Origin of the sequence: Enterococcus sp. 6D12_DIV0197 (assembly GCF_002174385.1) — a bacterium.
Classification (GTDB): Bacteria; Bacillota; Bacilli; order Lactobacillales; family Enterococcaceae; genus Enterococcus_D; species Enterococcus_D casseliflavus.
On sequence record NZ_NIBN01000001.1, the window covers coordinates 2,126,479 to 2,184,149 of the forward strand.

57 protein-coding genes (1 of these 57 running past the window's edge) are annotated in these 57,671 nt (G+C 43.3%); 5 read left to right on the plus strand and 52 right to left on the minus strand.

Annotation, left to right across the window (positions count from 1 at the left end; all coding sequences use genetic code 11):
* Nucleotides 1–543: 543 nt before the first annotated feature.
* From A5867_RS17965 to A5867_RS09945, 23 genes are all read right to left on the minus strand, one after another.
* The gene (locus A5867_RS17965; RefSeq protein ID WP_170927527.1) at nucleotides 544–696 is read right to left on the minus strand and encodes a hypothetical protein; all 153 of its coding nucleotides are present in this window, start codon (nucleotides 694–696) and stop codon (nucleotides 544–546) included.
* A gap of 120 nt (nucleotides 697–816) precedes the next feature.
* Nucleotides 817–1,665 carry a sce7725 family protein gene (locus A5867_RS09835; RefSeq protein WP_087627510.1) on the minus strand — a complete coding sequence of 283 codons (849 nt, stop codon included), beginning with the start codon at nucleotides 1,663–1,665 and terminating at the stop codon, nucleotides 817–819.
* Nucleotides 1,666–1,680: 15 nt separating this feature from the next.
* Complete coding sequence (locus A5867_RS09840) at nucleotides 1,681–2,349, minus strand: hypothetical protein (RefSeq protein WP_034868589.1); 669 nt, start codon at nucleotides 2,347–2,349, stop codon at nucleotides 1,681–1,683.
* An 87-nt stretch (nucleotides 2,350–2,436) separates the two neighbouring features.
* On the minus strand, nucleotides 2,437–3,075 hold the full coding sequence (locus tag A5867_RS09845; RefSeq protein ID WP_087627511.1) for a hypothetical protein: 639 nt from the start codon (nucleotides 3,073–3,075) through the stop codon (nucleotides 2,437–2,439).
* Nucleotides 3,076–3,212: 137 nt separating this feature from the next.
* Nucleotides 3,213–5,480 (minus strand): AAA family ATPase, encoded by a 2,268-nt coding sequence (locus A5867_RS09850; protein WP_087627512.1) that lies wholly within the window; start codon nucleotides 5,478–5,480, stop codon nucleotides 3,213–3,215.
* An 18-nt stretch (nucleotides 5,481–5,498) separates the two neighbouring features.
* Nucleotides 5,499–5,978, minus strand: a complete 480-nt coding sequence (locus A5867_RS09855) for a DUF6530 family protein (protein ID WP_005235941.1) — start codon at nucleotides 5,976–5,978, stop codon at nucleotides 5,499–5,501.
* Between the two features lie 190 nt (nucleotides 5,979–6,168).
* Complete coding sequence (locus tag A5867_RS09860) at nucleotides 6,169–6,426, minus strand: TfoX/Sxy family DNA transformation protein (RefSeq protein ID WP_074933839.1); 258 nt, start codon at nucleotides 6,424–6,426, stop codon at nucleotides 6,169–6,171.
* A gap of 23 nt (nucleotides 6,427–6,449) precedes the next feature.
* Nucleotides 6,450–6,950 carry a GNAT family N-acetyltransferase gene (locus A5867_RS09865; protein WP_140397109.1) on the minus strand — a complete coding sequence of 167 codons (501 nt, stop codon included), beginning with the start codon at nucleotides 6,948–6,950 and terminating at the stop codon, nucleotides 6,450–6,452.
* 176 nt (nucleotides 6,951–7,126) lie between these two features.
* Complete coding sequence (locus tag A5867_RS09870; RefSeq protein ID WP_087627513.1) at nucleotides 7,127–7,975, minus strand: DegV family protein; 849 nt, start codon at nucleotides 7,973–7,975, stop codon at nucleotides 7,127–7,129.
* A gap of 93 nt (nucleotides 7,976–8,068) precedes the next feature.
* Nucleotides 8,069–9,343: an LCP family protein gene (locus tag A5867_RS09875; RefSeq protein WP_087627514.1), complete on the minus strand. Its 1,275-nt coding sequence runs from the start codon at nucleotides 9,341–9,343 to the stop codon at nucleotides 8,069–8,071.
* A gap of 117 nt (nucleotides 9,344–9,460) precedes the next feature.
* A complete protein-coding gene (locus A5867_RS09880; protein ID WP_087627515.1) occupies nucleotides 9,461–9,931 on the minus strand; it encodes a GNAT family N-acetyltransferase in 471 nt (156 codons plus the stop codon).
* A complete protein-coding gene (gene pheA, locus A5867_RS09885; RefSeq protein ID WP_087627516.1) occupies nucleotides 9,906–10,787 on the minus strand; it encodes a prephenate dehydratase in 882 nt (293 codons plus the stop codon). The genes A5867_RS09880 and pheA overlap by 26 nt, the downstream gene beginning before the upstream one ends.
* Nucleotide 10,788: 1 nt before the next feature.
* On the minus strand, nucleotides 10,789–11,295 hold the full coding sequence (locus tag A5867_RS09890; protein ID WP_087627517.1) for a shikimate kinase: 507 nt from the start codon (nucleotides 11,293–11,295) through the stop codon (nucleotides 10,789–10,791).
* Nucleotides 11,292–12,581 carry a 3-phosphoshikimate 1-carboxyvinyltransferase gene (aroA, locus tag A5867_RS09895; RefSeq protein ID WP_087627518.1) on the minus strand — a complete coding sequence of 430 codons (1,290 nt, stop codon included), beginning with the start codon at nucleotides 12,579–12,581 and terminating at the stop codon, nucleotides 11,292–11,294. Before aroA ends, A5867_RS09890 begins: the two co-directional genes overlap by 4 nt.
* 9 nt (nucleotides 12,582–12,590) lie before the next feature.
* Entirely contained in the window at nucleotides 12,591–13,673 is a 1,083-nt protein-coding gene (locus tag A5867_RS09900; protein WP_170927528.1) for a prephenate dehydrogenase, read from the minus strand.
* 44 nt (nucleotides 13,674–13,717) lie between these two features.
* Complete coding sequence (aroC, locus tag A5867_RS09905) at nucleotides 13,718–14,884, minus strand: chorismate synthase (RefSeq protein WP_005226098.1); 1,167 nt, start codon at nucleotides 14,882–14,884, stop codon at nucleotides 13,718–13,720.
* A 19-nt stretch (nucleotides 14,885–14,903) separates the two neighbouring features.
* Nucleotides 14,904–15,959, minus strand: coding sequence for a 3-dehydroquinate synthase (aroB, locus tag A5867_RS09910; RefSeq protein ID WP_087627520.1), 1,056 nt, complete (start codon nucleotides 15,957–15,959; stop codon nucleotides 14,904–14,906).
* Nucleotides 15,960–15,995: 36 nt separating this feature from the next.
* On the minus strand, nucleotides 15,996–17,021 hold the full coding sequence (gene aroF / locus A5867_RS09915) for a 3-deoxy-7-phosphoheptulonate synthase (RefSeq protein ID WP_005226100.1): 1,026 nt from the start codon (nucleotides 17,019–17,021) through the stop codon (nucleotides 15,996–15,998).
* A 39-nt stretch (nucleotides 17,022–17,060) separates the two neighbouring features.
* On the minus strand, nucleotides 17,061–17,930 hold the full coding sequence (locus tag A5867_RS09920) for a shikimate dehydrogenase (protein ID WP_087627521.1): 870 nt from the start codon (nucleotides 17,928–17,930) through the stop codon (nucleotides 17,061–17,063).
* A 413-nt stretch (nucleotides 17,931–18,343) separates the two neighbouring features.
* Nucleotides 18,344–19,102 (minus strand): ATP-binding cassette domain-containing protein, encoded by a 759-nt coding sequence (locus A5867_RS09925; protein WP_005226102.1) that lies wholly within the window; start codon nucleotides 19,100–19,102, stop codon nucleotides 18,344–18,346.
* Entirely contained in the window at nucleotides 19,102–19,986 is an 885-nt protein-coding gene (locus A5867_RS09930; RefSeq protein WP_087627522.1) for a branched-chain amino acid ABC transporter permease, read from the minus strand. Before A5867_RS09930 ends, A5867_RS09925 begins: the two co-directional genes overlap by 1 nt.
* Before the next feature lie 78 nt (nucleotides 19,987–20,064).
* Nucleotides 20,065–21,117, minus strand: a complete 1,053-nt coding sequence (trpX, locus tag A5867_RS09935; RefSeq protein ID WP_087627523.1) for a tryptophan ABC transporter substrate-binding protein — start codon at nucleotides 21,115–21,117, stop codon at nucleotides 20,065–20,067.
* A gap of 374 nt (nucleotides 21,118–21,491) precedes the next feature.
* On the minus strand, nucleotides 21,492–22,070 hold the full coding sequence (locus A5867_RS09945; protein WP_010748364.1) for a hypothetical protein: 579 nt from the start codon (nucleotides 22,068–22,070) through the stop codon (nucleotides 21,492–21,494).
* A gap of 126 nt (nucleotides 22,071–22,196) precedes the next feature.
* Here A5867_RS09945 and A5867_RS09950 point away from each other — a divergent pair, with 126 nt between their 5' ends.
* Nucleotides 22,197–22,595: a DUF1622 domain-containing protein gene (locus A5867_RS09950; protein ID WP_010748365.1), complete on the plus strand. Its 399-nt coding sequence runs from the start codon at nucleotides 22,197–22,199 to the stop codon at nucleotides 22,593–22,595.
* A 108-nt stretch (nucleotides 22,596–22,703) separates the two neighbouring features.
* Complete coding sequence (gene efbA / locus A5867_RS09955; protein WP_087627524.1) at nucleotides 22,704–24,404, plus strand: fibronectin-binding protein EfbA; 1,701 nt, start codon at nucleotides 22,704–22,706, stop codon at nucleotides 24,402–24,404.
* Nucleotides 24,405–24,655: 251 nt separating this feature from the next.
* On the opposite strand, the gene A5867_RS09960 is transcribed toward efbA, so the two are convergent.
* From A5867_RS09960 to A5867_RS10050, 19 genes are all read right to left on the minus strand, one after another.
* A complete protein-coding gene (locus A5867_RS09960; protein ID WP_060791939.1) occupies nucleotides 24,656–25,144 on the minus strand; it encodes a pyridoxamine 5'-phosphate oxidase family protein in 489 nt (162 codons plus the stop codon).
* A 14-nt stretch (nucleotides 25,145–25,158) separates the two neighbouring features.
* Nucleotides 25,159–26,061, minus strand: a complete 903-nt coding sequence (locus A5867_RS09965) for an AraC family transcriptional regulator (RefSeq protein WP_087627525.1) — start codon at nucleotides 26,059–26,061, stop codon at nucleotides 25,159–25,161.
* Nucleotides 26,062–26,368: 307 nt separating this feature from the next.
* A complete protein-coding gene (locus A5867_RS09970; protein WP_017144366.1) occupies nucleotides 26,369–27,046 on the minus strand; it encodes a carbonic anhydrase family protein in 678 nt (225 codons plus the stop codon).
* Nucleotides 27,047–27,203: 157 nt separating this feature from the next.
* Complete coding sequence (pyrE, locus tag A5867_RS09975) at nucleotides 27,204–27,839, minus strand: orotate phosphoribosyltransferase (protein ID WP_005226111.1); 636 nt, start codon at nucleotides 27,837–27,839, stop codon at nucleotides 27,204–27,206.
* Nucleotides 27,836–28,555 (minus strand): orotidine-5'-phosphate decarboxylase, encoded by a 720-nt coding sequence (gene pyrF / locus A5867_RS09980; protein WP_087627526.1) that lies wholly within the window; start codon nucleotides 28,553–28,555, stop codon nucleotides 27,836–27,838. Before pyrF ends, pyrE begins: the two co-directional genes overlap by 4 nt.
* The gene (locus A5867_RS09985) at nucleotides 28,555–29,478 is read right to left on the minus strand and encodes a dihydroorotate dehydrogenase (protein ID WP_087627527.1); all 924 of its coding nucleotides are present in this window, start codon (nucleotides 29,476–29,478) and stop codon (nucleotides 28,555–28,557) included. Before A5867_RS09985 ends, pyrF begins: the two co-directional genes overlap by 1 nt.
* Nucleotides 29,478–30,254 (minus strand): dihydroorotate dehydrogenase electron transfer subunit, encoded by a 777-nt coding sequence (locus tag A5867_RS09990; protein ID WP_005226114.1) that lies wholly within the window; start codon nucleotides 30,252–30,254, stop codon nucleotides 29,478–29,480. The genes A5867_RS09985 and A5867_RS09990 overlap by 1 nt, the downstream gene beginning before the upstream one ends.
* A 21-nt stretch (nucleotides 30,255–30,275) precedes the next feature.
* A complete protein-coding gene (gene carB / locus A5867_RS09995; RefSeq protein ID WP_087627528.1) occupies nucleotides 30,276–33,461 on the minus strand; it encodes a carbamoyl-phosphate synthase large subunit in 3,186 nt (1,061 codons plus the stop codon).
* Between the two features lies 1 nt (nucleotide 33,462).
* The gene (locus tag A5867_RS10000) at nucleotides 33,463–34,542 is read right to left on the minus strand and encodes a carbamoyl phosphate synthase small subunit (protein ID WP_010748372.1); all 1,080 of its coding nucleotides are present in this window, start codon (nucleotides 34,540–34,542) and stop codon (nucleotides 33,463–33,465) included.
* Nucleotide 34,543: 1 nt separating this feature from the next.
* On the minus strand, nucleotides 34,544–35,827 hold the full coding sequence (locus tag A5867_RS10005) for a dihydroorotase (protein ID WP_005226117.1): 1,284 nt from the start codon (nucleotides 35,825–35,827) through the stop codon (nucleotides 34,544–34,546).
* A gap of 36 nt (nucleotides 35,828–35,863) precedes the next feature.
* Nucleotides 35,864–36,790 carry an aspartate carbamoyltransferase catalytic subunit gene (locus A5867_RS10010; protein ID WP_005226118.1) on the minus strand — a complete coding sequence of 309 codons (927 nt, stop codon included), beginning with the start codon at nucleotides 36,788–36,790 and terminating at the stop codon, nucleotides 35,864–35,866.
* Nucleotides 36,791–36,837: 47 nt separating this feature from the next.
* Nucleotides 36,838–38,118: a solute carrier family 23 protein gene (locus A5867_RS10015; protein WP_005226119.1), complete on the minus strand. Its 1,281-nt coding sequence runs from the start codon at nucleotides 38,116–38,118 to the stop codon at nucleotides 36,838–36,840.
* 19 nt (nucleotides 38,119–38,137) lie between these two features.
* A complete protein-coding gene (gene pyrR, locus A5867_RS10020) occupies nucleotides 38,138–38,674 on the minus strand; it encodes a bifunctional pyr operon transcriptional regulator/uracil phosphoribosyltransferase PyrR (protein ID WP_005231374.1) in 537 nt (178 codons plus the stop codon).
* A gap of 243 nt (nucleotides 38,675–38,917) precedes the next feature.
* Nucleotides 38,918–39,826, minus strand: a complete 909-nt coding sequence (locus A5867_RS10025) for an RluA family pseudouridine synthase (protein ID WP_087627529.1) — start codon at nucleotides 39,824–39,826, stop codon at nucleotides 38,918–38,920.
* On the minus strand, nucleotides 39,810–40,295 hold the full coding sequence (gene lspA / locus A5867_RS10030) for a signal peptidase II (protein ID WP_005226122.1): 486 nt from the start codon (nucleotides 40,293–40,295) through the stop codon (nucleotides 39,810–39,812). The genes A5867_RS10025 and lspA overlap by 17 nt, the downstream gene beginning before the upstream one ends.
* Nucleotides 40,292–40,999: a CBS domain-containing protein gene (locus A5867_RS10035; protein WP_005226123.1), complete on the minus strand. Its 708-nt coding sequence runs from the start codon at nucleotides 40,997–40,999 to the stop codon at nucleotides 40,292–40,294. Before A5867_RS10035 ends, lspA begins: the two co-directional genes overlap by 4 nt.
* On the minus strand, nucleotides 40,992–41,399 hold the full coding sequence (locus tag A5867_RS10040) for a hypothetical protein (protein ID WP_087627530.1): 408 nt from the start codon (nucleotides 41,397–41,399) through the stop codon (nucleotides 40,992–40,994). The genes A5867_RS10035 and A5867_RS10040 overlap by 8 nt, the downstream gene beginning before the upstream one ends.
* 228 nt (nucleotides 41,400–41,627) lie before the next feature.
* Complete coding sequence (locus A5867_RS10045; protein ID WP_087627531.1) at nucleotides 41,628–43,298, minus strand: formate--tetrahydrofolate ligase; 1,671 nt, start codon at nucleotides 43,296–43,298, stop codon at nucleotides 41,628–41,630.
* Nucleotides 43,299–43,507: 209 nt separating this feature from the next.
* The gene (locus A5867_RS10050) at nucleotides 43,508–43,918 is read right to left on the minus strand and encodes an EbsA family protein (RefSeq protein WP_015509732.1); all 411 of its coding nucleotides are present in this window, start codon (nucleotides 43,916–43,918) and stop codon (nucleotides 43,508–43,510) included.
* Between the two features lie 65 nt (nucleotides 43,919–43,983).
* On the opposite strand from A5867_RS10050, the gene A5867_RS10055 reads away from it, so the two are divergent.
* A complete protein-coding gene (locus A5867_RS10055; protein WP_005226128.1) occupies nucleotides 43,984–44,400 on the plus strand; it encodes a ribonuclease HI family protein in 417 nt (138 codons plus the stop codon).
* Here the strand turns inward: A5867_RS10055 and cls are convergent.
* From cls to A5867_RS10075, 4 genes are all read right to left on the minus strand, one after another.
* Nucleotides 44,380–45,846 carry a cardiolipin synthase gene (gene cls / locus A5867_RS10060; RefSeq protein ID WP_015509734.1) on the minus strand — a complete coding sequence of 489 codons (1,467 nt, stop codon included), beginning with the start codon at nucleotides 45,844–45,846 and terminating at the stop codon, nucleotides 44,380–44,382. The genes A5867_RS10055 and cls overlap by 21 nt on opposite strands.
* A 24-nt stretch (nucleotides 45,847–45,870) precedes the next feature.
* Entirely contained in the window at nucleotides 45,871–47,013 is a 1,143-nt protein-coding gene (locus A5867_RS10065; RefSeq protein ID WP_087627532.1) for a cation diffusion facilitator family transporter, read from the minus strand.
* Nucleotides 47,014–47,290: 277 nt separating this feature from the next.
* Nucleotides 47,291–49,933, minus strand: coding sequence for an alanine--tRNA ligase (alaS, locus tag A5867_RS10070; protein ID WP_087627533.1), 2,643 nt, complete (start codon nucleotides 49,931–49,933; stop codon nucleotides 47,291–47,293).
* A 351-nt stretch (nucleotides 49,934–50,284) separates the two neighbouring features.
* A complete protein-coding gene (locus A5867_RS10075) occupies nucleotides 50,285–51,337 on the minus strand; it encodes a hypothetical protein (protein ID WP_086316113.1) in 1,053 nt (350 codons plus the stop codon).
* A gap of 70 nt (nucleotides 51,338–51,407) precedes the next feature.
* On the opposite strand from A5867_RS10075, the gene A5867_RS10080 reads away from it, so the two are divergent.
* Nucleotides 51,408–51,851 carry a GNAT family N-acetyltransferase gene (locus A5867_RS10080; RefSeq protein ID WP_086316112.1) on the plus strand — a complete coding sequence of 148 codons (444 nt, stop codon included), beginning with the start codon at nucleotides 51,408–51,410 and terminating at the stop codon, nucleotides 51,849–51,851.
* A gap of 31 nt (nucleotides 51,852–51,882) precedes the next feature.
* On the opposite strand, the gene A5867_RS10085 is transcribed toward A5867_RS10080, so the two are convergent.
* Complete coding sequence (locus A5867_RS10085) at nucleotides 51,883–53,229, minus strand: DEAD/DEAH box helicase (protein WP_005226134.1); 1,347 nt, start codon at nucleotides 53,227–53,229, stop codon at nucleotides 51,883–51,885.
* 58 nt (nucleotides 53,230–53,287) lie between these two features.
* Nucleotides 53,288–54,451, minus strand: coding sequence for a VanZ family protein (locus tag A5867_RS10090; RefSeq protein WP_015509738.1), 1,164 nt, complete (start codon nucleotides 54,449–54,451; stop codon nucleotides 53,288–53,290).
* Nucleotides 54,452–54,544: 93 nt separating this feature from the next.
* Here A5867_RS10090 and A5867_RS10095 point away from each other — a divergent pair, with 93 nt between their 5' ends.
* Nucleotides 54,545–54,871: a hypothetical protein gene (locus A5867_RS10095; protein WP_005226136.1), complete on the plus strand. Its 327-nt coding sequence runs from the start codon at nucleotides 54,545–54,547 to the stop codon at nucleotides 54,869–54,871.
* Nucleotides 54,872–55,027: 156 nt separating this feature from the next.
* Here A5867_RS10095 and A5867_RS10100 read toward each other — a convergent pair whose 3' ends face one another.
* The 4 genes from A5867_RS10100 to A5867_RS10115 form a co-directional block, all read right to left on the minus strand.
* Nucleotides 55,028–55,261: a hypothetical protein gene (locus tag A5867_RS10100; protein ID WP_010748385.1), complete on the minus strand. Its 234-nt coding sequence runs from the start codon at nucleotides 55,259–55,261 to the stop codon at nucleotides 55,028–55,030.
* Entirely contained in the window at nucleotides 55,258–55,638 is a 381-nt protein-coding gene (locus tag A5867_RS10105) for a hypothetical protein (RefSeq protein WP_005226138.1), read from the minus strand. The genes A5867_RS10100 and A5867_RS10105 overlap by 4 nt, the downstream gene beginning before the upstream one ends.
* Before the next feature lie 83 nt (nucleotides 55,639–55,721).
* Nucleotides 55,722–56,381, minus strand: a complete 660-nt coding sequence (locus tag A5867_RS10110; RefSeq protein ID WP_005226139.1) for an HD domain-containing protein — start codon at nucleotides 56,379–56,381, stop codon at nucleotides 55,722–55,724.
* A 146-nt stretch (nucleotides 56,382–56,527) separates the two neighbouring features.
* Nucleotides 56,528–57,671: the 3' portion of a carboxypeptidase M32 gene (locus tag A5867_RS10115; RefSeq protein WP_086316111.1), read on the minus strand. Its footprint extends 371 nt past the window's final position; the window shows 1,144 of its 1,515 coding nt (coding positions 372–1,515); the start codon falls outside the window, past its right edge; its stop codon occupies nucleotides 56,528–56,530.

Here is a 57,671-nt window from a genome sequence, read left to right on the forward strand (position 1 = left end):
ATATTATGTAAACTAAAAAATGAAATTTTTCGAACACCGTATTTGGCTGGTAATTTACGGCTCTCCTCCCTCTTATTTAGGATTATTTTCTTCAAATTCACCTAATTGGCAGCATAATCAAAAAAATGGTCATTTGAGCGATAGTTTTAGATTTTTGTTGGTTCTACGAGTGAAACAACATGCAACTGACAAATTATCTCTGAACCTTTGTCTGTATTTGATCGTGTTGATTCTTGAATCTTTGAATTCAAGCTTTGGTTTGAAGCTGCTGGCCAAACTCAATGAATCAGTCAAGTATCGTTGTTCACGATCTTATCAGTAATGATTCGCACTTAACCCAGCAAATTTGTGCTAACTAATAGCCTAATGGGAATCTTGATCACAGGCAAACCAGCAACGATAAACAAGAAACGTTTCGTTGCGTTCAGTTTTCACCTAAACGGATCAGATTCCCATAGCGAGTCCTAATCAAGGGTGCACAGTCATCTAAGTACAAGTTTCGTTTTATTGCTGCCAATAAAGCAATGACAGCTACGGAAAGTTTCAAACTATGTAATACAAGATCGCCGAAAAGACAATGATCAAAATGACCAAGACAACGATTAGTTGATTTAAACGTTGAATAAGCAGGTTTTTCTTGTTTTTTTCAAATTCTTTTCCTTCATTTCGATAATATTCTCTATCTTTTGTTCCCACGAGCGCCAACTCCTTTCCCCTGATTTTATCACTATCCTGAAAACAATGGGTGCAATCAAGGTGTTTTGTACAATAAATGGCAGTATTTTGTTAGAGCCTACAATCGTATGCATATAGCGACTAAATAAGACGACTGATGAGTTCCAAGTGATTCATAACGGCAGCTTTCCGAATAACGCCCATACCAGGAAACGACCTTTGCTGATAGGCAGCAACTAATAGCTGCAGCCCAGCTGTTTGTGTAGGATACTCTTCCTCATGCTGCAACAAAGCTTCCATGACTTCAAAAAACTTTTCTTTCTGACTTGGTAATTCTTCCTCAGAAAATAAGTGAACGATTCGCAAGTCTTGCTCTGCTGTTGGATAGATCCAATGCAAAACCAACCGTTTTGAGGGATAACTGTGCTCATAATAAATTTTGCTATCGACAGAAAAATCACTAAATCCCGCATAGCCCAATTTATGATAAAGATGATGGGTTTTTGAAAATCCTTCGTCTGGACATTCTGTATAAAAACTATTTTTAGGTAAACGGGTAAACGGATCTTCCATCAGTAGTTTCGGGCCGTTGATTTTATTTAACAAACGAAACTCTTTGTTTACCAGCACCGGCAGCGTATTTTCCCGCCAATCACTAGCGAGTGCTTGGTCCGCTTGATGAATGATCCAAAGATCAGGTTTTTCTTCCACTGTCTCAATGGGGCGATCTACGATCATTGCTTTAGGGACAGTAACATTTTGCAACTCTGCTAACCCCTCTGCCGTCAGAAAAGCTCCTGCCTGTGGATTGCGAACCAGATAAAAAGGATGCTGCTTCCTTTGAAACAGGTCAATGGTCGTCCAAAACGTTTTTGATTGCTTGACTGGTTCAATGATCGGCTGGATCGCGTCTGACAAACAATCTTGTTCCAACAGTGCTTTCAACGCCAATAAATCAAATTGTTTTCCACGAATATACGGGAAGTACATCTTCTTCTCTCCTTCTTACTCGCCTGATAAAAAACGTTTTTCCAGCGCTTCATAGGCTGCTCTCGTAGCGGCCAATTCTTCTTTCAAGGCTTCGATCGCTTGCAGCTGAGTATCTTCAATAAATCGATCATAGTAATTGACTCCACCACCGAACAAGTCATACTCAGGCTGACGTTTCTTCAGTTCTTGGTACAAACGTTCTGTTGAAAATACCCGCAATCCTCGAGCAGTCTGTTTTGCTTTGCCGACTTCTCGCGCTTGTGCCGAAATCAACCGAAACAATAAGGCATTTTCTGGAACCTGCAGCTCTTGCCGTTGGGGCTTCTTTTCGACACTGAAATACCCTTTGCTGCCCGTTTCTTTTTCAAGAAATGCATGATAGACCAGAACACCAATTGTAGGTCCAATCTGATCTTTGACTTTCTCATACAATGCCTTAGGTAAGACAAAATAATTATAATTCCCAATAAAGGATAGTTTTGCTTTTGAGCGGAAATCTGCCAAACTAACTTTGAGTTCGTAGCAACGCCATTCAAAGGTATTTTCAGCCGTCAAGCGACAACTCAAAGTATCCACGATGCCGTGATCATCTGGCATGACTACCTCTTCTACCACAATATCACTGTTTTCACGACAATAATAATAAAGTGCCTCTTCCATTTCTAAAGTTAAGGATGTCTTCACAAATTCACGACCTTTGTCTTGTTTCACCTATTATAAAACATATGTTCGCATTTTGGAAGAGGGAAATAAAAGCAGCCTATCATCCCCTCACCCATTCGGGCATCCGTTAACGAGAATCTCTTCAACCGTCCTCTTTGTACCGCGGAATCGTAACAAAAAAAGCAGCAAGAGCACACCAAGTTGAGCGATTAATGGACCTTTAAAGGGAAATTCAAAAGTAAAGCCTGCGGGAAGATGAAAGAAATGGAAAAAATCCTGCAGTGCTTTTTGACTAAGCCACAGACCGCTGACAAGCCCTATCAAACTAATAACAATGCTTTGAATGCCTACAAAGAAAAGCTCTTCTAAGGTGACCAACAACGGAGACTGTCCTAACAACAACCGAATACTCAGAGATTGCTGCTCCTCCCCCATCAAATGAAAACGATACATGTGATTGCAGTGCCATAAAAAGGCGGCGATCAAGCCTACAGTTAGAACGCCTAGTACGAAGCGTAGCAACTGCAAAAAGAAAAGCCAACTGGCATACGTGAGATCCATCTGATTCTCACTGCTATTTGTTTCATATTGTAGCCATTGATGAAAAAACACTAACCAATGCTCTGCAAAGATGGCGATGATCAGTAAAAGAATCGCCAGCACACCACTCATCAGCAAACTGCGCCTACGAAGTGCTGCGTGCCAGCCGAATTGGCAAGGATAGTAGAAGTACCGCCATTTGTTCATGATATCTCTCCTTTTGGCGTCTATTTTACAGAACTATCCAAATTTAGACAAATATCATCTTGTTTACATAATATAATTATGATCAAAAAAAGAGTGCGGCATGCAGTCCACACTCTTTTCCCTTTCGCTATCGACGTTTACAAATACCTTGTTAGTAGCTGCAACAAACGCTGCGGAAATTCTGTTAGATTGGAAAGATCAATAAAGCGTTCTTCCCCATAAATCGCTTTGATCACCTCTTTGTCTTGCCCAATAGCAGCTGCAAGAAACAGCACACCTTGTCGTTCATAGTCAGCGATCACCTGCTGAATATCTTCTTTGGCTTTTCCCCCTGTATAATCAGGAAGAGCTTTTGGCTGGCCATCACTGATATTCAAGAGTAATTTAGTGGTTGCCGGCTGATGAGCGAGCTTTTCAGCTAGCACGCGCAAGACAGCTCCATCACGGTTATTTTGCCGAGGCTTCATTGTCATGAGTTTCTCTGGCACAAATTCAAAGCCTTCATTAAATTCTTTGTATGCAAAAAGCGAGGTTTTTTCACGAGCGGTCACGTCCGCTGTATCGCCATAGATCATCAATGGCAAAGACAAACGTTCGGCAAAAGCATTCACCGCTAAGACCGCCTGTTGGGCATACAATATCCGATCTTCTCGAATCATCGAACCAGATTCATCGATGCGCAAAGCAAGAGCTAAGGAAGGCTGTTCGTGAGGTGGATTCTTCTTGTCAAAGGTCCGAAAATCTTGATACGCAACCTTGCTGGCATCAAAGCGTGTACCGCTGTACTTACCTTTACTGTATGCCGAAGCTTGTTCGTTTTCCAATACTTCTTGGGTTTGCTTGATCAATGACTCTACGATCGGCAGCAACGGCTGCAAACGCTGTTGGGCTTCAGTCGCTTTTTCTAAATCGACGGGTGGTCGATGAACGATCAGCCCTTCTTTGGCATGGATCGATTCTTTCAATGCTTGTCGTGCTGCCTTTGATGCCGTGGTTTTCTTTTCTTTCTCCTGGGCTTCATACGCTTCGATCGACAAAGAATGGGAAGCAGGAGCTGCCTCTTGTGTCTCACTCCCAGCTTTTGCTTGGCCATCATGACTATTGCGTTCTAGTTCTTCTAAAAACGTCGCCTCAGTTGCTGCGCTTTTCGCTTCTTGTTTGTCAGAATCACTGGTTTCCATCGTTTCCGCCTCAGTTTCTTGATTGGCGGTCTCAAGGACTTGCTCATTTTTTAGGATGGGCGTGCCTTCTTCCACTACATTGCGTTGGTCAGCCTCTTCGCTGCTGATTCTGCGTCCTTTGATTTGTTCTTTAAAGGCATTTAGCGGTTGTCCAGAAAACAAGAGCCGCAATTGCGCCAATAATCCTGAAGCTTCTAACGCCTGTTGTAACAGAGAAAGCTCATTTGGATCGGTAGTGATTTTGTAGAGCACTTTGTTATCAATTGCTGTAAAGGGATCTTGTCCTTGTTTGACTGCATTTAACCAATAAAAATAAGAACGCATACCCGCCACCCCTTTGATGGCGTTGGCTTTGGCGGTCACGTCTAGTAAGCGGATGATTTCAGCCATTTTCTCTGCAGTCGTTTTGTCCGGATAACTGGTTTTGGCAATGCCTCGCTGCACCATGACTGCTAGCTCAGGTAAATCCATTTTTTCAGCATGCTGCATCCGATCTCGCAAGGATTCGTTCAAGGGGCGGTTGCCTTGGTAATTCCGATTCGTTGTGATGATCACCACACAGTCAGGGTGTCGTCGAACAAAGCCAGTCGGGATATTTAGCATCCCGTTTTGTTCAAGGGCCGAGTTTAGTGCCACTAGTACCGAAGCATCACGAATGACCGTTGGCTCTTGAATCTCAAGCAAATAGCCTTTTTCCAGCGCCCGTACGATTTCGGAGGGATAAAATTTGTATTGAATCGTCGGTTGCTGATCACTGGTTTCAATCCGTTCGATCAGTTCCGCAAATTTCGCCCGTGCCCGCTCACGAGTCAAGGAAAAATGCCGCTGGATCAAAGCTAAGACATCTTCAAAACAATCACTTTGATAAATCGCATCCAGCAAGTCCTTGTCCTCTTCTTGGTCGGTGTTGATCACTGGTAATAAAGCACCAAATACATCTGACTTATCCATATCCGCAAAGCAGGTGATTTTGGTGTAGGGCAGTTGCAGGTCGGCAGAAAGTGCCTTTGCCAACTGAGTCTTACCCGACCCAGCATCGCCTTCCAGCAACACATTGAAGATCTTCATCTCTGGATCCGCCCAATTCAACGCGATCTCTGAAGCAATTCGTAGTTCTTCAGCACTGGTCTGATGACTTTGTGGTTTTTTCCAAATCATGGTTTGTTCTAATTTGCTAAAAGCGCGTCCTTTCGTTACGACAAAAGACGGTTGATTTTGTGTCATGGCAATCTGCTCCTTTTCTTAATAACCTAGCTCATCTAAAAGCCGCTTTAGGATTTTGAAGCGTTCGCCGTATAGCTCGCCATCTTTTTGTAAGGAATCATAAAAAAGCAGAATGTCTTCATCGATTTTAGGATTTTCGGTGTCTACTTCAACGGTCATACGATTTCCTTGCAGGCCAATGATCTCGATCAACGGATTTTCAGGATCGTAAAACTTTTCATGGCGATAGGCCTCTTGAAAATACAAACTAGATTGCGCCACTAAGATTGCTAGATCTAAGATTCTAGTGAGGGGTAGTTCTTCTGACTGACGAGACCATTTTTCACCTGTATGGCGCCAAACCTTGCCTGAGATATCGACTTTTCCGCGATCATTCCATTGTGCTAATCCGAGGGAAAGGCCTTTTGCATCTGTGTGTAACGCATTTTTTCCGTCAACAGTATCATAGTCTTCCACTTTAATGACGGGCTTATGTTTCAAGTTTTCTGGTATTTTCATTATTCTCACTCCTTGTTTAGTAAATTAGTAATTTACTAGATAGAATAAGTATAATGAGGAAGCTGGTTTGGAACAAGCAAAAGGTCTTTTCTAGTAGCTAGGGACAGATGTTTATAGAAAAAGCACTTGATAAGAAGCATCTAAAAAACAAACGCTCTTAAAAAGTGCTTTTTTATGACACATTACTTCACTAACTCAATTGATTGAAAAAAAGGCGCAACGCTTGTTTTCTCTGATATGTAAGCTGCGCTTTAGGAATGCCTTGGATCGCCCCTTCAATGCCGTAGAGCATATGCAAGCAAGCGCCCGCATCGCATTGGTGGCGGATAGCTAGAAAAACCTCTTCGGCCGTTTTTGTACGTAGTTGTTCAGGGGTATTGATGCCGATACGAACCAGGTGATCCGCTAAAACCTGACCTACATTTGGTAATTTTTGCAGTTCATTCATAGGTTTCTCCTTTTTGATTGTGGTCATTTCTCTTGACGAACCAACGCATAGAGCTTCATATCGAACAGCTGCTGGTTTTTCTCCGCATGCTTTCGCAAAACGCCTTCTAACGTAAAACCTGCCTTTTCCAACACACGACAAGAGGAATGATTCTTCGCAAAAGATTCAGCAGAAATACGAACGATAGTTGATGTAGTAAATACATAGTCACATAGTTGCTGAACGGCTTGCGTCATCAAGCCTTTTCCCCAATACTCTTGTGCAATAGAGTAGCCAATCTCAGCCGTTCTATAATGGATATTTTCTTTGCGAACAGCACGGATACTGCCGACTGCTCGGTCATCCACAGTGATCGCAAAGGCAAATTCTGCTTCCTCCACAGATCGAATATAGGCTTGTGCATCTGCGACCGTATAGGGGAATGGCAACCCATCTCGTAAATAATCGTGGATGGATTGATTATTTAACGCACGGGCTAAATCTTGCGCATCGCTCATTTGCCACCTTCTTAAGGAACACTTCATAGCAATTCCTCCTTTGTCAGTCCTTCATTTTGATCCTATTGTACGAGTTTGTGTGATTTTTTACAAGCGAATCTCAAAAAAGCAGAAAAAAGAACCAGCTAGACAAACGTCTAACTGGTTCTTACATACATCGTCTTGAAAAGATAATGGCGTGATAAACATAGAAAAAATAAAAATTATTGCGCTGAAATAGCGATCCCAATGGCTTTTTCTCCTAAATGCGTGCCGATAACTGGTCCGAAGTGTCCAATCTCAATTTCTGCATTTGGGTATTTCGTTTGTAGCTTCGCTTTTTCTTCTTTCGCTACTTCTAAATTGTTGGCGTGGATTACATAAAATTTAACAGGCAATGCGATTTCTTGCTCCCGTTGACCAATGATATCTTCTGCGCGATTGAATGCTTTTTTACTGGAACGAATGCGCTCGTAAAGCACAATTTTTCCTTGATCAAAGGTCAAGATCGGTTTGATTTTTAATAATCCGCCAATCAAGGCTGCCCCATTGGTTAAGCGACCGCCGCGAACCAAGTTATTCAAGTCGTCCACGATTAGATAGGCATAGGTATTGTCTCTGATAGTGTCCAGATGGGAAATGATCTCTTCGACGGTTTTGCCTTGACTTGATAGATCAAGAGCGGTTTCTAACATGTGACCCATCGGCATACTTGTGATTTTCGAATCGTAAGGAATGATTTGAACACCTTCGATTTCATCGGTGATTCCATACAGCGTTCCGATAAATCCAGAGATACCGCTTGATAAGTGGATACTAATGATCGTGTCGTAACCGCGATCTTTCAATGACTCATATAAGGCTAACACTTCTCCTAATACCGGTTGAGAAGTGGTTGGGAATTCTTTGCTGTTTTTCAGCAAAGCGTAATACTCATCAGCTTCAATGTCGATACCCTCATTGTAGACTTTTCCATCTAAAATAACAGGAATCGGTATGATAAACAAATCTTCATGGTTTTTGATCCGTTCCGGCAGATAAGCTGTACTGTCAGTAACAACGGCTAATTTCATTCTTTTTCCTCGTTTCAACAAATTTCAAACGTCATTAATAATATAGCATAAATTTACTTACTTTCAAATGGTTTTCAGAACTTTTCATTCTGCTTACTCATTAAGAAAATTCCTGATCGCTTGTTGATTGGTTTCAAGATTGACGACTAACACACTTCCAGCACTCGCACTTGAACCGTATTGCCAAGAGTCAGCGACTGGGACAGTCAAGCTGTCGACTCCTCCCGCCCCTCGAGCAATCGAGAAGGTATTTTTTAATAGGAAAGACATTGGCAGGTTGGTGGAAGCATAGCCTAAGACTTTTCCTGCTGCATAAGGCAATTTTAAAATAGCTAAAGGATTTTTCATTTCGCTAAAGATCGCATCCATTACTTGCTGCTGTCGTCTTACACGACCGAAGTCACCTTCTTCGTCCATCCGAAAGCGTGCGTATTGCAACAGCTCAAGCCCATTCATTTGTTGTTGCCCTTGTTTGATGGCAACTTCAAGATTTTTACTCATATCTTTTTCCGCGTTGATAGCAACACCTGAGGGAAACAGTGTGTCGATCACTTTTTCAAAGGAACGAAAGTCAACTTTTGCATAATAGTTGGTTTCTAGCCCGAAATTCTCCGCTAATGTTTGTCTGACTAAATCAGCACCACCAAAGGCATACGCCGCATTGATCTTGTTTTCGCCATAACCGGGAATCGTAACTAAAGTATCCCGCATAAAGGAAAGCAGCTTCGGTTGCTTACTGGGACCATCTAATTGCAAAACCATAATAGTGTCTGCGCGTCCAGCTTCTCCTTCACGACTATCACTACCAATGAGCAATATATTACGAGCACCATTAGCAGCGGCCGTACCATTAAAGGTCTCTTCATCAGTCGTAGCAAAAGCAGCGTCACTTCTTGCGACTTGCTGACCGACAAGAAAAGCAATTAATGAATAGGCAAAAAGCACCAATAGTACCCGAACCACAATACGCAGAACTGGGTGCTTCCGCTTTTTCTTTTGTTTGGGTTGCTTGCTCTTCTTAAGCTTTTGCGGTTTTTGTTTGCTTTGTTCCTGACCTTGATACATCGCTGGTCCCTGAGCAGATAGCGGGGGGATTGCGCTTTTTCGTCCCTCAGATTTTTTTATTCCTACTTGTGACTGTTCTCGGGAACTTTGAGCCGCACGAGGGTCGCTTGCCCTAGGATGCTCGGTATTTTGAGACAAAATGTCTCTTACTGGCTCATCAGCAGACGAAGTAGAATCACTCGGTCTGACGCGCTGGTTTCTTCTTTTGGCTTCTCGGCGGGCAAAGATACTTTCTTTGGCTGCCTGACTGGATTCCTTTTCTAGCCGTTCATGCAGTTTTTTATTTTTTTCCATCCTGCTCATTGCTTCTGATCCTCCAACTAAAAAATAGCTCTCTGTCTATAAGGATACCCTAGACCTTATAGAAAGAAAGCTATTTTCTGAAATTTTAACCTTTTTCTAGGAAATTTCTTCATTTTTCTACCTTAGATGCTTTGATGCTCCTTGTCGTGTGCTCACAAATCCTGCTTGCTCATAAAATGATTTCACTTGATTTGCCGACCAAAAGTTTAGTGAGAGATTATCGAAGCCTTTTTCCAGCGCAACGTTTTCAGCAAATGCCAACAATTGTTTTCCAATATGCATCCCTTGGTACCGAGGGTCAACAGCGATCGCTGCAATTTCCAGCCACTTTCGTTCATGCATCATCACATTTTGTGGCAAACAGACCTCTTGAAGATGCACAAAGCCACAAGGCTGTTCCGCCAACCAAGCGATAAAAAAGTGGTGGCTTGGCTCTTGCAGCTGCTGTGTGATTGCTTGTTCAAATCTTGGCTGATCAAAGGGCTTAAAAATCGTTGGGTACCATTGATGGTGCTGTGTTTGGATCTCTTTATGAAACGTTGCTAAAAGTGTTTCATCTTGGCTAATTTTTATTTTGACTTGAGTCATTTTTTGTCACTTCCTCAACAACATTTACCGAGTACACGCCGAGAAGATGGACGTGTCCACCCAACAACTGAATCTCTTCAAAGGCATTTACAATCAGTTGCCACGGTTTGTCCATCACTAGATCGATCACGAAAAAGTATTCCCCTAAGGTGGTTTTTGACGGTCGCGATTCAATTTTGCTTAAATCAATTTCTCGCCAGCCAAAGGTTGCTAAGATTTTGTGCAAAATTCCCGGGCGATTTGCTGGCAGCGTCAAAAAAATCGTTGCTTTCTCGACGGTCTGCTCTGGTAATTGGGTGTTTGCTGCTTTCTTCGTCAAAACCCAAAAACGGGTTTGATTAAAGGCAACATCTTGAATATTGGTTTCTTTGATCGTTAACTGATAAGCCAAAGCGGCTTCTTTGGAAGCAATCGCCGCAACTGCTTCTTCTGGATGTTTTGCTACGTAGGCTGCTGCAGTCGTTGTGGAAGCAACCGCCTCAACAGTAGCTCCAGCAAATCGGGCTTCGATGAAGTCGGCACATTGCGCCAAGGCTTGCGGATGAGAAATTATCTTAGTGATAGGACGGTTGTCTTTTGCTATTTGCTGAGAAACTAACAATTGATGATTGATCGGTAAAATAATTTCCTGTTCGATGCTCAATTGATTTTGACGAAACAGTGTATCAATCGTGGCATGAACGGACCCTTCTAATGAGTTCTCGTTCGGAACGACCGCACGATCGATCACACCGTTAGCTAGCGCTTGAATACAAAGTGGAATCGATCCATAAGGGATACAGGCATTTTCTGGATACGCTTCTTGCGCAGCTAAATGCGTAAAGGAACTTTTCGGTCCTAAATAACCAATCTTCATTTTATGCACCTGCTTTGATCAAAATTTCCTGTACGATTTCTTCTGGTGTTTTGTTCGTCGTTTCAACGATCAATGAAGCAGTTTCTTCATAAAGAGGGATCCGAGGACGGTAAACAGCCAATATTTCTTCTGGTGATTTTGAGACGACTAAGGGACGAATGCTGCCAGTATCCGCCTTTAAGCGATGGATCAGTTCCTCGGGATCTGTTTTTAAATACACGACGAGCGGCATCTCTTTTAAAAGATGACGATTTTCTTCTTTTAATACGATGCCCCCACCAGTGGAAATAATTTGTTCCTTTGCCAAAGTTTTAGCTAAAATATCCGTTTCGATTTTACGAAAGGCTTCCTCACCGTGTTGGTCGAAAAAGTCTTGAATGGTCATGCCGATCTCAGCAACGATCAAGTCATCAAAATCCACATGAGACTGGTTCGTTTCTTCAGCCAAAAGACGACCAATCGTGGTTTTTCCAGCACCCATAAAGCCAATTAATATTATTTTTTTCACTCCCTGTCTCCTCCTTTAGCCAAACGTGCAACATCCTCAAAGAAATGAGGGTATGAGACTGCTACGGCTTCGGCTTTTTCTAATTCTACCTCTTCATCTGTCAATAAAGCGGCAATCTGCAACATCATACCGATGCGGTGGTCCCCGCGACTTGAGACCTTTCCGCCATGCAAAGGAGTAGGTCCGTTGATGATCAAGCCATCCTCGGTAGGAGTGATATCCGCCCCTAGTTTTGTCAGCTCTTCGGCAGTTGCATCAATTCGATTGGTTTCTTTTACTTTTAGTTCTTCCGCATCTTTGATCACCGTTTTGCCATGAGCTTGTGTAGCCAATAAGGCAATGATCGGTAATTCATCAATCAGACGCGGAATAATATCGCCGGCGATGTTTACTGCCTGCAAGGTAGAACTTCGAACGGTAAGGTCAGCTGATTGATTTTGATCGTCTTGATTAGAAAAAGCAATCGAAGCACCCATCTCCTCTAGCACGTCAAGAATTCCTGTACGAGTCGGATTAATCCCAACATTTTTTAAAACGATCTCACTTTCTGGCATAATCGCGCCGGCTGTTAAGAAAAAGGCAGCGGAGGAAATATCACCGGGAACAATTACTTCTTGTCCTTGGAGTGTTTGAGGTCCCGTCACAGTGATCGTTTTGCCTTGTGTTGTGATTACGCCACCGAATTGTCGAATCATTTCTTCAGTGTGGTTACGGCTCGCCTCTTTTTCAATAATCGTCGAGGTACCTTGTGCTTGCAATGCCGCAAAAATCAGCGCTGATTTTACTTGAGCACTTGCTACGGGCATCTGATAATTGATGGGCTGTAATGAAGCCGTGCCATTAATAGTGATCGGTGGGAACTCCGTCTGCTCATGACCTGTAACGTTTGCCCCCATTTCTCTTAATGGCAGCATCACTCGGTTCATTGGGCGTTTATTCAAAGAGTCATCGCCGAATAAGGTGGTTGCGAAAGGCTGTCCGGCCAAAATCCCCATCATTAAGCGAATTGTTGTACCAGAATTGCCGATATCAATTGGGTCTTGGGCAGGTTTAAGGCCATTAAAGCCCTGTCCTTCAATCGTGATCGTCTGACCGTCATCATGGATTGGAACTCCTAATGATTGAAATGCATGAAGGGTGCTATAGCAGTCTTCTCCACGCAAGAAATTACGGACAGTCGTTGTTCCTTCGGCTAACGCCCCGAACATGATACTGCGATGCGAGATCGATTTGTCAGCAGGGACCGCTATCGTCCCTTTTAAATGTGTTGCTTTTTTTAGTTTCATCCCAGCCTCCTATTTTTTTCGACACGAATAGGTCGTCTTGTTTTGGATCAGCTGCTCTGCTTGCAGCAAATCATTTTGCGTTTTGAATGAAATCTGTAAAACACCAATAATGTCTTCTCGGGTTTCAAGAATTTTCAAGTTGATCAAAGAGAGCTGATGTTCGCTCAATAGCCCCGTCACTTCAGCGACAACGCCGGGATGATCCGGTACATCGATGAATAGATCATAGAATGCTGGGATCGCCCCATTTTGATGAACCGGCAATTGGTCCCGTGTTTCCTTCGCGGATTCAAAGAACCGAAAGATGGCCGTTTCGTCTTTTTTCTGCAACCAGTGAGCCATGGTCGTCATTTGTTTTTGCCACTCATCGATCAGCTGCAGTAGTTCCTGTCGATTACTCAATAAGATATCGGTCCACATACGAGGATCTGAAGAAGCAATGCGAGTGATATCGCGAAAACCGCCTGCTGCAAGTTGCTGCGCTCTAGGGTGTTCGTGGTTGAAGGCATCTGCCTGATTGACTAATCCCGAAGCAATAATATGGGGCAGATGGCTCAACATCCCTGTGATTTGATCATGCTCTTGGGGAGCAAGTGCCACATATTTGGCTCTAGTGCCGCGAAAAAGCTCTTGTAGTTCTTCCACCCGCTGACTTTTCGTCGGTGTGAAGATATAGTAAGCATTCTCGAAAAGGTTCTCATCGGCTGCTGTGATCCCTGATTTATGAGAGCCAGCCATCGGATGGCCCCCAATAAAATCAAAGGAAAAGGACTCGGCAAATTGCGTGATTTCCGCTTTGGTACTGCCGGTGTCTGTTACTAGCACCGAAGGCTTTAATGAAAGTGCCCCCAGTTCGGCAAGATAGTTTTTGGTGATCTCTACCGGCAATGCCAACAAAATCACGTCGGCACGGACAGCACCTTCAGAAAATGAAGGGGGCACTTCGTCTACTAAATTTGTTGCTAATGCGATCTCATTGGTTTCCTGACAATCCCACCCCATCAAATGCACTTGCGGATGTGCCTTTTTGATACATGTTGCTAAGGAAGCGCCGATCAATCCTAGACCGGCGACAAAGATATTTTGGTTCATGAAAAGAATCCTCATTTCTACTGGAATTTTTGCTGGTTCTATAATCAGTAGGTTAACAAGTATTCTCGATACGCTTGAACAGATGCGGTCAATTCTGCGAATGAATCACTTGGGAACTTTTCTAATAGTTCATTGGCCACCACTGTCGCCACCACACTCTCACAAACAACGCTGGCTGCTGGTACAGCGGTGCTATCTGAGCGTTCGACGCTTGCTTTATACGGTTCTTTGCTGTCGATATCCACACTTTGCAACGGCTTGTACAAGGTCGGGATCGGCTTCATAACACCACGAACCACGATTGGTTCACCGTTCGTCATGCCGCCTTCAAACCCACCAAGGTTGTTGCTGCGACGGGTATAGCCTCGTTGTTCGTCCCATAAAATCTCATCCATGACTTTGGAGCCTGGCAAAACACCAGCCTCAAAGCCAACGCCGAACTCAGCACCTTTAAAGGCATTGATGCTGACCACGGCTTGGGCGATTTTCGCATCAAGTTTTTTGTCCCATTGCACGTAACTGCCTAAACCAGCAGGAACGCCGCCAACAAGTACTTCCACTACACCGCCGATCGTATCGCCATTTTTCTTCGTTTGATCGATCAGCTGCTTGATTTCTTCTTCGACTGACGGATCTAACACCCTTACTTCTGAAGCTTCAGAGCGTTCTGCGATTTCTTTGACGGTCAACCCTTCAGGAATTTCCGCTTTGATGCCGCCTAACATTGTTACATGACCCGCCACATCGATGCCAAGCTCCTTTAAAATTTTCTTCGCGATTGCGCCGATGGCTACCCGCATAGTCGTTTCCCGGGCAGATGAACGTTCCAGGACGTTTCGTAGATCTTGATGGTGGTATTTCATGCCGCCGACCAAGTCAGCATGACCAGGTCTTGGTCGTGCCACTCGTCGTAGTTTGCGGTCTTTTTCTGGTACCTCTTCGATTGCCATGACCTTGGTCCAATTTTTCCAATCTTTGTTCTCGACCACTAAAGTCACAGGAGAGCCTAATGTTTTTCCATGACGGATACCCGAAGTGATACGGACTTGGTCTTTTTCAATCAGCATCCGTCCCCCGCGACCATAGCCGGTTTGTCGTCTCGCTAATTCAAAATTAATGTCTTCTGCTGTTAATGGCAATCCTGCCGGTAAACCTTCGATAATGGCGGTCAACTCTGGTCCATGTGATTCGCCTGCTGTAATATAACGCATGATCCGTTACCTTCCTTTCTTATAATAGGTAGTCTTTGATTTTTTCAGTCGGGATCGTCACGATTTTCGCCTGTCCGATCGCTTCTAATAGAATAATCTTCAATTGTTGCCCACGGGCTTTTTTATCATGAGTGATTGCTTGGTATAATTGCTCTTTATCTATTTCACTTGGTGTGATCGGCAAATGAAACTTCTCAACCATTTCTGTAAGCTGCTGGGTCGTACCTTTTGATGTTAATCCGATGGCTTCTGCATGACGGGTGATCATGATCATCCCCATTGCAACCCCTTCGCCATGACTGGTGTCAAACGCGGCTGTTCTTTCTAAGCCATGCCCGATCGTATGACCGAAGTTCAGTGTCAGACGACTGCCATGATCAAAAGGATCTTCTTCTACTACTTTTTGTTTTACCTTTAAAGAAGCAGTGATTACTTTCTCAGCATGTGCCAAAAGATCGACTTCATCTTTCAAACCTGCTAACGTTTGCCAAAGCTCAGGATCTGCAATAGCGGCTGACTTGATGATTTCAGCAATGCCTTCTTGGACGCGTTTGAGGGGCAAACTTGTAAGTAAATCTGGATCGATCATCACACCGGCTGGTTGTGCAAATGTCCCGACGAGATTCTTGGCACTGCCAGTATTTACAGCTGTTTTTCCGCCGATACTTGAATCGACCTGTGCCAATAACGTCGTTGGAATCTGCAAGAAATCAATGCCGCGCATATAAGTAGAAGCAACAAATCCTCCAAGATCACCAATCACACCGCCACCAAGGGCAATGATCCCATCGCTTCTGGTCATTCCGAGTTGGGCAAGACCATCATATAAATTAGCTGCTTGCTCTAGTGATTTGCTTTTTTCGCCAGCTGGTACGACTAACAGTGTTGCCTCAAACCCTGCAGCGGTTAAGGAATCGACGATTTGTCCGCCATACAGGGGTGCGACGTTGCTGTCTGTAATGACGGCAATACGCTGTTTGTCCCACAACTGTTGCACCCAGGTTCCGACTTTTTGAAACGCCCCTCGTTTGATGAGGATATCATAGGAATGTTCTTCTAAATGAATGTGTAACATTGATTTTTGCACCTCTTTTATTGGTTGTCTTGACGCTTAGTCTTGCAACGCTTTGATTTCTTTCATCGCTTTTTCCATGATATGGACTTCTTTCATCATGTTCATGTACGTTTTTTCATTAAGTGATTGAGGACCATCAGACCAAGCATTGGCTGGATCTGGATGGATCTCAACGATCATCCCATCGGCGCCAGCAGCAACACCCGCTCTAGCCATAGGCGGTACGAGATCCCAGATACCTGTTCCATGACTAGGATCAACGATGATTGGGAAGTGGCTCAGTTTTTTGATGATTGGTACCGCACTTAGATCAAAGGTATTACGGGTTGCTGTTTCGTAAGTTCGGATCCCACGTTCAATGAAAATCACTTCACTTTTATCTTGAACGGCGATGTATTCCGCTGCATTCAACCATTCGTCGATCGTGCCAGAGATGCCTCGTTTAAGGCCAATTGGTTTCCCAGTTTTCCCAACGGCAGCTAGCAATTTGAAGTTTTGCATGTTCCGAGCACCAATCTGCAAAATATCACTGTATTCCGCAACCATATCGATATGTCCTTCGTCCATGACTTCTGTGATGACTTTCATGCCCGTTTCATCCGCTGCTTGACGAATGTATTTTAGCCCTTCTTCTTCCAGCCCTTGGAATGCGTATGGCGACGTGCGTGGTTTGAAGGCACCACCACGTAAGATTTGTGCACCACCAGCTTTAGCGATTCGGGCACATTCACGAATTTGGTCTAAGCCTTCAATCGAACATGGACCAGCCATCGTAACAAAGTTGCCGTCACCGATTTTCACGCCATCTACATCCACAACCGTATCTTGCGGATGGAACTCACGAGAGGTCAATTTGTAGGTGTTTGAGATCCGAATGGCATCTTCGACACCCTCGTAGCTGCGAAAAGCAACATCTTGGATGCGGCGGGTATCCCCTTTTAAGCCGATAACGACCTGTTCTTTTCCTTGGTTGACTTGAACATCTAAGCCTTCTTTTTTGATTCTTGTTACAACAACTTCAACTTGTTCTGGCGTAGCGCCTGGTTTCATAATTACGATCATTTTTTCTTCCTACTTTCGTTTTTTTCTGTTTTTTATTTTTTACATGGATTCGATGAGTGCTTTGACTTTTTCAACAGGCATCGCTTTGCCAGTCCAAAGTTCAAATGCGGCTGCACCTTGATAGAGTAGCATGCTTAAGCCGTTTGCAGTTTTGGCGCCGACTGCTTTCGCATCTTTCAAAAGCTGCGTTTCTCTTGGATTATAGATGACATCATAGACAGCTAATGATTCCCGCAGGAGTGTTTTATCTTTCAGAGGACTTACGGTATCATTTGGTTTCATTCCCACGCCCGTGGCATTTACCAATAAGCTGCTTTGATCGATGGCTGTTTTTAAAGCCATCTGATCTTCTAAGTCGGTTAAGGTAATTTCACAAGCTGTTTTTTGTGCAATCTGTGTTAATTTTTCTTGGATGATTGGATAAAACTCATCCTTGCGGTTAAAGACATGGATCGTTTTGACGCCGTCTAGTGCGGCTTGGCTAATGATCGCTGTCGCCGCTCCACCAGCTCCAATCACCGTCATGGTGTCGCCAATGATGGATACTTGAATGTCCTCAAGAGCTCGCATAAAGCCGATGCCGTCTGTATTGTGCCCAATCAAGCGACCTTCTTGATTGACGATCGTATTGATTGCGCCGATCAACTCGGCTGCTGGTGAACATTCATCCATCAGCGCTACAGCCGCCATTTTGTGAGGCATCGATAAATTGACACCTAAGAGGTCCAACTGACGGATGCTTTGGATACTAGCGGCTAAATCATCCGGCTCAACATCAAAGGCCAGATACACGGCGTCGATCCCTTGTTCTTCAAAAGAAAGATTGTGCATCGCTGGAGAGATGCTGTGTTTGGCTGGTTTGGCAAATAGTGCCGCCAACCGTGTGTGTCCGGTTGTCATTTGTTTCATCTGGTTCATTCCTTTCAACAAAAAAAGATGTCCACCGTAAATTTAAGAATCTACAGTGAACACCTTCAAACATTACATAACGACAGAGCCGAAATGTGAATATAAAAAATAGCCACTATAGATTTTACGATCTACGTGGCTGCGAATTCATTACGAAATGCTCTAGCCATCATAGATACAAACTTGGCGTTTGTACCCATGCCTTCATGAATACAAACCTATCTAAAATAGCTAAAGTAATATTTATTCAGTTGTGTGGGGTTCGTTAGCAATAATTTTTGCATAGTCGTTCGCTCCAAACTGATGTAAGATTGACCTAAGTATAGGTTTAACTTTGAAAGATGTCAATGATTTTTTCTTATTTTTTTCATTTATTTGATTGTTTTTTTTGAAAACACTGTTCTATCAAGGGTTTATAAGTCATCCTCAAAGAACAATAATAGTTCAGGTAAGCTTAATTGCGCTTTTTCCTCTGCTGAAAGATCTTTGACGATCTCCCCTTTTCTGAGCAGGATCAAGCGGTCTCCGTATTTTAATGCATCTTCCATCCGATGGGTGATCATTAGACAGGTCAGGTTTTGTTCTTCCACGCGTTTTGCAGTGATTTGCATCAGCTGTTTGGAGGTCTTTGGATCTAACGCAGCCGTATGTTCATCTAGCAACAACAGTTTTGGAGTTTGGATCGTTGCCATCAATAAACTTAGTGCCTGTCGTTGACCACCAGATAAACTGCCCGTTGGCGTATCCAAATGATTTTCCAACCCGTTGCCGATTTCTTTACAAAGTGCAAAGAACATTTCCCTTTGTCCTTGGAGTTGTCGAAGACCAAGTGACCGTTTTTGCCCTCTTTTTTGGGCTAACAGCAGATTTTCTGCCACTGTCATACGGGGAGCAGTGCCCATTTTCGGATCTTGGAAAACCCGCGCCAAAAAGCGTGCGCGTTTTTCTTCCGAAAGTGTAGTCACATTTTGATCATCGATCATCACTTGCCCACTCGTCAAGGGCATGGTGCCTGAGATGCAGTTGAATAACGTGCTTTTGCCGGCGCCGTTTCCTCCAACGACCGTGACAAATTCTCCTGGCTTTAAAGAAAGATCGATTTTATTCAAGAGAACTTTTTTCTCATTTGGTCCGTTGCCGACAACTTTAAAGGCTTTTTTTAAGGCTAACATTATTCGTCCTCCGTTTCAAAACCAGTGCGTAGATGCAAGGCTTGTTTAAATTGAGGGATCAACAAGCAGATCGTCAAGACGATTGCAGAGAAGATCTTCAAGTAGGTCGTATCAAATCCAGCTTTGATCACAAATAGGATCAATAATTGGTAAATAATGCTGCCGATCACAATAGCGATCAAACGTTCCAGCAAGGTCAGTTCCCCGTATAACACTTCACCAATGATGATTGACGCCAGTCCGATAACGATCACACCGATACCTTTGCTTATGTCGGCATAGCCGTCATTTTGCGCAATCAATGCGCCTGAGAGTGCGATCACGCCATTGGAGACGATCAATCCAATGATTTTCATTCGATCGGTATTGATCCCCATCGATTTTGCCATATGCTCATTATCACCTGTAGCGATGTAAGCTTGACCCAAATTTGTATGGAAAAAGTAAACCAAGACGCCCCCGATCAACAAGACCATGATCAATCCAATGATCACCGTATCATAATAATTCGGTAAATTCATTCTAGTAAAAAAATCTTGAATTTTCAGTTGGTTTAATAAAGAGAGGTTGGGTGAGCGCATCACAAACAGCATGACCGAGTTCAATGAAGACATCACCAAGATTCCAGCTAAAATCACGGGAATTTTGCCTTTTGTATAAAGAAGTCCTGTCACACAGCCCGCACACATCCCAGCCAATACTCCTAAACAAGTCGCTAAGACGGGCGACACCCCATGGGTGATCGCTGTCACACAGACAGCACCGCCTAACGGAAAGGACCCTTCCGTCGTCATATCCGGGAAATTTAAAATTCGATAGGTCATAAAAATCCCTAATCCCAGGATTCCCCAAAGTAGTCCTTGCCCTATTGCTGAAACAATCATCATTCTTCCTCCATATTCTTACAAGTTTTCTCTTTCAAGACCCTCTCGATGATCGCAGGTGGTCGCTGTTCTTGGTTGTTACTCGGCACTTGCTTCGCTTTCTGGCGTCGTTGTAATCAGTTTCGCCTCGTCTTTGAGGTTTTCTGGGATAGTGATGCCCAATAACTGCGCCTGGGTTTCATTGATGATCGTTTCGCCATCGCTGAATGTATAGATCGGTGTTGTCGCAGGTTCTGCTGTCCCATCAAGAATTGCTGCCACCATCTTCCCAGTTTCCACGCCTATCGTAAATTGATCTTGTCCGACCGTTGCCAAACCGCCTTGTTCCACCATCGTGTCTACGGAAGTAATGATTGGTGTTTTTGATTTATTGGCTTCTTGAACTACGGTCTGCATAGCATTTGCGATCGTATTGTCTAACGGAATATAGATAAAATCGACTTCCCGTGCCATCACTTGCACCATTTGCGCAATTTCATTACTTGAAGGAACGGCATACGATTTGCTGGTCAAGCCATTTTCTTCGGCAGCAGCTTCTGCTTCTGCCACTTGGTATTTCGAATTGTCTTCGGTCGAAGAATACAAAATACCGACTGTTTTTGCCTCTGGCAGCAAATCTTTTGCTAGTTTGATTTGTGCAGCAACTGGTGCTTTATCGGAAACACCAGTGATATTGCCGCCGGGTTGATCCATATCTGCCACCAGATTTGCCCCAACTGGATCAGTGACCGCTCCTAAAACGATCGGTACATCCTGAGTGACATTCGCCAACGCTTGTGCTGCGGGTGTTGCTACCCCCACCAAAACGTCAGCATCTTTATTTAGCAGCTGCTGACTCATCGTTGCCAATTTGCTTTGATCCGCTTGACCGTTCTGGAATTCGATCGTCAAGTTGTCCCCTTCGGTATAGCCTGATTCTTTAAGGCCTTCTTTGATCCCCTCGGTGATCGCATCCAGTGCTTCATGACTGACAAATTGTAGGATCCCGACTGTTTTTTCAGCTTTTTCTACTGGTTCCGAAGTCTCACTAGCTTGATTGGTCCCACTTCTCATTCCTAACTGATAGACAAATGTCGCTCCTAAAAATAATAAAATAACGGCAACCGATGCAATTAATCCCTTGTTTTTCATTTTTCATTCTCCTTTTTCTGCTTACGTTTTTCGTGTTTTTCATTTTATGGTTTTTGAGAACAAAAAAAGCAACTGCCTATGTGACGGCAATTGCAAGTAAGCAAAAGCCGCATAGAAGCTTGTCCTATGCGGCGATAAATTCAACTACCAGCATAGATACAGCACTTTAGAAGGTTCTCTAAAAAGTTGTATCTATGGAATGAGGTCCCATCAATACAACTATCTACGCCAGTTTTGCCATGATTTCACTTGCAATGGAATAAATAGTTTCATGATTGTTCCTCCTTCTCAACTTGTTTTCTTTCTTGATTGAATTCAGTTTAGCTTATTGATAAAAAAACGTCAACAATTTTCTGTCAAATTGTCAGATTTTTTTATCGATCATTGGCGGAAGAACGAATCGTCCACATCGGTAAACGATTCAATTCTGGGATGAATTCCGTCGTTGGCTGCTCAAATGAATCAAAGGTAAAGCGATTTTTCTCAACCCCTTCTTCATAAAAAACAAACGTCACTTTATCAGGATCAACGCTGTATTCATTGGAGAAAAAAGCCGCATCATAGACGATTGGATAATAAAAAAATGTCCGATTCAGCTCATCTTCTTGCGCTTGGATCAGATCAAATACTTGATCGAGTTGAGGTCCGTTGGGCTTACTAAACATCACCGAGATCGCTCGTGTTTCACGAATCGTCTTGTCTGCAGTCAGATAAGGCAATGGCTGTACTTTTTCTGACGGCAGCTTGTCAAAAGCGATCCGATCCACTAAAGAAGCATTGATACGATTTTGAGAAAAGACGATCAAACCTGCGAAGACCAGTGCGAAAAGAATTCCCCCGATCAGCGTGAAAATCGTTTTTTTCTGATCTCGATAAAGATCATCTAAAAAAGCTTGCCAGCTTTCAACTATTTTTTCTTTCGTGTAATGAACAAAGTTCCTAACTTGTTCCATAATTTGCCCACCTTTTTTAAAAATCCTACTATTAATTCATACTATCAATTCCCTCCTAGAACGTCAAGAAACTTCACATTTCTTTGATAATTCGGTAAGATAAAAGAAAACGGTAAAGGAGTCATTATGCATAATCTAGCTGATTCATTGATGTCTGGAGCCAATCCAATCTTCGATTTCATCGTTGTCTGTTTGAACTTTCTCTCCATTTTTGTCATCGTTTGGGGTGTATTGATCGCAGGCATTGACTTTGTGCGCTACGAATTAACAGAAAAGGATCGATTGGTGGCAGCCAGAGAGAATAATTTTATCCGCAATTATTTAGGGAGCTATGTCTTATTAGGTCTGGAGATCTTGATTGCAGCAGATATTATTGAGACGATCATCCACCCTACTTTCGAAGACATCGTACGTCTAGCTGCCGTCGTTATTATTCGGACAGTCATCTCTTATTTCTTGAATAAGGAAATCGAGCGTGCACTGCAAACCACCGATCACCAACCTACCAAGAAAAAGGAAAGCTAGCTGCCATGGCTTTTCTTTGGATTCTTCGGTATAATAGATAGGAATATTTGACATTGGAAGGATCAATCCCTCAGTCAAACTATCCTTAAAAGAAAAGAGGGAAACAATATGTCTTTTGATGGTGTCTTTACCCATTTAATGGTCCAAGAATTACAAAATCAATTAACCAGTGGACGTGTAAACAAAATTCATCAACCTTATGAAAATGAGGTCGTATTTGTGATTCGTTCCCAAGGGAAAAATCACAAACTTTTGCTATCCGCACACCCCACCTATGCTCGTGTACAATGCACAACGATCGCCTATAGCAATCCAGAAACCCCACCGAATTTCTTGATGATGCTACGGAAATATTTAGAAGGGGCGATCTTAGAATCAATCGAACAAATCGACAATGACCGTGTGATCCATTTTCATTTCACGCGACGAGATGAATTAGGTGATTTGCAAGCCCTCGTCTTGATCGTCGAACTAATGGGCCGTCACAGTACGATTTTATTAATGAATAAGACGAGCGGAAAAATCGTCGATACGATCAAACACATTGGTCATTCACAAAATACGTATCGTACCTTATTGCCAGGTGCTGTCTATGTTGCACCACCAAAGCAATCGACGCTTAATCCTTTCACAGCCTCTCGCACCAAAATTTTTGAAGAATTATCTACTCTTGATCCATTGACGGCAAAAGAACTTCAACAACGATTCCAAGGCTTAGGCCGCGATACAGCAGAAGAATTGATCGCTCGAATCAATGCCAATCCCAATGAAAAACTGCGTCAGTGGGAAGCTTTCTTTACAGAGCTTACCAAGGAGCTAGTACCAAGTTATCTCCAGTCAGAGAAAAAGGAATATTTTACACCAATTCCCTATCCATCATTGATCGATGCGACCACCACTGTCACCCATTATCAGAGTCTGAGTGAGCTTTTAGATGCGTTTTATCACGACAAGGCGGAAAGAGATCGGGTCAAACAACAAGGTGGCGAATTACTGAAAAAAATTGAGAATGAACTGAAACGGAACCAGTTGAAGTTAAAGAAACGCCAACAAACGTTGATTGATTCAGAAAACGCCGAAGAATTCCGTCAAAAAGGTGAGCTTTTGACGACCTTTATGAATCAAGTCCCCCGTGGTGCTGCTTCAGTTGATTTGGAAAATTACTATGATGAGAATCGGCTTTTGACGATCAAACTCGATCCTGCTCTTTCTCCCAATCAAAATGCTCAGAAATATTTTCAACGTTACCAGAAATTAAAAAATGCAGTCAAACTGATCCATCAGCAGATTGCCGAAACGAAAGAAGAAATCGCGTATCTCGAATCCGTGTTAGCCCAATTAGAAATCGCCTATCCCATGGATCTGGCGGTTATTCGGGAAGAACTGATCGCACAAGGCTATGTCAAAAATCGGGCGAAACAGCGTAAAAAAGCTGCTCCTTCGCAACCAGAACGATTTCTTTCTTCAGACGGAACTGAAATTTTCGTCGGAAAAAACAATTTACAAAATGACCAACTGACCTTAAAAACAGCTCGTAAGAGTGATATCTGGCTGCATACCAAAAATATTCCTGGCTCTCATGTCATCATTCGTTCGGATGATCCTAGTGAGACAACCTTAATGGAAGCTGCAGAGCTTGCCGCATATTTCTCAAAATATCGTCAATCTGCCCAAGTACCAGTGGACTACGTGCAAGTCAAACATATTCGGAAACCGAATGGTGCCAAGCCTGGATTCGTCATTTATGAGAATCAAAAAACACTTTTTGTGACACCTGATGAGGGAATTTTGAGATTAAAACAGTCCTAGCTGTTTCTAAGTTTATTCGGATCAAAAATCATAAAGTAATCAATCAAAAAACCGATCACAAGCGCGTGCCTCTTCGCAGCGCTTGTGATCGGTTTTTATGCTTTTTCGTTCTATCTACTGCTCTTTCAGCAACAATTTTGCTTAGCTTGTATCACAAAAGGCAAGCCTTCTCAGAATTCAGCCATCAACATATCTGCTAGATCCGCTAGAATGGCAATTGAACATCACTTGCGGCTAATAGGCTCTGCTGGCTAATAAATCCCGCCATCCTCCATAGTGACTTTCTTCTCAAAATCAAAATGATACAGCTTTTCCCAGTGATTGATATTCAACGTTCCTTTGGTCAAACGGATCGCTAGAAAACAACAGCCTTTATCATCCTCATTGTTAACTTCGTCGTACCAGACAAAGGCTTTGCGAATTTTGCTTCTTAATTCTGCATTTTTAGGATCTAGCACCCACCCTAAATTCTCTCCTTGACCGATCGCAGTAAACCATTCACCACTGACAGCAATCGCAACTGCTGAATTCTTACTGATTTGCTTCATTTTGTTTGATTGCTCATGAGTTGACACGTAAAAAACGCCGTCTTCATAAAAAGCATCTACTTCTCGGACGACTGGCTGTGTTTCTCCCTTGTCATTCTCGTTACAAGCAGTCGTGGCAAGGGCGATCACATTGTCTTTAAAATGTCCGAATTTTTCTTCAAGTAGTTTTACTCCTTCTTCAAACTGAGTCATTGTACTGTTCCTCCTTACATCTCACTTCTTTTTTTAAAAGGAATCCATAATTCAACATGAACGACATGATTTTCTCTTTCTTGATAAAGCTCAGGGAAAAAATCCTCAGCAATCCACCCCTTCTTCTTTAACCAGAAACGGGTATAGCGCATCGCCTTCCCCATATTGATGATCAGTTGCTCTGAAATCGTATCAAAACTGCAAACAACGTAATCCCGAGCCGGTAGCGTCCATTCACTGAAGGTCGATCCCTGTGAGTCATCACCTACTTGGCCAACAAAGTAACTCGAATAGCCTTCTGGCGCATCTCCTGGAAACGAAACACCGATCTGGTAGTTGGCTTTTCCCGGTTGATTGGCAATCTTTTGAAGAAATTTATGCCAAATTTCTTCAATCGGGTCGATCCCTGTTCGTTGCCCTAGCATTTTCCCATAGTTGAATGGGTAGTAACCGACGATCCCATAGAAGACCAGTGGATGCGGATTGCTTTTTTTCTGGATTTCTAAAACAACCCCTTCACTGATCAATGGGATACCCTCTTCCGTCACAATATAGCCTAATGAAAGATCTGGCTTATCAAAGTTTTGTAAGCCAATGGGCTTTTTCTGATAAAGCGAGGGTGAAATTCTATAGACCGTTTTAAACGTTCTTGAAAAAACGGCATGACTGCTAAAGCCGACTTCAAAAGCGACATCAATGACTCGCTTCTTTTGGTTTTTCAATAAAAGCGCACCTCTTGCCAAACGACGCAGTTTTATATATTCCCTAACAGAAATTTTAACCAAACGAGTGAATAAGCGCTGATAATAAAAAACGGACAATGATGCAACTTGCGCCAACGTTTCGATCTCTAACGGCTCGGTAAGATTGTCTTCAATATAATCGATTGATTTTTGGATTGCCTCCCATGCATGCATATGAATTTCCTTTCTTTTACTATAAAATAATTCGCTAAAAAAGCTTTACCGTGTCTGCTCTTTTTCAATTGATTCAATTGTGTTTTATTTCACAATAAAACGAATACTTAAAACCTGCTTATTGATTAGTTTAGCATAGTCTTTGTGCTCGATGCCTATGAAAATAAAAAAAAGACGAGGATTCTCGTCTTTTTTTCCGTTCGTTTTAAACTATTGTATTGCTTGAAGGTTCCCACTACGTCGGGTTTTATAGGATAATCAGAAGAGAAGTCCGAAAAAAATACGTAAAAGGAACCATTTTTATAAATCAATAGAAATAAATAGGCCGATCTTTGCGGTCTTGTAATGGGCGATTATTATTTTCTAATACTTCTTCGCGGAATTCTAAAATGAAGCGACGGCTCATCTCCCCAATCCAGTCAAAGACAAACCAGTTGATTGGCCCTTTCGTTGGTGGGGTCGTCAAGGAACCAACATAATGAAAATGGTGGGTACGTTCTGGCAAGAACATGCTCGGATCAAACCATTGGGTGTGGTTCTCAAAGTCCCAGATGCTGTCGTCTTGCTGATTGCAGATCCAGTTGAGTTTATCCGTCAGTTTGAATAAGATACCCACCACCAAGTTTTCTCCGTCATCATTCATATGAACGAGGTGAAACTCTAACTCTTGCTGCTCGTCATCGATAATGTGTTCAGATGGCATGTGAAAATGAATATCCGTCAAATAGTAGTTGATCCCTTTAAATGTGACATAGCTTTCTTTGTTATAAGGAACGAAGTGAATCGTATTTTTGAATTCTTTTTCCGTGAACCGCTCTCGTTTATAGTGAAAAGCCAAGTCCTGATCGATGGGTTCTTCGGTCTCATCGTGGACTAAAGCGATTGGGGATTGGTAAGGAAATTCGGCACCTTGTGCATACCAGTCGCACAAAGTGTGCCAATGTTCAGGTCCATTGTCTCCGGAATAACTCCAGGGAACGTCCATATTTCTTTTCAAAAAAAACAGCCTCCTAATTCAAGTTGACAGCAAGGTATAGCCCTTCCTATCAAAAAACTTTCTCCCAATGCTATCAGAAAATAGGTAAAAATAAAACGAATATGCTTGGTCATTCCCTCACATATCCGTTTCTTATTTCAATTCCTTATTCACTCAACCAAGCAGCAGGATCTTTACGCCACTCTTGTAACAGGGCAACATCAGATTCTTGAATAGCACCCGTTTCTAAAGCCGACTCGATCAACGCTGTATAGTTTGTCAAAGTCACATAGGATAAACCTGCTTGATCAAAATTTTCTTGGACTTGAGGCAGCTCGTAAGTAAAGATCGCAGCGACGCCTAATACATCGGCTCCTTCTCTTTTGGCTGCTTCACAAGCTTCTAAGACACTGCCACCTGTTGACAATAAATCTTCAATGACGACCATTTTTTGATTTGGTTGAATACGCCCTTCAATTTGATTGCCTTTACCGTGTTCTTTTGCTTTGCTGCGAATATAAACCATTGGCAAATCTAACAATTCAGCGACCCATGCAGCATGGGGAATCCCAGCTGTTGCGGTCCCTGCAATCACTTCTGCTTCTGGGTAAGTCGTTTTGATGACTGCAGCTAAGCCTTTCGCAATGGCGCGACGTACATGTGGATAACTCATAGTAATTCGATTGTCGCAGTAAATAGGGCTTTTGATGCCGCTTGCCCAAGTAAATGGTTCATTCGGTCGTAAGAAAATCGCCTCGATGTCTAAAAGATCTTTGGCGATTTGATTGGATTGTTCTTTCATTGGCTAGCTTCCTTCCATTCTTGTTTTATTTGCAGATAACTTTCATACGGTACCTTAGATTGGGTGATTGGACGTCCCACAACGATCATGGTAGCCCCTGCTTTACGAGCTTGTGCAGGTGTCATGATCCGTTTTTGATCACCAACTTCACTGCCAGCTGGTCGGATACCAGGCGTCAAGCGTATGAAGGCATCCGTTGTCCTTTGTTTGATCTGCTTTGCTTCGTGAGCGGAGCAAACAACACCGTCTAACCCAGCTTTTTGGGCACAAGTGGCGTAATGCATGACACTTTCTTGCAGTGACGTCATGATCTGCTGATCATGATGCATTTGTGCCTCACTAGTGGAGGTCAATTGGGTAACTGCAATCAAATCAGGAACTTTGTGCCCTGCGGGGGTTCCTTGCTGCAGGCCTTTTTTAGCAGCAGTCATCATTTCGATCCCACCGGCTGCATGAACATTCGTCAAAGCCACACCTAAAGAAGCTAAGCGTTCCATTGCTCGTCCTACTGTATTGGGAATATCATGTAGTTTTAAATCTAAAAAAATATCATGACCACAGTCTTTTAACCAAGTAACGATCGCTGGTCCTTCTTGGTAGAAAATCTCCATTCCCACTTTCACAAACAACTTTTCCTCCATAGGAAATTGCGCTAAAAAAGTTTCAATAGCCTGTTTGTTAGGAAAATCTAAGGCAATAATTGGCCGTTCACTCATCACATGTGCTCCTCTCTCACTTCTTTTATCAGCTGTTCCAAAGAAGGGATTCCTAATTCTGCCATTCGTATAGGCAATTCTTCAATCAACTTTGGGCAAATGTAAGGATCAGTAAAGTTTGCGGTTCCGACTGCAACAGCACTAGCACCTGCCAGATACATTTCAAGGACATCATCCACTGACATCACGCCCCCCATGCCAATAATTGGTAATTGAGAAACTTGCGCCACTTGTTTGATCAGGCGAATCGCCACTGGTTTGATTGACGGACCAGACAAGCCCCCCGTTTGGTTAGCTAAAATTGGTTTCCGTGTTTTTAGATCGATCCGCATGCCTAAAAGTGTATTGATCATCGTAAACCCGTCGGTGCCGCCTGCTTCGATCGCTTGCGCAATCGGGACGATATCCGTCACATTCGGCGAAAGTTTGACATAGATCGGCACTTGCGAGACTTTTTTGACCGCTTCAGTCAATGCACCAGCAACCACAGGATCGGTTCCGAACGTGATGCCGCCATGCTTGACGTTCGGGCAAGAGATATTCAATTCGATCGCTTTGACATTTTCTACCTGACTGATTTCCTGACACACAAGAACATAATCTTCGACGGTCGAACCGGCAACATTCGCGATGATTGGCAAATCGGGGTGTTTTTGAGCTAAGTCGGGTAAAATTTGATTCATGACCGCTTCTAACCCAGGATTTTGCAACCCGATGGCATTTAACATACCGCTAGGCGTTTCTGCTACCCTTGGGGTCGGATTGCCAAAACGTGGTTCAGGTGTGGTCGCTTTGATCATCACCGCACCTAATTGACTGATGTCATAATATTTATCATATTCTGCACCAAACCCAAAACAGCCGCTGGCAGGCATGATCGGATTTTTTAGACTCAATCCTGGTAGCTCGACATTGATCGACATTAAATGACCACCTTTCTCGCCTGAAATACAGGCCCTTCGTCACAAACTTTGACACTTTTTGTGCCTTGTTCATCATCTTTCGTATGGCAAACACAGGCATAACAGGCACCCATCCCGCAAGCCATTCGCGCCTCCATGGATAATTGAACATCTGGAAGGTCTTCGAAAAGCTGGGCGGTGGTTTTTAAAAGACCGTTATTTCCGCAAGCAAAGACCGCCGCAGGTGTTTGCTCTGCAGCTAATAACAGGTTGCCAACATTTCCTTGTAAACCCGCGCTGCCATCATCGGTAGCGATCCTCGTATCTCCCAGTGCGCGAAATTCCTCTTCATAATACATGACGTCTTTGCTGGCAAAGCCCAAAAAGTGAATGACGTGGACGCCTTGTTGCGTCAGGCGTTTCGATAATTCATAGAGCGGCGGTACACCGATACCGCCCCCTACGATAAATGCAGTGTCCCCTTGGTTTAAATGATGATAGCGAAACCCATTTCCTAACGGCCCCATCACATCGATTGGATCACCAACAGTCATTTCTGAAAAAATTCTTGTGCCATCTCCTTCGACCCGATAAATGATTCGGCATTCTTTTTTCTCAGCATCGATATGATTGATACTGATCGGTCGGCGAAGAAGAAAGGCATTTTGAGGAACCCGCAGGTGTAGAAATTGCCCTGGGGTCCTCATCTCATTGACTAATTCACCCGTCAATGTCATTTCAAAAATCCGCGGTGCCAGTTGACGCTGTTTGCTGATGGTCATGATTTCTTGCTTCATCAAAAAACTCCTTTATCTGCGTTAAATTGCTTTCGTTGAAAAACTGCGGGATTCCATCACTTTTAGAATCGCATCCGCTGTATCAAGAGAAGTAAAGGTCGGTACACCATGTTCCACCGCTTCTCGGCGGATGATAAATCCGTCTTCCGTTGCATTTTGGCGATCTTTGTCCATGGTATTGACTACTACTTGGGTCGTTCCTTTACGGATCAAATCAACAACCGTTTCTTCTGCTTGCGGTTCGGAAATCTTGGCAACCCGAGTCACTTGTAGTCCTTTTTCTTCAAAGTAATCGGCAGTTCCATTGGTAGCCAATAAGGTGAAGCCGACCTCTACGAAACGCGCTGCCAGTGCTGCTGCCTCTTCTTTGCTTTCGTCTGCAACGGTGAAAAGTGCTTTTCCAAATTCAGGAATATGCAGGCCTGATGCCTCAAAAGCTTTATAAAGTGCTTTTGCCAAATCTTTGTCTGATCCCATTACTTCACCCGTTGATTTCATTTCAGGGCCTAAGTAAGTATCGACTTTTAAAAGTTTTGTAAAGGAGAAGACAGGTGCTTTGATGTGTACTTCATTTGGTGTTGGGGCAAGTCCGTCTTGATAACCTAACGTTGTGATCTCTTCCCCGAGAATCGCCTTCGTGGCAATTTGGGCCATTGGGATCTCTGTTACCTTGCTTAAAAATGGTACGGTTCGGCTAGCACGAGGATTTACTTCAATGACATACACTTTGTTCTCATGGATGACAAATTGGATATTCATCATACCGATACAATTTAAACCTAATGCCAAGCGTTTGGTATATTCTTCGATCGTAGCAATTAGTTCATCCGAAAGATTTTGCGGTGGATAGACCGCCATTGAATCTCCTGAATGGACCCCTGCACGCTCGATATGTTCCATGATTCCAGGAATCAAAACAGTTTTGCCGTCACAGATAGCATCGACTTCACATTCTTTACCGACCAAGTAACGATCGACCAAAACAGGATGTTCTGGTGATGCTTTCACTGCATAACGCATATAATCTTCTAAATCGGCTTGGTTTTCCACGATTTCCATCGCACGTCCCCCTAAGACATAACTTGGGCGGACTAAAACAGGATAGCCGATTTCTTGAGCGATGGCGATCGCTTCTTGTTCGTTCGTCGCTGTATCCCCTGGTGGTTGCGGAATATCTAGCGCTTGTAATGCTTGCTCAAAGAGATCACGATTTTCGGCACGATCAAGATCTTCAATGCTGGTGCCTAAGATTTTGACCCCAGCTTTTACTAAAGGCTCTGCTAAGTTGATCGCCGTTTGCCCGCCAAATTGGACGATGACCCCAATGGGTTGTTCCAAATCGATGACGTGTAAGACATCCTCTAAGGTCAATGGTTCAAAGTACAGCTTGTCGGAGATAGAAAAGTCAGTCGAAACCGTTTCAGGATTACTGTTCATGATGATCGCTTCATAGCCAGCAGCTTGGATCGCTTTCACCGAGTGCACTGTTGCATAGTCGAACTCCACCCCTTGTCCGATTCGGATCGGTCCAGAACCTAGGACAAGAACAGATTCTTTTTCACTGCGCTTGCTTTCATTCTCAAACTCATAGGTGCTGTAGAAATAAGGTGTTGCTGATTCAAATTCTGCGGCACATGTATCTACCATTTTGTAGACGGGCAAAATCTTTTGCTCATGACGCAGCGTGCGGATCTCAGCTTCCGTGGTTTCCCACAGCTCAGCAATCTTTTTATCCGTAAAGCCGTTTTGCTTGGCTTTTTTCAACACATCAAGGGAATGTGGTTCGTTTGCTAATGCTTGTTCGATCTCAAAGATGTGAAGCATCTTATCCAAGAAGAACAAGTCGATTTTCGTCATTTCGTTCAAATCTTCGATGGTGTACCCTCTTCGGATGGCTTCCATGACGTAGAATAGGCGATCATCTTGCGCCTTGATGACTTTTTCCATCAGATCATTGTCAGAAAGAGCTTCTAATTCTTTCATTTCGATATGGTGTGTGCCGATCTCCAATGAACGAACGGCTTTTAATAATGACTCTTCAATATTACGACCGATCGCCATCACTTCACCAGTCGCTTTCATTTGTGTTCCTAATCGACGTTCCCCAGTTTCAAACTTGTCAAACGGCCAGCGAGGAATTTTTGCGACGACATAGTCAAGGGCGGGTTCAAATTCTGCATACGTCGTTTCTGTGACTGGATTTTTCATTTCATCCAATGTTAAACCGACGGCAATTTTCGCTGCCAGTTTGGCAATCGGGTACCCTGTAGCTTTACTTGCTAACGCAGAGGAACGTGAGACCCGTGGATTTACTTCAATGACATAGTAGTTGAAGCTATGAGGATCAAGCGCCAATTGAACGTTACAGCCACCTTCGATTTTTAACGCGCGGATGATTTTTAATGAGGCATCCCGTAACATTTGGTATTCATGGTCTGACAAAGTTTGGCTCGGCGCAAAGACGATGGAATCGCCGGTGTGGATCCCGACTGGATCGAAGTTTTCCATATTACAAACGACGATCGCGTTGTCAGCAGAATCTCGCATCACTTCATATTCAATCTCTTTATATCCAGCAATACTCCGTTCAATCAAGCATTGGGTCACTGGCGAGAGCTTCAAGCCGTTTTCAGCGATTTGGCGAAGTTCTTCTTCATTGTTACACATGCCGCCGCCCGTTCCCCCTAGCGTAAATGCTGGACGAACAATGATTGGAAAGCCGATTTTTTTCGCAAATTCAACTGCTGCTTCCACCGTTGACACGATTTCTGATTCTGGGATCGGTTGATCCAATTCTTCCATTAATTGTTTGAATAAATCTCTGTCTTCTGCCTGGTCGATTGCTGCTAATTTGGTTCCTAGCAACTCAATTCCTAATTCATCCAAAATACCTGAGTTGGCTAATTCCATCGCCATATTCAAGCCCGTTTGTCCGCCTAATGTCGGTAAAATTGCATCAGGCTGTTCTTTACGTAAAATCCGTGAGACGAACTCAAATGTGATTGGTTCAATGTAGACTTTGTCAGCAATTTCTTTGTCCGTCATGATCGTTGCGGGATTCGAATTGACTAACACCACTTCGTAGCCTTCTTCTCGTAAAGCTAAACAAGCTTGTGTACCGGCATAATCAAACTCTGCCGCTTGTCCTATAATAATCGGTCCAGAACCGATAACCATGATTTTCTTGATATCTGTACGTTTTGGCATATTAGTTCTGCTCCTTCCATGCATCGATCATCTCTAAAAATTCGTCAAATAAGTGGACTGCATCATGCGGGCCCGGTGCCGCATCTGGGTGGTACTGGACACTGAATGCTGGGTAACGGCGATGACGAACCCCTTCGATCGTGCCATCGTTCACTTCGACGTGGGTTACCATTAGTTTTTCTGGATCGATGGATGCTTCATCCACAGCAAAGCCATGGTTTTGTGAGGTAAAATCGATCCGACCAGTGGCGATCTCTCTTACCGGATGGTTTAATCCGCGGTGACCGAATTTCATTTTATAGGTATCTGCTCCATTCGCTAATGAGAAGAGCTGATGGCCTAAACAAATCCCGAAGATTGGTACCTTGCCTTGAATCCCTTGTATCATTTTAATTGCTTCTGGCAAGCTTTTGGGATCGCCTGGTCCATTCGTCAGCATTACGCCATCTGGTGCGAGGTCTAAAATTTCTTGCGCTGTCGTATTGTATGGTAAAATCGTTAAATTGCAGTTGCGGCGTGACAACTCCCGTAAAATACTGTGCTTCAAGCCGAAGTCGATGACCACGATATTGCGACCCGTTCCAGGACTTGGATAAGGTTTTGAGGTAGAAACTTGTGCCACTTGATTGGTTGGTAAAACCGCCGCTTTTAATTGATCAAAGGCATGATCAAAGACATCGCCTGCATCAACGATACTCGCTTTCATGGTTCCGTGTTGACGAATCTTTCTCGTCAGCGCTCGTGTATCGATTCCTGCGATCCCTGGAATATTTTTGCGTTTTAAAAATTCGTCTAACGTCAGCTGTTTCCGCCAATTGCTCGCTAGACGCGCGTGTTCTTTCACAACGACCCCTTTACAAGTCGGTGAAATTGATTCGTAATCGTCTCGGTTGACGCCGTAATTGCCAACCATCGGATACGTAAACGTAATGATTTGTCCGTTAAAGCTTTGATCCGTAATGGCTTCTTGATACCCTGTCATGCTTGTGGTAAAAACGATCTCACCAAAAACATTGACACTGGCACCAAACCCTTCGCCTTCAAAGTATGTTCCATCTTCTAAAATAAGCCAACGCTTCATATTATTGCCCACCTTTTTGCCATACTGTTTTACCATTTACAAATGTATAACTCGTATCCCCATATAACGTCCATCCACCGAAAGGCGTATTGACTCCTTTTGATAGGAATTGCTTAGGATCCACGTTATAAGCTGATTCTAAGTCAAAAATTGCCAGGTCGGCTTTGTCTCCGACCATCATCGTTCCAGCACTTAGACCAAAGAGCGACGCTGGTTTCACGGTCATCCAATCCACTAGCTGCTGCAAAGTAAAGCGTCCTGTTTTCACAAAATGAGTGTACAACAATTGGAAGGCATATTCTGATCCGACGATGCCAAAGGGTGCTTTTAAAAAGCTTTGCATTTTTTCTTCATAGCCATGTGGGGCATGATCCGTCGCGATACAATCGATCGTGCCATCCAACAGACCTTCGATCAACGCTTCACGGTCTTCTTGCCCACGTAACGGTGGGTTCATTTTCCAAAAGCCTTCATCGGCAGGAATATCTTCATCAATGAGAAGCAAATGGTGGGGAGAAACTTCGGCTGTCACATGGATCCCAGCTTTTTTGGCATCTCGAATCACTCGAACACTTTCTTTCGTAGAGACATGGCAGACATGGTAATGGGCTCCTGTTGCTTCCGCCAAAAGCACATCCCGAGCGATTTGAGAAGCTTCTGTTACACTCAAGATCCCTGGCAGTCCAAGTTCTTCCGCTTTTTTACCAGCATGCATCACGCCGCCAAAGAGTAAGGAATCATCTTCTGTATGGGCAACCAATGCCAAGTCATTTTCGGCGGCTTGCTTCATTGCCAAATACATTGTGCCAGCAGTCTGAACCCCGACACCGTCATTTGTTAAGGCAAATGCCCCCGCGGCTTTCATTCCAGCTGCATCCGTCAACGTTTCGCTGCGCAAGTTTTCGGTGATCGGGGCGTATTGTAAGACATTGATTGATGCATCTGCGTTGATTTTTTCGTAAACAGCTGCTAATTTTTCTGGTGTATCAGGAACTGGGTCAAGGTTTGGCATTGCGCAAACTGTCGTAAACCCGCCACGAGCGGCTGCCATGCTGCCCGTTTCGATTGTTTCTTTGTATTCAAAGCCCGGTTCTCTGAAGTGTACATGAACATCCACTAAACCTGGTGTGATCAATTGCTCCTTGGCATCGATGACTTCGTCAAAATCTGTTTCGGGAAATGCTGTACCGATCCCGCGAATGATTCCGTCTTCGATCCAAATTGCTGCAGGAACACAGTGATTGTCTTTTTTGATGATTTTACCGTTTTTAATGAGCGTTTTCATGTAAACTTCCTCCTCTAATTCATTCCTTTTTGCCTGTTAGGCCTTACCGTTCAACACCGCTTCAAGAATTGCCATTCGAACAAAGACGCCATTGGACATCTGGGTGATGATTCGCGAGCGTAAGCTTTCAACTAAGGCATCAGCTAACTCCACATCGCGATTGACTGGTGCTGGGTGCATAATGATCGCATGCTCTTTCATTCTTGCGGCGCGTTCGACGGTCAACCCGTGATTTTTTAAGTATTCTTCTTTTGAAAAGCTTTCCGTTCCATCATGGCGCTCGTGCTGGACACGAAGCATCATCATGACATCGACTTCTGCGACCAATTCGTCAAGTGGCATCCAGTGACCGTATACTTCAAATTCTTCGTCATACCATTCCTTTGGACCTGAGAAGAAGACTTTCGCGCCGAGACGCTTCAACATTTGCATGTTTGATTTTGCGACCCGTGAGTGGGTGATGTCGCCTACGATTGCGACTTTCAAGTCGTCAAAGTGCCCGAACTCTTCATAGATTGTCATCAGATCTAGCAAACATTGCGTTGGGTGTTGGCCGCTGCCGTCCCCGCCATTGATGATACTGCACTGGATCGTTTTGCTTTGGATCAAAGAGTCGTAGTAGTTTTCATCGCCGTGGCGAATGACCGCAACGTCTACACCTAAAGCCGACATCGTCAAGACCGTGTCATACAAGGTCTCGCCTTTTTGAACAGAGCTGGTGGAGGCTTCAAATTCGATGACTTCGATCCCTAGTTTTTTCTCAGCAACATCGAAGCTTTTGTGGGTTCTGGTACTGTTCTCAAAAAAGAGATTTGTTGCGAAATATTGTTCTTTTTGGGGCATCCATTTCGCCCCTCTTTTGAATTCTTGTCCTCTGCGGATGAGTCCCATCACCTCACGGTCTGTCAATGCTTCGACCGTCAAAAGATGCTTTAAGCTGATTCTTTCGGATTGAATAATCATGAATGAATTCCTCCTTTGATTCTGTTTAAACGATGAGTTGGCACAAGTTATTTTTCTTCGCTGCGAGAGCTGTCAGGTAAAATAAGATTCAAGAAGATTCCTAGGACAGTTGCTAACGCCATTGCGGATAAGGTGAAGGTCCCGACCGTGAAGACAAGCCCGCCGATTCCTACCACAAGGATCACTGACGCAATGATCAAATTCTTTTTACGATCAAAATCGATTTTATTGTCGATCAAAATTTTTAACCCGCTGGCAGCGATGACGCCAAAGAGCAGGAAGCTGATCCCTGAGATGACTGGACCAGGAATACTTAAGATCAATGCGCTTAATTTTCCAACGAAGCCTAGTACGATGGCTAGAATTGCCGCACCACCGATGACGAACACGCTGTGGACGCGTGTAATGGCTAAAACCCCGATGTTTTCTCCGTAACTTGTCACTGGGGGTCCCCCAACGAGACCGGCTGCGATTTGAGCAAAACCATCGCCCAAAAGTGTTCGGTTCAAGCCTGGCTCTTCAAAAAAGTTCCGCTTGGTTAATTTGTTCAAGACCATCAGATGACCGATGTGTTCGGTCATGGTAACAAAAGCGATCGGCGCCATCGTCGTGATCGCATTCAGATACAGTTTTGGTTCATAGTTAATGAAGGGAATCTCGAAGCTCGGCATGCCAAACCAGTTGGCGTCAATGATGGGCTGTACATCGACGATTCCCGCTGCTAAGGCGATCAAGTATCCGCCCACGATCCCCAGAAGGATCGGAATCAGTCCTAAAAACCCTCGCAGAAACATATTGAAGAAAATCGTTAATCCTAAGGTAGCCAACGCTACCAGAATGTACTTGAAATCGTAGACTGAGTCATTGTACATCGCATTCTGAGCTGCGTTAGCGGCTAACCCTAATCCAATCACCATAATCACAGGACCGACAATGATCGGTGGTAAGATCTTATCCAACCAAGCAGCACCTGCACGTTTAATGATCATCGAAACGATCACGTAGACCAACCCAGTCGTGATGGCGCCTTGTGCGATAGCTGGGTAGCCGTCAGATTTCATCAGCATCTGCATCGCTGCGATAAACGCAAAGCTGCTGCCTAGATACGCTGGAATCTTCCCTTTCGTCGTAACCAAGTAAACCAATGTTCCAATACCTGAACTAACTAATGCGATGCTGGGGTTGATCCCAACGAGGATCGGAACTAAAACGGTTGCCCCAAACATCGTGAAAAGATGTTGTAAGCTTAGGCCTAACCAAGGCAGTGCTTTGGGCCGATCTTTGATGTCTAAAACTGCGTCTGGATTACGAAATTCTTGCTTCTGCATGTTGCTGTCACTCTTCTTCCTAGTCGTTTTCTTTATTGATCATGATCCGGTCAGAACCATCTGATTCTTCCATCTCCACGATAATTTCTTCACTTAAAGCAGTTGGAATATTTTTTCCAACAAAATCTGCCCGAATCGGCAGTTCACGATGACCGCGGTCAACTAAAACGGCGAGTGAGATTCTTTTTGGTCGACCAATATCCATGATTGCATCCAAAGCTGCCCGAATCGTCCGTCCTGTAAACAAGACATCATCGATCAAGATGACTTCTTTACCATCAATGGCAGTCGGGATGTCTGATGAATGGATCTCTGGATCATCTTCTGTCTTTTTGTCATCTCGGTACAAGGTGATGTCCAATTCACCGACAGGTACTTCTACGCCTTCTAGTTGTTTTAAACGTTCTGCTATTCGTTGCGCGATATAGATGCCGCGGGTTTTGATCCCTACCAGCACCAAGTTATCAATGCCGCGATTTCTTTCAATAATTTCATAGGTGATCCGCGTTAACGCTCGTTTCATTGTTACTGCATCTACTACTTCTTTCGCTGCCATATGTTATTCCCTCCTAATTTTGAACATAAAAAAACTCCTACCTGCTTGAGGTAGGAGTCATGTTTTCCGATCGTTGCCTAAAATCCCATTCTGTGGATTTTGGGTACACGTTATCATCTAGTAAGGGTTCGAATCTCCAACGCGGGAGTCGTCTGCTTACTCATTCCTTCTTAGCCTCACGGGACTACATTTAAAGGAGCTATTTAGTTGTTACAATTACTATACAGTTCTCACACAAAAAAATCAATCATTTTTTCGCAATTTTTTTAACGTGTCGGCGAACAGCTCTGGTAATGGCGCTTCAAAGACTAGCGACTCGCCTGTTGTTGGGTGGGTGAAGCCTAGAAGCTTGGCATGTAAAAACTGCCCATTGCCTTTTAGCGTGCGTTTAGGTCCATATAGCGGATCGCCAGCTAGCGGAAAACCGATGTACTGCATGTGGACTCTTATTTGATGGGTTCTTCCTGTTTCCAGCTGTAGTTCTACTAAGGTGAACTGCTCGAAGCGCTCCAACACGGTGAAGTGAGTGACAGCGGGTTTGCCATTTTCGATCACGGCTTGCATTTTGCGATTGACTTTTGAGCGACCGATTGGTGCATTGATGGTGCCTTTTTCGTGGCTGATCGTACCATGAACCAATGCTACGTACTTGCGTAACGATGTTTTGTCTTTCAATTGTTTCGCTAACGACTCATGTGCCTGATCATTTTTGGCGATCATTAACAGACCCGACGTATCTTTGTCGATTCGATGAACGATTCCTGGCCGAACAACATCATTGATCGTGGATAAATCATCCATATGGTACAATAACGCATTAACCAAGGTGCCATTTGGATGCCCAGCGGATGGATGAACCACCATCCCTTGCGGTTTGTTGATGACTGCCACATCAGCATCTTGATAGACGATCGTCAAAGGAATATTTTCTGGTTGTAAGTCTACAACTTCAGGTTCTGGTACTTGGATGATCAAGTGATCACCTGCTTTTACCTTATAATTTGCCCGAACCGTTTTGCCCTTCAATGTGACCGCATCTTCTTTTAGCCACTGCTGGATTTGTGACCGACTATGATTTGGCAAGCGTTCAGCCAACACTTTGTCGACCCGCCCTTTTTCTTCTTTAATGATTACTTCAATTTGCTTTTCCATTTGATTCTCCTTGTTTCCCTTTTGCTTCGTCATCTACCAGTGCATAAATAAAAATCAAGATCACCCCGAACACTAATGACATATCAGCGATATTGAAAATTGGGAAATTGATAAAATCAAGCTGGAACATATCGACCACAAAGCCATGCTGCAACCGATCGATAAAATTACCGATCGCCCCACCTAGAACAAACGCCAGTCCGAAACGAAACCATAGACTGCTTTTTTGGTAGCGAAACAATAGGTAAACAACAACAGCAACCGCGATAACGGTGATGATCGCAAAAAAGGTGATTTTTCCTTCTAGAATACTCCAAGCTGCGCCCGTATTCTGAAGATAGGTCAGGGACAACACATTGTCGATCAGAGAATGTGTTTCACCCAGTTGATAATTGGCAACGATCCAAATTTTCAGCCATTGATCCAAGCCAATGACAACAGCACTTAACAAAAAAAACAACGCGATCATAAATTTTCCACTCTTTCTTCTTTAAAAATATCTCGCGGACGGATGATGCCCAAGAGATTTCCATTCGGATTTTTATCCTTGGTGATCAAAACCGCCTCAAGCAGGGCATTTTTTTGAAACAATTCTTCCACTTCTACGATGGTCGTTTCAGCCGACACGAAACAATAATTCGATCGTTTCCCATCTCCTGCTAATAATTCATCTGCCGTTCTGCCTGCCAACTTGATTTCACCATGGAGGCTTTCTTTCGCTAACCAGTATCCCAGCATCCGCAAGGTGATCAAGCCCAAAAATCGACCATTATCATAGATCGGAAATTGTGAATAGCGCTTTTGGGCAACGATTTTCAATAACTCTGGTAATGGCAGGTGCTTTTCAAAACCAGTCACTCGTTTCGCAAAACGCGGCATGACTTTTTCAGGTGCCAGTAAGGAGCGTTCAATTTCTTGGATGCGATTGACAACCCATTCATTCGGTTCCGCAATGACAAAGTTTTCTCCGATTTTTTCATGTACGATGGCATTGCGCAGCTGAGCCATTTGTAATAGATCATCTTCTGCTCTTCTGACATTGATATTTTTGCTTTTTGACAAGCGACGAACCATTTCAGAAAAACCCATATTCCGCGGATTATCCAATTCGTCACGAAGCCGCTTTTCGATTCGATTAAAACTGCTCAAAAATTGATCTGCACCACTAGCCATGAGGAACCTCCTTGATAAGATACGCTTTTTTTAAATAAATCAAAACAAAGACAAAATATGCCACTAAATACACACCGACAAAAAGCAACGAGTAAAGGGAGATGGATAATAAGCCCAATACCCCCATCATGAGAAAAAGGCTTAAATAAAAGCCGATATATATTCTTTTAAGCGCAGGATTCATCACGACCTCCAGCTTGAGCGCTGATTGGCCTTTTGGTAACTGAAAAGGCTGACTTTCTAAAAAAAACATGCGCACACGAATCGGCGTCTGCTCAGCCAGCGCCAAAAAAATCGTTTGCTGATGATTGATGGCAGCGATTCTTTTTTTTCCTTGCATGACCTCCAAGGGACTGCCCATTCCATAAAAACCAGTCCTCCTAGTTAGATGTAGCTCCATTGACAAAGATCACCTCAATTGGTTAAGTATACTTGATTATCAAAAGAAAGAAAATAGACTTTTGCTTGCTTCCTTGATTATTATAACAAGAATCCCTACTTTTATCTTCCATCACGTCTAATGAACGAGAAAAAGACGAATGCCGCTTGCACCCGTCCTTTCAAATCATCTCTTTCCGTTTTTCCGTTTCAAATGCCGCGAATGCCTTCTTTGTTTGTGATAGCTCTTTTAGAAAAGACCGATCGCTTGGCCATCAGAAGTCACGTCCATATTGATGGCGGCAGGTTTCTTCGGTAATCCTGGCATCGTCATCACGGCACCTGTCAAGGCTACGATAAAGCCAGCCCCTAATTTTGGCACGAATTCGCGAATCGTTACTGTAAAGTCATCTGGTGCGCCCAATCGCTTTGGATCATCACTGAAGGAATACTGGGTTTTTGCCATACAGATCGGCAGCTGATCCCAGCCTTGTTCTTTGAAGCTTTGCAACTGTGCCTTGGCTTTCGGCGCAAACTCAACCTCTACCCCGCCATAGATTTCCCGCACGATCAAAGATGCTTTATCCGCTAAAGGCAAATCGTCGGTATACAAGCGTTGATAGTTGGCAGGTTTTTCCTCGATTACTTGAACCACTGCTTTTGCTAGATCCGTTCCACCTGCACCACCGTCTGCCCAAACGGCTGTCCGTGCGATGGTGACGTCGATTTGCTGGCAAATGGTTTCGACTAATGTTCGCTCCGCTTCGGTGTCTTGTGAGAACTCATTAAGCGCAACGACAACTGGAATCCCGTATTTACGCATGTTTTCAACATGTCGCTTTAAATTACTGAAGCCTAACTCTAATGCTTTTAAGTTTTCTGTCCCTAAATCAGCCACAGCGACCCCACCATGCATCTTCAGTGCTCTGATCGTCGCTACTACTACGATCGCATCTGGTGCCTTTGATATGTTCGGTGTTTTGATATCAAGAAATTTCTCTGCCCCTAAGTCAGCACCAAACCCAGCTTCGGTCACCGTGTATTCGCCTAAGTGCAAAGCCGTCTCGGTTGCGATGACACTATTACACCCATGAGCGATATTTGCAAAAGGTCCGCCATGGATCAGCGCAGGGGTTCCTTCAATCGTTTGAACAAGATTCGGTTTGAGGGCATCTTTTAAAAGTAAGGCTAAAGCACCTTGGACCGCCAGATCTTTTACGTAAATCGGTTGTTTCTCAAAAGAATAACCAATTAAAATCTTTCCTAATCGCTCTTTTAAATTATCAATGCTTGTTGCCAAGCACAAAATCGCCATGATTTCACTAGCAACGGTGATGTCAAAACCGTCTTCTCGGGGAACGCCTTGTAACGGTCCCCCTAGACCGACGATCACTTGTCGTAACGCTCGATCATTCAAATCGACAACCCGTTTCCATGTGACCCGACGTCCGTCGATCCCCAACTCATTGCCTTGCTGGATATGGTTATCGATCAATGCAGACAAGGCATTGTTTGCTGCTGTGATCGCATGCATATCGCCAGTGAAGTGTAAGTTGATGTCCTCCATCGGCAACACTTGTGCTTTGCCGCCGCCGGTGGCGCCGCCTTTTATGCCCATTACTGGTCCTAAAGATGGCTCACGTAAGGCGATGACGGTTTGCTTGCCGATTTGATTTAACGCATCTGCAAGTCCAATGGTCACGGTTGACTTGCCTTCTCCAGCGGGTGTCGGACTGATCGCTGTGACTAAAATGAGTTTACCCAGCGGATTGTTTGCTTTTTCGGTGATTGCCGACCATTCGATTTTTGCTTTATACTTGCCATAAAGTTCCAGGTCATCGCCTGTTAAACCAAGTGGTTCAGCAATTTCAATAATCGGTTTAGGCATTGATTCTTGTGCAATTTCGATATCTGATTTCATTTTTACCCTCAATTCACGAACTATTTAGCACTTTAAAATGTATTTTGTTTGCTATGCTCTTATTATACTTGATTTTATTCAGAAAGAAAGAGTGATTTTTCACACTTTTACAAGAAGTTTCACGAATCCTTTATGTAAACAAAAAACAACGTCCCTCCTAAGGCTGTAACGCCAAAAGGAGTGATCGTTGCTTTCTAGATTCCTATGAATTACTCGTTGGTTTCGATCTGCACCCTTTTTTCAGGGATTTTTTCTTGAAAAAAAGTTTCTAACCATGCCACATCTTTTTTACGCAACGTGAAGGTATACGTTTTTTGATGATCGGTAATGCTTATTAAACGGTTTATAATTTGCCATTTTTCTATCTCAGGTAAAGAAATAAGGCTTTTCTTCCATAAGCGCGCATAGCGAATCAGGAGCAAATCATTCCTGATGAGCATGCTTCGGTGAATCCCTAACCATACAAAAAAGAAAAAGACGGCTAAAACGAGGTTGCTTTTCCAATAAGGTCTGGTATTTTCTAACGAAAGAATCAAACTGATAAATAATATCATCATAGTAAACGACCAATAAATGATCGCTGTAGCAGCTTCCGGTTGCCAATACAATTTACGCTTCATAAAAGTTCCTCACAACATAAAATTTCTAGTATACTATCTTTATCATATCAAAAAAGGGTGAGACAATGTTAAAAGTTTATCTTGATGCTTCCACGAAAGGCAACCCCGGCCCTAGTGGCGGTGGAATCGTCATTGTCGGTACTGATCTGCATGAACAAATTGCGTTTCCGCTACCTGATTCAACCAACCACCAAGCAGAGTTCGCTGTGATGGTCAACGCGTTGCAGCTGCTGATTGACAAAGGTTTACAGGAACAGACAATTATGCTCTATACCGACAGCAAAGTCGTTGCGCAGACCATCGACAAGAATTATACCAAAAACCCTGCTTTTTCTGATTATTTAACAGAAATTCAATACTTGTTGAAACAGTTCGCTTTAGCAATCATCCAATGGGTCCCTGAGAGTCAAAACAAAGGTGCCGACCATTTGGCACGCCAAGGATTAGCAAAAGCGATGAAATTAAAGGATCGGAGACAATAACCGAGAGAAGTTTTGTTTGAAGCGCAACCAGTAAGATTGCTTCGCCAAAATTTCATCCGTCAGTAATGTTGATTGTGCCATATCTTCTTCAAAGAAGCCTTTCAACGTTTGCGTGACATCGTGATCGTAGGCGAAGGCATTGACTTCAAAATTCAAGGCATAACTCCGAATGTCTTGATTCGTCGTCCCAAAGGAACTAATGGTATCATCCATCATGACCGTCTTCGCATGGAGGAAACCATTGTTATAGATGTAGATTTTTGCACCACGGCGATGCAAGTAATTGGCATAATGCTGTGTTGCCCGATAAATGAATGGGTGGTCAGGCATACATGGAATCATGATTCGGACGTCTACACCTGAGTGGATGGCAATTTCCAATGCGTTCATCATACTGTCATCAGGAATCAAATAAGGCGTTTGGATCCAAATCGATTCTTTGGCAGCTAAGATCATTTTTACAAAACCGCCTTTGAGAATTTGGGTCTCACTTTCAGGCCCATCAGCGACGATCTGCAAATCAACATTTCCAGAGCGCTCTTTCGGCGGTAGAATAAAGTAGCGATCCTCGTATTCCAGCTGATCCTCTTCTCTTTTTACAGATGCGTTCCAGTCACGAATAAAAATCTCTTGTAGTGTAAAACTGGCAGTACCTACGATTCTCGCATGGGTGTCTCGCCAATAGCCAAATTTGGCCTTTTTCCCTAAATACTGATCGCCGACATTAAAGCCGCCAGTCCATCCGATTTGACCGTCGATCACAACGATTTTTCGATGTAGATGGTAGTTCAATCGTGTGTTGCGGATTAGGTTCTTCGAAGTGATGAAAGGCACGACTTTTCCACCGGCATCAATCAACGGTTGAAAGAATTTCCGATTGGCCTTCGGTGACCCCCATGGATCATAGACCAAACGCACTTCAACACCTTCACGGGCTTTATCGATCAAGATTGACAAGAATTGGCCACCGATCTCATCATTAAAAAACGAATAATACTCCACATGCAGATTATCTTCTGCTTGCTTCATGTCCTCAAACAATGCTGCAAATTTTTCTTTTCCATCAGTATAAAATTCTACTTTGTTTCCTTTAGTCAAGGGCGATTCATCAAGGTTCTTAAAATAGCGCTCTAATAGATGATTGTCATCTGAGTAAGGATGTTCAGGAAAAGAATAATTGTGCACTTTGATGATTTGATTCAACTCATTGATCCTACTTTGGTGGTGCTCACTAAATTTATAAATAATTTCTCCGTCGATCCCCCGACCACAAAACAAGTACAACAAAAACCCGATGCCGGGGATGAATACCAACGTCATCATCCAAGCAAAGACACTTGCAATCGAGCGTGGTTTCCGAAAAACAGTAATAAAGGCAGCAATCGTATTAATAAACAAAAGTGCCAATAATACCGTGGAAATCATGCTCATATCCATTTTTATCATAGTTTCCTCCTATATCCTGTAACCCTATAATAGGTAACTATGATCGAAAGCAAGCTTCAATTCATAGTCCCCTAGTGTTTCTTTGATTTTTTGTTTCAGCATTTCTTCGATTTCTTGATCACTATACGCCGATTTTGCGGGAATCACTAAATCAAAAGCCAACAGATCTCCTTTGACCTGAAAATCATGCATCCGTAACTGCGGATCAACGAAGCGAATGATCTTTGACACTTCTTTTTTTAAATACCGATACTGCTGATCTTGAATTGGTACTGGATCAAGGTGACAGACAAGGTCGACCTTTAAAGATTGGCGAAAATCTTGTTCAATCGCATCAATCACCTCATGCGCTTCTCGTAAAGACCACGTTTCATCCACTTCGATATGCACACTGGCAAAGCGATTTTTCGGTCCATAATTATGAACCAGTAAATCATGGTAACCGAGAATCGTCGGATAGTGATCCAAGCGCTGCTCCATGGCAGCTACTTCTTCTTGCGTTGGGCGTGCCCCTAATAATTCGTTGATAAAGGAACGAATCATTTTGATTCCGCTAATCAAAATATACAAGGCAATCAGACAGCCGACAAAGCCATCGATACGTAGGCCAGTCAACCACTCGATCGTCGCTGAAAACAAAACCGCACCCGTTGTATACACATCGTTGAGACTGTCTTGCCCACTGGCTTTAAGTGTTTGAGAGCCAATCAGGTTCGCCAGTTTGCGGTACATCGCTCCCTGCCAGATTTTGATCAAAATCGATAAAACCAAAACGATAAACAATAGTGGTGAAAGACGGATACTCGTCGGTTCCATGATGCGTTGCACAGATCTGATGAGAAATTGGCCGCCAACAAACGTGATGATCAAAGATACTACAAACCCACTGATGGATTCAAATCGCTCATGACCATATGGATGTTCACTGTCGGCTGGTTTCGCAGAGATCCGAAAACCGATCAATGTTAAAATAGACGAAGCGGTATCTGAAAGACTGTTGATGGCATCTGCCATAATCGAAACAGACTGGGCAGATAAGCCAATGATAAATTTCCCAGCAAATAATAGTAAGTTGGAAAGCAACCCGAGGCTTCCTGCTAACTTCCCGATGGCTGTACGTTCGTAGACACCATTTTTTTTGCTGCGATTTAAAAAAAAGTTTAGCAAATCATCACCCTCTCAAAAAACCATCTTTCTTATTTTACCCCGAAGGAATTCAATTAAACAACTATTCGTATCGTTTTTTCGAAAAAAAAGCGAATTCCCTTCAATTATCAAACGCATTTTCAGATAACACGTAGGAAAAAAGGAAAAAGATAACGGAAGGGTCTCCCCCTCCGTCATCTTCGTTCAAAAAAGGAATGTGTTAAAGACCTACGCTCCTCTTTCACCTATCTTCTTAGAAGGAAAGGAACTCGCGGGTACAGATTCAACCATAGTGTGCTTACTTGGCAGCTAACCACGCTGCTGCTGTCTCAAGTGCTGCTGCGATTCCTTCTGGATTCTTCCCGCCGGCTTGTGCCATATCAGGACGACCGCCACCGCCGCCGCCAACTTTAGGTGCGATCTCTTTGATCAAATCGCCTGCTTTCAATCCTTTTTCGTTGGCTGCTTTGTTCATGGCAGCTAAAAGATTCACTTTGCCATCATTCGCGGTAGCTAACACTAAAATATCAGAATGGTCTTTTTGTTTCCATTGGTCAGCTAGTTGACGTAATTGGTTCATGTCCTTTACAGTCACTTTTGCTGTGATCAGACGCAGACCATTTACTTCTTTGACATCCTTGAAAACATCCCCTGCTTGCTGGTTTGCTAACTTGCTGGCAAGAGCTTCGTTTTCTTTTTGCAATTCACGCAGCTGCGCTTGCAGTTGTTCTGTTTTGGCAACGACTTCTTTTAATTGGGCGGATTTAACGATCCCTGCAATTGCTTTTAATTGCGCTTCTTCTTCATGCAATAACGTATAAGCTTCTTGACTAGTCACTGCTTCGATCCGACGAACACCAGCACCGATCCCTGATTCAGAAACGATTTTGAAAATACCGATATCCTCCGTATTTGCTACATGGGTTCCCCCACATAATTCGATCGACCAATCGGCAACATTGACGACGCGAACGTCATGCCCATATTTTTCACCAAAGAGTGCCATCGCTCCCATGCCTTTTGCGGTATCGATATCCGTTTCGATCGTCACAACAGGAAGAGCTTCCCAAATTTTCTGGTTGACGATTTGTTCCATTTGGCTCAGCTCTTCGCTGGTCACTTGCCCAAAATGACTAAAGTCAAAGCGCAAATGTCCTGGAGCAACTAATGAACCTGCTTGGTTCGCATGGCTGCCTAATACTTCTTTTAAGGCTTTATGCAATAAGTGAGTCGCCGTATGATTTTTAATGATCTTATTGCGACGATGCTGATCCACTTGTAAGAAATAGTTCACGCCTTCTTTTAGTGGCGCTTTGATTGTAGCAGTATGCAAGAACTGACCGTTCGGTGCTTTTTTGACATCCGTCACTTCCGCTACAATCGTACCATCTTCTGCTACGATCGTGCCTGTATCCGCAACTTGTCCACCCATTTCTGCGTAAAATGGTGTTTCGGCAAAAATCAGTTTTGCTTCACCTGTCGAAACAGAATCATGTAACGCTTCGTCTTGGATGATCACTAATAATTTGCTGTTTGCTTCAAGTGAATCATAGCCAACGAAACGGCTGTCTACTTTGATATCTGTCAATAAAGCGGATTGTACGCCCATTGAAAGCTCCGTTTGTCGAGCCGCACGAGCGCGGGCACGTTGTGCATCCATTTCTTGTTCAAACCCTTGGTGGTCCACTTTCAACCCTTCGTCTTCCGCCACTTCTTCTGTCAATTCAACTGGGAAGCCGTAAGTGTCATACAATTTGAAAATATCTTGACCAGCTAACGTATCTTGACCGTCTGCTTTTACTTGGGCGATCACTTGATTTAAAATATCTAACCCTTCATTGATCGTTTCATGGAAACGTTCTTCCTCGTTGCGGATCACTTTCTCAATAAATTCTTGCTGTTCTAGTACTTCAGGATAGTAGCTTTCCATGATCTCGCCAACGATCGGTACTAATTTGTATAAGAAGGCAGTATCGATCCCTAATTTTTTCCCATGCATGACTGCACGACGTAATAAACGACGTAAAACATAGCCACGGCCTTCATTTGAAGGAAGTGCCCCATCGCCGATCGCAAAAGAAAGCGCGCGGATATGGTCTGCAATCACTTTAAAGGAGATATCTGTCGTTTTGCTGTCGCCGTAGTTCACACGACCGCTTAAATCTGCCACTGCATTAATGATCGGCAGAAACAAGTCTGTTTCAAAATTGGTTGGTGCATTTTGAACGATGGAAACCATTCGTTCCAGCCCCATCCCCGTATCAATGTTTTTATGTGGTAGTGGTTCATAGGAGCCATCTGGTTGATGATTGAATTCTGAAAAGACCAGATTCCAGATTTCCAAATAGCGTTCATTTTCGCCACCAGGGTAGTTTTCGGGATCATCTTCCGCTACGTCATTAAACTCAGGACCACGGTCATAGAAAATCTCTGAATCCGGTCCACAAGGTCCTGCACCGATGTCCCAAAAGTTGTCTTCAATCTCAACGATATGCTCTGGTGGTAAGCCGACTTCTTCTGCCCAAATCCGTTTTGCTTCTGTGTCTTTTGGATAAACCGTGACATATAATTTGTCTGGATCAAAAGCCATCCATTCTGGTGAGGTCAAAAACTCCCATGCCCAATGGATCGCCTCATTTTTGAAGTAATCGCCGATTGAAAAGTTGCCTAGCATTTCAAACATCGTATGATGTCTTGCTGTTTTCCCAACGTTTTCAATGTCGTTAGTCCGAATCGATTTTTGCGCATTGGTAATTCTTGGGTTTTCAGGAACAACACTGCCATCAAAATATTTTTTTAGCGTTGCCACCCCTGAATTGATCCATAATAAGGTTGGATCGTTGACTGGAACAAGGGACGCACTCGGCTCGATGGAATGTCCTTTTGATTGAAAGAAGTCCAAAAACATTTGGCGTACTTCTGCACTGGATAATTGTTTCACGTTATTCTCCTACTTTCTTCTGTGTTCGCTTAAGATACAGGGGCTGACAAAATTGCTGGTAAGGCGCTCTTATTCCTGTAGAGTCATTTTGACGATAAAAAAACACCATTGCAGAGCAAGGACGTCGATACGCGGTACCACCTTGCTTGCAATGATGTGACTCATTACCTCTTAGACTCGTTAACGCGGAGTGGACGGCAACATTTCTGCTGCAGTTGAGCACCAAAGGGAGCAATCCGTCCGAATTCATGTTTTTCTCTCAGCAGTGAAAAACTTTCTGTAATGAATCATCAAACCGACCATATCCTTCGTCATTCAAAGTATAAGGAAATGTTTCGAAAAAGTCAATCCTCAAATCCGTTCTTTGTTGATCAGAATCGCTTTGCGGTAACGATAGCTCTGGGGAGAAAGCTTTTGATCTGGCTGCAGCATTTTCCGTGAACGGTAATAACTGGCATATGGCAAGGCATCGAATAAAGGATGCCCACAAATCTGCCAGTTCTCCATTTTTAAAGACAAGCCATCTGTCAGCTCCCAAGCATCCGCAAGCCCATAGGTGCAGCCAAATAAATTCGGTTCAAGCAATTCAGCGGTTGACAAAGAGACACCATCGTCGCAGGACTTTTCATTGCCCCAGCGAAAAAGTCGCCGAGTCGCAGCACCGCAAACGTATTCCCATTGATCCTCTGATAGCAGCTGAAAGCCTTGTTTGTCTAACTGCTGTTTCAATTCTGTTTGACTGACGGATTCGTGGGTAAATAACTGATAGGTTTCCGATAACGGCTCGAGTGCAGCAAAATAGCGATTCTCTTCGTGATAAAAAGCGGGTAATTCCCAACGCAAGCTTTCCTCAAAGGACGCTGGTGCTGTGAATTGTGCCTTTAGCTCTTTTTCGAAAGCACTGAATTGATCGACTAACCCGTGAAACTCCCCAGTGATTGTATTTAACTGCCCGATATACCTTGCGCCAGCAGGCAGAGAACTTTTTTGGACTAGCATAGGATCAATCACAGCTTTGCGCAAAGGGCTCGTAGACTCATTGACAAAAATCCCCCAATCCTGGCTGGTTTCTAACTCATAGATTGTTTCCAGCTGGCGAATGATCTCGTTGGGTGGTGACTGCCAATTTTTACTCCAGCAAGTAGCTGGTAATCCTTGCACACCGAGATCCCAACCTAAGATCGCCTCAGAGTTCCCTGGTATAAAGACAAAGTCTTCGCCATCGATCGTTAATTCAAAGGTAGCACATTTCAATCCTGCATACGTCAACTGACTAAAATGGACATCGGTGATCTCCTTTAAAGGACTGACAAAATACATTAAAATTTGCTGGATCAGCTGTTCTTTGATTTCAAAGGACAGTGTCTTCCAATTTGACCATTGTAACGCCTCAAAAAAATCCACGTCATTTCTCCTCTCATCTGCTACAATTACTATATAACGAGTATACCACGAAAAAGGAGGAAAACGACTGATGCTTTATTTTGGACGCAGTCCGTGGATGCTACAAGCGGTTTTCGCCCTGCGGCAAGCCGTTTTTGTGGAAGAACAGCACATTCCTATAGATTGGGAATTTGATGAAAAAGACCAAACTTGCCCATACTATCTTTGGTTAGATGGACGCATCCCGATCGCGACCATTCGCTATCAATTCTCTTCACCGAACACTCTGCAACCTGATCGCTTTTGCGTAGCTAAGGCCTATCGGCACCAAGGATACGGCACCAAATTATTGCATTATCTCGAAATGCGTGGTGCCCAAGAGGGTGCCCTCCAATCAGTGTTATCCGCAGAGATCGACGCTTGTGCGTTTTATGAATCCTGTGGGTATCAAAAAACATCTGAACCCTATGCTGAAGATGGCGTATTGTGTGTAGAAATGACCAAACAATTAAAAACAGCAGCCAAGGAAGAGTAGTTCTCTTCCTTGACTGCTGTTTTGGTATGCATTAGCTATTCGAATTTTTCTTGTTTTTGCGGGCGGTTCGAGTCGTTTGACGACGTTCGATCTTCCGTTTTTCTTTGTTCTTCTTATCAACAGCCCATTGAATTTTTTTCTTGTAGCCAGGCTTGATTTTTTTCTTCTTTTTCTTGACTAAGCCAATCAAGGTTGGGTCTAATTCGTCACGAGATTTTTCCCGCTTTTGCCGACGATTCCGATCGTAAGTCGCAACGATCTCGCCATTTTTGATTTCCTTCGGTTGGAAAACAACCCCTAGATCTTCGATGGCTTGGATTGCCCCTTCATCGCTTGGATCATATAAAGTGATCGCGGTCCCATCCATTTGGTTTCGACCGGTCCGACCAACACGGTGGATAAAGAAATCCAAATCAGCTGGAATCTCAGCATTGATGACATGAGAAACCCCTTCAATATCAATTCCTCGCGCAGCTAAATCTGTTGCGACAACATATTGGTAGTCCAAATTTTGCACTTGGCGCATGATCCGTTTTCTTTCACGAGGACTGATGTCGCCGTGGATCTTCGCTACTTTTAAGCCTTGTTCCTTTAAGTAATCCGTAATTTCATCCACACGGCTCTTCGTGTTGGCAAAAACGATGGCAAGATAGGGATGGCCTGTAGTCAATAATTGATAGATCAATTTATTGGTATTTTTCCCTTTGGTAGAAATCAACCAATTCTCGATCGTATCAGAGATGACTGCTTTCGATTTGATTTCTTCGATCAATGGATTGGCCATGTATTTTTTCAAGAATGGGCGCAATTTCTCTGGAATCGTTGCGGAGAAAACCAGCATTTGTAGTTTCTCAGGCAAACGCCCCGCAATTTGATCGACTTCTTCCAAAAAGCCCATATCCAAGGTCATGTCTGCTTCATCCACGACAAATACATTGGCAGTGTGAACCCCTAACGCTTGTTCGTTGATCATATCCAAGATACGACCAGGTGTCCCAATCACGACATGGGGCTGTTGATTTTGCAGACGGCTTAATTGACGTTGCTTATCCGTTCCTCCGACGAAATTTGACACTCGAATTTCAGGATCATGAAATCCGCCGATTTGTTTTGCGGCGTGATAGATTTGCGTGGCTAATTCACGACTCGGTGCAGTGATCACTACTTGCACTTCATCTTTTTCGGCATCGATTTTATCCATCAACGGCAGTAAAAATGTGTGGGTCTTACCACTTCCGGTCTGTGATTGCCCTACAACACTGCGTCCTTTTTGGATAACAGGTATCAGTTTTTCTTGCACTTCTGTTGGTTTAGAGAACTTTTTATCAGCAAGTGCTTCATAAATAAATGGTTGAAATTTAAATGACTCAAAAGACATTCAAACACCTTCTTTCTTTTAGCATCCTTTGGATTATAGCATATGTTGCCTTGTTTTCCTAACTTTCTTTTGTAATCGATTGAGGATCGATCGTACTGATAGTATACGTTGCACTGCGGCGTTCATAGAAAAAGCGGCTTTCTTTTTTTATTGCTGCCCACAAGAGATTCAAGTAAAAACCAAACTGGATCAACCCAAAAATAACTACCATCAACAAACTAACGACTAAAAGCAGCAGATTGTTGGACTCAAGAAACGGTGCGAAAAAGATATTGACCCGACTGATGCTGGCATAAATCAGATAAAACAAACCATAGCGTTTCAATAAAGCCCCCAAGCTGACACGCTCACGGCCTTCTTGCATGATTTTGATTCGTACGAGTTTTTTTCCAATCGTTTGTCCTTTGGCAAGGTAAGCCAACAACACAAAGTACAGCAACACTTCAAGAGCAAAGTACCAATAGTCCCCACTAAAGTCCCGTACCGTCTGTTGAGTGAGCAAACGAACAGCGATCACCACAATAAAACTGACCACATTCAGTATTCCCCAGTCGATCAACCAAGCAAACACCCTTCGTGTCACAGTCACCCGAGTGCCTTTGGCGTAAGAATCGGCATCCATCTCTTCCCTTGATGGCAATAAGAACGTAAAAAGTGGGGCGATCGTCCAGCCCACAAGCCCTCCAACTGTATTGACAAAGAGATCATTGACATCGAATAAGCGATACGGACGAGGATAAATAAAATACAGTCCCGTCAACTGCGTTAATTCAAAAAACAACGTCAGGCAAAACGTAATAACGAGTGTTTTTAAAAAGGAACATTTGAAGTAATAACGCAAATAGACCCCAAATGGTAAGGTCAACAATAAATTAAAGAGTGGCTCAAGGAAGACCCCCTGCTTCATAGCGGGAAGATAGGTTTGCGGATCGTGAATGTTTAAGACGGTCTGTTGGACAAAATGTTGCCACGATGCCCCTAACTGCAATTCCATCTTAGGACCAGTCATCTGCGCTACCTCTTCGATCGAGGGCAATGGTAGGATAACTAAGAAATAGGCGCACAATAAATAGAAGACAAATGAATACAGAACCAGTGCGCGTGACAAGATAAAACGACCGTATTTTCGATATTGGATAACAAAAAAAATCATTGATATCGCCAATGCTAGGAAAGGAAAAACCAGCAAGGCAACCTTTATTGGGGTAATATAAGCGGACATAAAGAACTCCTTCACGTTTTCTTTTTATCTTACACGCTATTTCCCAAAACGTAAATTTTGGAGTATCATAAAAGAAAAGGAGGTTAAAAAACCATGTTAAATCCCTATTTTGCCTTTGGCGTACCGGCATTCCTTTTGGTTTTATATGCAGCTTTTGCTCTTTTTCGCCGGTCTTCCGATATTCCCTATTTAGGCTTCGTCCTTTTCATCATTGCTGGTTTTCTGACAGGATTTAGTTTACAAGTCATTCAACAAGCCATCAATGAAGTGGAAAAAACATCTCTTGAACACGTGCAAGCAACCCACCTTTACTCGCCTTACTTATTAGCGATTCCATTGATTGTGGGCATTCTTTTACTGATTGTCAACTTGATTCGCGGCTATTTAAAAGTCAAAAACGTTCGTCTGCGGACAAAATAAAAGCAACCTACCTAGAAATACGAATTGATCCTGCTCCTCTTGACGGGAAATGAGATCGCTTCGTATTTTTTTGGTAAGCTGCCTTGATTGCTAGACCCCTTCTAAAGATCCATCCGCCACTTTCGTAGTAAAACAGTTTATCAACTAAAAAAAGGTTTATTCGTCGGCTAGTTCTTCATCCAGGTCTGTCTCTGAGGTATCAGCAAAAGACTCTTTCACATCATCATTGACTTGCTCCAATAAATATTGCCAATCACTATTCGACACAACCACCACATCGATATTCTTTTCTTCATCGATCAGCTCGAGATTCGAAACATCCTCTCCTAACTGCTGGAATAGGTCGATCAATGTTTGGTCTTGTAGCGTTACGTATTCAGTCCGTTTCATCCTTCTTCCCCCCATGAGTCAAAAAATTCATAAAACAAGATATCGAAACTAGTAAGATCGGTCATCTTTTGTAAAGTAGATAGATCTAAACGAATAAACGCTTTTTCCACTAATAAATAATGGTTTTCTTCCAGCGCTTCTTCGATAAATGGTAAAATCTCTTCTTCATCCCCTAATGTTTCACTAGAGATTTGGTCGATTTGATCAAACAAGCGATCATCTTGCAACAAAAAGAATTGATCGTCGTAAAGATAGACTGCGATTTGATATTGCCGGATGGGTAGCTCAGCCCGAATGACAAAAAAGCACTCTCCTGAATTGGAAATCGCTGGCAATAATTCATTCGGTTGTAATGCCTGTTGGTAGTACATTTCCATCCCTCCTTTGTACTTACTATTATAAAGAACAAAGGAGGAAAAAGGAAATAATCGAATTTTAGTTTAAAAAACTCTAAACAAAGTTAGACATCCCATTCTGCATAGAATTCTTCTAAAAAATCCTTCATGAAAGCCACACGTCGTTGGGCTTCTTTTTTGCCATACGCCGTGGTCATCTTTTCAGGAAGCAAAAATAGTTTCTCATAAAAATGATTGATCACCGTCGTCCCTTTTCGGTAATCTTCATGATTTTGAAACGTCTTTGGGGCTAAGTCACTGACATGGATCGGGTGTTGATGACTGCCACCAAAATAACTCGTCCGTAAAATACCGATCGCACCTAAAGCATCGAGACGATCTGCATCACGAACGACGCGGCCTTCTACTGAGACAACTTGCGCGCCTTGCAAAAGTTCTTTTGAAAAAGACAGATTCTCGATAATAGAAAAAATTTCTTTCGTTTGTGCTTCACTGGCTCCCGCTGTGGTCAAACAAGCTCGCACTTCGTTAGACGCCGCTGTGACATCCGCCACAACTTTGTCATCCACCGTATCATGGAGATAGGCTGCCGCCTGTACGACAAAGCAATCAACTGCCAATTCGTCGGCATCAATGATGGCTTGACTTAACCCAGCCACTCGTTTGACATGATCAAACCCATGTCCTGTGTAATCATTCCCCAGAATACTTTCGGCATAAGCAATTACTTTGCTAAGATCGGCAACATTGTATTCTTCCTTCATTTTTTTCCTTCTTTCGATATGAAAGCAGCGAGCCTTCTTTTTTCGATGGTGATTGATACAAAAGGAAAAGAAGTTCAACAAGACGAGCACCCCATGAAATAATTGGGGCGGCAACGTCTTGCGAAGCTTCTTTCCACTCGTTACTTTTAAGCGAAATCTTGCGTCTCGCTGATTTTATAGACACTAAAATAGATCTTGCGTAAATAGTCTAATAGATATTGAGGATTCAATAATTCATCCGTTGCATCTAAAATCAATTCATTTGGTTTCTTGGATGCGCCATATTGATGAATATTTTCAGTCAGCCATTTACGAATCGGTGAATAATCATCCGAAGCCAACACTTCATCGACATTAATTTCTTTTTCCATGGCGTGGAGTAATTGCGCTGCATACATATATCCTAGAGCATAGGATGGGAAATACCCGAAGCTTGAACCTGACCAATGAACGTCTTGTAAGATCCCTTCCAAGTCATTTTCTGGACGAATCCCTAAATATTCCTCGTATTTGTCATTCCAGATTTTTGGCAGTTCATCGATCGATACGGTTTCGTTAAAGATCATTTTTTCGATCTCGTAACGAATAATAATATGAATGACATATGTCAGACTATCAGCTTCAATACGGATCAAGCTAGCTTTTGAGTGCTTTAAGGAGTCATAGAAAGTGTCAAAAGACACATCATCAAACGTGCCTTCCGCACATTCTTGGAAAAATGGGTATTGCTTTGCCCAGAAATTGCGGTTGCTGCCGATAATGATTTCATTAAACAGCGATTGGGATTCGTGGATTCCCATGGACGCCCCTTCATGAACAGGCGTGCCTTCGTATTTCTCATCGATGTTTTGCTCGTACATCCCGTGACCAGCTTCATGAATCACACCGAACAGTCCCATCGAAAAGTCAGTTTCGCTCCAGCGTGTGGTCAACCGTACATCATTGTGGTTGATCCCCGTAGCGAATGGGTGGACCGTATTATCCAAACGGCCGCGAGAAAAGTCATAGCCTAAGTCGGCGATCACTTTTGAGATAAATTTACGTTGTTGCGCTTCGGTCATCTCACGTGAAAGGATCGAAGTGTCTGGCGCTGTTCCTTTTTCAGCCAATTGACGACGAATATCCATGATACCGTCTCTCACTTGTGAGAATACGTTATCCAAGATCTCAACCGTCATATTCGGCTCGTATTGGTTTAACAAGACGTCATAGTTCGTCAGCTCATTTTTCTTCCAATAAGGAATCAATTCTTTCGTCAAGCGAATGTTTTCAGAAAGAGCGTCTTTAAAT

Bases quoted from the DNA above. Each gene is read 5' to 3' on its own strand.
- A5867_RS09835 (WP_087627510.1), bottom strand. From the start codon at position 1,665: ATGTACTTCCCGTATATTCGTGGAAAACAATTTGATTTATTGGCGTTG.
- A5867_RS09845 (WP_087627511.1), bottom strand. From the start codon at position 3,075: ATGAACAAATGGCGGTACTTCTACTATCCTTGCCAATTCGGCTGGCAC.
- A5867_RS09850 (WP_087627512.1), bottom strand. From the start codon at position 5,480: ATGACACAAAATCAACCGTCTTTTGTCGTAACGAAAGGACGCGCTTTT.
- A5867_RS09855 (WP_005235941.1), bottom strand. From the start codon at position 5,978: ATGAAAATACCAGAAAACTTGAAACATAAGCCCGTCATTAAAGTGGAA.
- A5867_RS09860 (WP_074933839.1), bottom strand. From the start codon at position 6,426: ATGAATGAACTGCAAAAATTACCAAATGTAGGTCAGGTTTTAGCGGAT.
- A5867_RS09865 (WP_140397109.1), bottom strand. From the start codon at position 6,950: ATGAAGTGTTCCTTAAGAAGGTGGCAAATGAGCGATGCGCAAGATTTA.
- A5867_RS09870 (WP_087627513.1), bottom strand. From the start codon at position 7,975: ATGAAATTAGCCGTTGTTACTGACAGTACAGCTTATCTGCCGGAACGG.
- A5867_RS09875 (WP_087627514.1), bottom strand. From the start codon at position 9,343: ATGAGCAGGATGGAAAAAAATAAAAAACTGCATGAACGGCTAGAAAAG.
- A5867_RS09880 (WP_087627515.1), bottom strand. From the start codon at position 9,931: ATGACTCAAGTCAAAATAAAAATTAGCCAAGATGAAACACTTTTAGCA.
- pheA (WP_087627516.1), bottom strand. From the start codon at position 10,787: ATGAAGATTGGTTATTTAGGACCGAAAAGTTCCTTTACGCATTTAGCT.
- aroA (WP_087627518.1), bottom strand. From the start codon at position 12,581: ATGAAACTAAAAAAAGCAACACATTTAAAAGGGACGATAGCGGTCCCT.
- A5867_RS09900 (WP_170927528.1), bottom strand. From the start codon at position 13,673: ATGAACCAAAATATCTTTGTCGCCGGTCTAGGATTGATCGGCGCTTCC.
- aroC (WP_005226098.1), bottom strand. From the start codon at position 14,884: ATGCGTTATATTACAGCAGGCGAATCACATGGACCAGAGTTGACCGCC.
- aroB (WP_087627520.1), bottom strand. From the start codon at position 15,959: ATGTTACACATTCATTTAGAAGAACATTCCTATGATATCCTCATCAAA.
- aroF (WP_005226100.1), bottom strand. From the start codon at position 17,021: ATGATCGTAATTATGAAACCAGGCGCTACGCCAGAACAAGTTGAAGTT.
- A5867_RS09920 (WP_087627521.1), bottom strand. From the start codon at position 17,930: ATGAAACAAATGACAACCGGACACACACGGTTGGCGGCACTATTTGCC.
- A5867_RS09925 (WP_005226102.1), bottom strand. From the start codon at position 19,102: ATGTTAGCCTTAAAAAAAGCCTTTAAAGTTGTCGGCAACGGACCAAAT.
- A5867_RS09930 (WP_087627522.1), bottom strand. From the start codon at position 19,986: ATGATTGTTTCAGCAATAGGGCAAGGACTACTTTGGGGAATCCTGGGA.
- trpX (WP_087627523.1), bottom strand. From the start codon at position 21,117: ATGAAAAACAAGGGATTAATTGCATCGGTTGCCGTTATTTTATTATTT.
- A5867_RS09945 (WP_010748364.1), bottom strand. From the start codon at position 22,070: ATGGAACAAGTTAGGAACTTTGTTCATTACACGAAAGAAAAAATAGTT.
- A5867_RS09950 (WP_010748365.1), top strand. From the start codon at position 22,197: ATGCATAATCTAGCTGATTCATTGATGTCTGGAGCCAATCCAATCTTC.
- efbA (WP_087627524.1), top strand. From the start codon at position 22,704: ATGTCTTTTGATGGTGTCTTTACCCATTTAATGGTCCAAGAATTACAA.
- A5867_RS09960 (WP_060791939.1), bottom strand. From the start codon at position 25,144: ATGACTCAGTTTGAAGAAGGAGTAAAACTACTTGAAGAAAAATTCGGA.
- A5867_RS09965 (WP_087627525.1), bottom strand. From the start codon at position 26,061: ATGCATGCATGGGAGGCAATCCAAAAATCAATCGATTATATTGAAGAC.
- A5867_RS09970 (WP_017144366.1), bottom strand. From the start codon at position 27,046: ATGGACGTTCCCTGGAGTTATTCCGGAGACAATGGACCTGAACATTGG.
- pyrE (WP_005226111.1), bottom strand. From the start codon at position 27,839: ATGAAAGAACAATCCAATCAAATCGCCAAAGATCTTTTAGACATCGAG.
- pyrF (WP_087627526.1), bottom strand. From the start codon at position 28,555: ATGAGTGAACGGCCAATTATTGCCTTAGATTTTCCTAACAAACAGGCT.
- A5867_RS09985 (WP_087627527.1), bottom strand. From the start codon at position 29,478: ATGTCGATCAATGTCGAGCTACCAGGATTGAGTCTAAAAAATCCGATC.
- A5867_RS09990 (WP_005226114.1), bottom strand. From the start codon at position 30,254: ATGAAGCAAGAAATCATGACCATCAGCAAACAGCGTCAACTGGCACCG.
- carB (WP_087627528.1), bottom strand. From the start codon at position 33,461: ATGCCAAAACGTACAGATATCAAGAAAATCATGGTTATCGGTTCTGGA.
- A5867_RS10000 (WP_010748372.1), bottom strand. From the start codon at position 34,542: ATGAAGCGTTGGCTTATTTTAGAAGATGGAACATACTTTGAAGGCGAA.
- A5867_RS10005 (WP_005226117.1), bottom strand. From the start codon at position 35,827: ATGAAAACGCTCATTAAAAACGGTAAAATCATCAAAAAAGACAATCAC.
- A5867_RS10010 (WP_005226118.1), bottom strand. From the start codon at position 36,790: ATGATTATTCAATCCGAAAGAATCAGCTTAAAGCATCTTTTGACGGTC.
- A5867_RS10015 (WP_005226119.1), bottom strand. From the start codon at position 38,118: ATGCAGAAGCAAGAATTTCGTAATCCAGACGCAGTTTTAGACATCAAA.
- pyrR (WP_005231374.1), bottom strand. From the start codon at position 38,674: ATGGCAGCGAAAGAAGTAGTAGATGCAGTAACAATGAAACGAGCGTTA.
- A5867_RS10025 (WP_087627529.1), bottom strand. From the start codon at position 39,826: ATGGAAAAGCAAATTGAAGTAATCATTAAAGAAGAAAAAGGGCGGGTC.
- lspA (WP_005226122.1), bottom strand. From the start codon at position 40,295: ATGATCGCGTTGTTTTTTTTGTTAAGTGCTGTTGTCATTGGCTTGGAT.
- A5867_RS10035 (WP_005226123.1), bottom strand. From the start codon at position 40,999: ATGGCTAGTGGTGCAGATCAATTTTTGAGCAGTTTTAATCGAATCGAA.
- A5867_RS10040 (WP_087627530.1), bottom strand. From the start codon at position 41,399: ATGGAGCTACATCTAACTAGGAGGACTGGTTTTTATGGAATGGGCAGT.
- A5867_RS10045 (WP_087627531.1), bottom strand. From the start codon at position 43,298: ATGAAATCAGATATCGAAATTGCACAAGAATCAATGCCTAAACCGATT.
- A5867_RS10050 (WP_015509732.1), bottom strand. From the start codon at position 43,918: ATGAAGCGTAAATTGTATTGGCAACCGGAAGCTGCTACAGCGATCATT.
- A5867_RS10055 (WP_005226128.1), top strand. From the start codon at position 43,984: ATGTTAAAAGTTTATCTTGATGCTTCCACGAAAGGCAACCCCGGCCCT.
- cls (WP_015509734.1), bottom strand. From the start codon at position 45,846: ATGATAAAAATGGATATGAGCATGATTTCCACGGTATTATTGGCACTT.
- A5867_RS10080 (WP_086316112.1), top strand. From the start codon at position 51,408: ATGCTTTATTTTGGACGCAGTCCGTGGATGCTACAAGCGGTTTTCGCC.
- A5867_RS10085 (WP_005226134.1), bottom strand. From the start codon at position 53,229: ATGTCTTTTGAGTCATTTAAATTTCAACCATTTATTTATGAAGCACTT.
- A5867_RS10090 (WP_015509738.1), bottom strand. From the start codon at position 54,451: ATGTCCGCTTATATTACCCCAATAAAGGTTGCCTTGCTGGTTTTTCCT.
- A5867_RS10095 (WP_005226136.1), top strand. From the start codon at position 54,545: ATGTTAAATCCCTATTTTGCCTTTGGCGTACCGGCATTCCTTTTGGTT.
- A5867_RS10100 (WP_010748385.1), bottom strand. From the start codon at position 55,261: ATGAAACGGACTGAATACGTAACGCTACAAGACCAAACATTGATCGAC.
- A5867_RS10105 (WP_005226138.1), bottom strand. From the start codon at position 55,638: ATGGAAATGTACTACCAACAGGCATTACAACCGAATGAATTATTGCCA.
- A5867_RS10110 (WP_005226139.1), bottom strand. From the start codon at position 56,381: ATGAAGGAAGAATACAATGTTGCCGATCTTAGCAAAGTAATTGCTTAT.